Annotated in this window: 53 protein-coding genes and 7 pseudogenes (2 of these 60 running past the window's edge); 25 read left to right on the top strand and 35 right to left on the bottom strand. The window is 65.8% G+C overall.

Translation table 11 applies throughout. From position 1 onward, the window contains the following. Positions 1-877 carry the 5' portion of an acyl-CoA dehydrogenase family protein gene (locus BHQ18_RS04955; RefSeq protein WP_069412474.1) on the bottom strand. It extends 347 nt beyond the left edge of the window, so 877 of the gene's 1,224 nt are visible here — the first part of the coding sequence; its start codon is at positions 875-877; the stop codon falls past the left edge of the window. A gap of 115 nt (positions 878-992) precedes the next feature. On the opposite strand from BHQ18_RS04955, the gene BHQ18_RS04950 reads away from it, so the two are divergent. From BHQ18_RS04950 to BHQ18_RS04935, 4 genes are read left to right on the top strand one after another with little or no spacing between them, the layout of a single operon-like run. Further along, entirely contained in the window at positions 993-2,480 is a 1,488-nt protein-coding gene (locus BHQ18_RS04950; protein ID WP_069412473.1) for an aldehyde dehydrogenase family protein, read from the top strand. A 24-nt stretch (positions 2,481-2,504) separates the two neighbouring features. Continuing rightward, positions 2,505-3,716, top strand: a complete 1,212-nt coding sequence (locus BHQ18_RS04945) for a CaiB/BaiF CoA transferase family protein (protein WP_069412472.1) — start codon at positions 2,505-2,507, stop codon at positions 3,714-3,716. Further along, the gene (locus tag BHQ18_RS04940) at positions 3,716-4,669 is read left to right on the top strand and encodes a VOC family protein (RefSeq protein ID WP_069412471.1); all 954 of its coding nucleotides are present in this window, start codon (positions 3,716-3,718) and stop codon (positions 4,667-4,669) included. Before BHQ18_RS04945 ends, BHQ18_RS04940 begins: the two co-directional genes overlap by 1 nt. Positions 4,670-4,682: 13 nt before the next feature. Beyond that, complete coding sequence (locus tag BHQ18_RS04935; protein WP_069412470.1) at positions 4,683-5,459, top strand: SDR family NAD(P)-dependent oxidoreductase; 777 nt, start codon at positions 4,683-4,685, stop codon at positions 5,457-5,459. On the opposite strand, the gene BHQ18_RS04930 is transcribed toward BHQ18_RS04935, so the two are convergent. The 10 genes from BHQ18_RS04930 to BHQ18_RS04885 form a co-directional block, all read right to left on the bottom strand. Further along, positions 5,456-5,677 carry a hypothetical protein gene (locus BHQ18_RS04930; protein WP_234794093.1) on the bottom strand — a complete coding sequence of 74 codons (222 nt, stop codon included), beginning with the start codon at positions 5,675-5,677 and terminating at the stop codon, positions 5,456-5,458. The genes BHQ18_RS04935 and BHQ18_RS04930 overlap by 4 nt on opposite strands. A gap of 234 nt (positions 5,678-5,911) precedes the next feature. Beyond that, entirely contained in the window at positions 5,912-6,823 is a 912-nt protein-coding gene (locus BHQ18_RS04925; RefSeq protein WP_084293885.1) for an SDR family NAD(P)-dependent oxidoreductase, read from the bottom strand. A 15-nt stretch (positions 6,824-6,838) separates the two neighbouring features. Continuing rightward, positions 6,839-8,005, bottom strand: coding sequence for an acetyl-CoA hydrolase/transferase C-terminal domain-containing protein (locus BHQ18_RS04920; protein WP_372516606.1), 1,167 nt, complete (start codon positions 8,003-8,005; stop codon positions 6,839-6,841). A 55-nt stretch (positions 8,006-8,060) separates the two neighbouring features. Then, on the bottom strand, positions 8,061-9,173 hold the full coding sequence (locus BHQ18_RS04915; protein ID WP_069412467.1) for an acyl-CoA dehydrogenase family protein: 1,113 nt from the start codon (positions 9,171-9,173) through the stop codon (positions 8,061-8,063). A gap of 75 nt (positions 9,174-9,248) precedes the next feature. Further along, complete coding sequence (locus tag BHQ18_RS04910; protein ID WP_084293884.1) at positions 9,249-9,509, bottom strand: hypothetical protein; 261 nt, start codon at positions 9,507-9,509, stop codon at positions 9,249-9,251. Beyond that, complete coding sequence (locus BHQ18_RS04905; RefSeq protein ID WP_197747137.1) at positions 9,506-10,657, bottom strand: amidohydrolase family protein; 1,152 nt, start codon at positions 10,655-10,657, stop codon at positions 9,506-9,508. The genes BHQ18_RS04910 and BHQ18_RS04905 overlap by 4 nt, the downstream gene beginning before the upstream one ends. 125 nt (positions 10,658-10,782) lie before the next feature. After that, a complete protein-coding gene (locus tag BHQ18_RS04900) occupies positions 10,783-11,931 on the bottom strand; it encodes an acyl-CoA dehydrogenase family protein (RefSeq protein ID WP_069412465.1) in 1,149 nt (382 codons plus the stop codon). Further along, complete coding sequence (locus BHQ18_RS04895; protein ID WP_084293883.1) at positions 11,928-13,415, bottom strand: class I adenylate-forming enzyme family protein; 1,488 nt, start codon at positions 13,413-13,415, stop codon at positions 11,928-11,930. The genes BHQ18_RS04900 and BHQ18_RS04895 overlap by 4 nt, the downstream gene beginning before the upstream one ends. Positions 13,416-13,541: 126 nt before the next feature. Further along, positions 13,542-14,762, bottom strand: coding sequence for a cytochrome P450 (locus tag BHQ18_RS04890; RefSeq protein ID WP_069412463.1), 1,221 nt, complete (start codon positions 14,760-14,762; stop codon positions 13,542-13,544). Between the two features lie 22 nt (positions 14,763-14,784). Continuing rightward, entirely contained in the window at positions 14,785-15,939 is a 1,155-nt protein-coding gene (locus BHQ18_RS04885) for a thiolase family protein (RefSeq protein WP_069412462.1), read from the bottom strand. A gap of 144 nt (positions 15,940-16,083) precedes the next feature. Between BHQ18_RS04885 and BHQ18_RS04880 the strand changes: the two genes are divergently transcribed. From BHQ18_RS04880 to BHQ18_RS04870, 3 genes are all read left to right on the top strand, one after another. Next, positions 16,084-17,583 (top strand): class I adenylate-forming enzyme family protein, encoded by a 1,500-nt coding sequence (locus tag BHQ18_RS04880; protein WP_069412461.1) that lies wholly within the window; start codon positions 16,084-16,086, stop codon positions 17,581-17,583. An 11-nt stretch (positions 17,584-17,594) separates the two neighbouring features. Beyond that, positions 17,595-17,897, top strand: a complete 303-nt coding sequence (locus tag BHQ18_RS04875) for a hypothetical protein (protein WP_069412460.1) — start codon at positions 17,595-17,597, stop codon at positions 17,895-17,897. 371 nt (positions 17,898-18,268) lie between these two features. Then, on the top strand, positions 18,269-18,772 hold the full coding sequence (locus BHQ18_RS04870) for a hypothetical protein (RefSeq protein ID WP_069412701.1): 504 nt from the start codon (positions 18,269-18,271) through the stop codon (positions 18,770-18,772). 72 nt (positions 18,773-18,844) lie between these two features. Here BHQ18_RS04870 and BHQ18_RS04865 read toward each other — a convergent pair whose 3' ends face one another. Then, positions 18,845-20,074, bottom strand: a complete 1,230-nt coding sequence (locus BHQ18_RS04865) for an amidohydrolase family protein (protein WP_069412459.1) — start codon at positions 20,072-20,074, stop codon at positions 18,845-18,847. Positions 20,075-20,221: 147 nt separating this feature from the next. Between BHQ18_RS04865 and BHQ18_RS04860 the strand changes: the two genes are divergently transcribed. Continuing rightward, on the top strand, positions 20,222-20,845 hold the full coding sequence (locus tag BHQ18_RS04860; protein ID WP_069412458.1) for a TetR/AcrR family transcriptional regulator: 624 nt from the start codon (positions 20,222-20,224) through the stop codon (positions 20,843-20,845). Between the two features lie 87 nt (positions 20,846-20,932). Then, positions 20,933-21,082, top strand: coding sequence for a hypothetical protein (locus BHQ18_RS30020; RefSeq protein WP_165614533.1), 150 nt, complete (start codon positions 20,933-20,935; stop codon positions 21,080-21,082). Positions 21,083-21,101: 19 nt separating this feature from the next. On the opposite strand, the gene BHQ18_RS04855 is transcribed toward BHQ18_RS30020, so the two are convergent. From BHQ18_RS04855 to BHQ18_RS04845, 3 genes are all read right to left on the bottom strand, one after another. Next, positions 21,102-21,605 (bottom strand): DinB family protein, encoded by a 504-nt coding sequence (locus BHQ18_RS04855; protein WP_069412457.1) that lies wholly within the window; start codon positions 21,603-21,605, stop codon positions 21,102-21,104. Positions 21,606-21,620: 15 nt separating this feature from the next. Next, on the bottom strand, positions 21,621-22,043 hold the full coding sequence (locus tag BHQ18_RS04850) for a nuclear transport factor 2 family protein (protein WP_069412456.1): 423 nt from the start codon (positions 22,041-22,043) through the stop codon (positions 21,621-21,623). Positions 22,044-22,356: 313 nt separating this feature from the next. Beyond that, positions 22,357-22,986: a TetR/AcrR family transcriptional regulator gene (locus BHQ18_RS04845; protein WP_069412455.1), complete on the bottom strand. Its 630-nt coding sequence runs from the start codon at positions 22,984-22,986 to the stop codon at positions 22,357-22,359. 123 nt (positions 22,987-23,109) lie between these two features. Between BHQ18_RS04845 and BHQ18_RS04840 the strand changes: the two genes are divergently transcribed. The 3 genes from BHQ18_RS04840 to BHQ18_RS04830 are packed head-to-tail and all read left to right on the top strand — an operon-like array spanning position 23,110 to position 26,608. Next, positions 23,110-24,117, top strand: coding sequence for a Rieske 2Fe-2S domain-containing protein (locus BHQ18_RS04840; protein ID WP_109789193.1), 1,008 nt, complete (start codon positions 23,110-23,112; stop codon positions 24,115-24,117). Continuing rightward, the gene (locus tag BHQ18_RS04835) at positions 24,114-25,172 is read left to right on the top strand and encodes a 2Fe-2S iron-sulfur cluster-binding protein (RefSeq protein WP_084293882.1); all 1,059 of its coding nucleotides are present in this window, start codon (positions 24,114-24,116) and stop codon (positions 25,170-25,172) included. The genes BHQ18_RS04840 and BHQ18_RS04835 overlap by 4 nt, the downstream gene beginning before the upstream one ends. Further along, positions 25,172-26,608, top strand: a complete 1,437-nt coding sequence (locus BHQ18_RS04830) for a phosphotransferase (RefSeq protein WP_084293881.1) — start codon at positions 25,172-25,174, stop codon at positions 26,606-26,608. Before BHQ18_RS04835 ends, BHQ18_RS04830 begins: the two co-directional genes overlap by 1 nt. A 104-nt stretch (positions 26,609-26,712) precedes the next feature. Here the strand turns inward: BHQ18_RS04830 and BHQ18_RS04825 are convergent, their stop codons facing one another. Then, positions 26,713-27,549, bottom strand: a complete 837-nt coding sequence (locus BHQ18_RS04825) for a hypothetical protein (protein WP_069412452.1) — start codon at positions 27,547-27,549, stop codon at positions 26,713-26,715. 138 nt (positions 27,550-27,687) lie between these two features. Here BHQ18_RS04825 and BHQ18_RS04820 point away from each other — a divergent pair, with 138 nt between their 5' ends. Further along, positions 27,688-28,347 (top strand): TetR/AcrR family transcriptional regulator, encoded by a 660-nt coding sequence (locus tag BHQ18_RS04820; protein WP_234794070.1) that lies wholly within the window; start codon positions 27,688-27,690, stop codon positions 28,345-28,347. Here BHQ18_RS04820 and BHQ18_RS30830 read toward each other — a convergent pair. The 3 genes and pseudogenes from BHQ18_RS30830 to BHQ18_RS04805 form a co-directional block, all read right to left on the bottom strand. After that, positions 28,344-29,360 (bottom strand): annotated as a pseudogene (locus BHQ18_RS30830) (DUF2889 domain-containing protein). The gene BHQ18_RS04820 and the pseudogene BHQ18_RS30830 overlap by 4 nt on opposite strands. Before the next feature lie 10 nt (positions 29,361-29,370). After that, positions 29,371-29,799: a Zn-ribbon domain-containing OB-fold protein gene (locus tag BHQ18_RS04810; RefSeq protein WP_069412451.1), complete on the bottom strand. Its 429-nt coding sequence runs from the start codon at positions 29,797-29,799 to the stop codon at positions 29,371-29,373. Position 29,800: 1 nt separating this feature from the next. Next, positions 29,801-30,988: a thiolase family protein gene (locus tag BHQ18_RS04805; protein ID WP_069412450.1), complete on the bottom strand. Its 1,188-nt coding sequence runs from the start codon at positions 30,986-30,988 to the stop codon at positions 29,801-29,803. A gap of 185 nt (positions 30,989-31,173) precedes the next feature. Here BHQ18_RS04805 and BHQ18_RS04800 point away from each other — a divergent pair, with 185 nt between their 5' ends. From BHQ18_RS04800 to BHQ18_RS04790, 3 genes are all read left to right on the top strand, one after another. After that, positions 31,174-31,632, top strand: a complete 459-nt coding sequence (locus BHQ18_RS04800) for a MaoC family dehydratase (protein ID WP_069412449.1) — start codon at positions 31,174-31,176, stop codon at positions 31,630-31,632. A gap of 101 nt (positions 31,633-31,733) precedes the next feature. Then, positions 31,734-32,927, top strand: a complete 1,194-nt coding sequence (locus BHQ18_RS04795; protein WP_069412448.1) for a thiolase family protein — start codon at positions 31,734-31,736, stop codon at positions 32,925-32,927. Between the two features lie 10 nt (positions 32,928-32,937). Continuing rightward, a complete protein-coding gene (locus BHQ18_RS04790; protein ID WP_069412447.1) occupies positions 32,938-34,491 on the top strand; it encodes a class I adenylate-forming enzyme family protein in 1,554 nt (517 codons plus the stop codon). Here the strand turns inward: BHQ18_RS04790 and BHQ18_RS04785 are convergent, their stop codons facing one another. Continuing rightward, positions 34,492-34,989 carry a CAP domain-containing protein gene (locus BHQ18_RS04785; RefSeq protein WP_069412446.1) on the bottom strand — a complete coding sequence of 166 codons (498 nt, stop codon included), beginning with the start codon at positions 34,987-34,989 and terminating at the stop codon, positions 34,492-34,494. A gap of 54 nt (positions 34,990-35,043) precedes the next feature. Here BHQ18_RS04785 and BHQ18_RS04780 point away from each other — a divergent pair. Beyond that, positions 35,044-35,408: pseudogene (locus BHQ18_RS04780) on the top strand (DUF732 domain-containing protein). Positions 35,409-35,417: 9 nt separating this feature from the next. Here BHQ18_RS04780 and BHQ18_RS04775 read toward each other — a convergent pair. Then, positions 35,418-36,716, bottom strand: a complete 1,299-nt coding sequence (locus BHQ18_RS04775) for a TetR/AcrR family transcriptional regulator (RefSeq protein WP_098002330.1) — start codon at positions 36,714-36,716, stop codon at positions 35,418-35,420. A gap of 38 nt (positions 36,717-36,754) precedes the next feature. Further along, positions 36,755-37,066 carry an acyl-CoA synthetase gene (locus tag BHQ18_RS04770; protein ID WP_069412444.1) on the bottom strand — a complete coding sequence of 104 codons (312 nt, stop codon included), beginning with the start codon at positions 37,064-37,066 and terminating at the stop codon, positions 36,755-36,757. Between the two features lie 102 nt (positions 37,067-37,168). On the opposite strand from BHQ18_RS04770, the gene BHQ18_RS04765 reads away from it, so the two are divergent. Then, the gene (locus tag BHQ18_RS04765; RefSeq protein ID WP_069412443.1) at positions 37,169-38,371 is read left to right on the top strand and encodes an amidohydrolase family protein; all 1,203 of its coding nucleotides are present in this window, start codon (positions 37,169-37,171) and stop codon (positions 38,369-38,371) included. A 213-nt stretch (positions 38,372-38,584) separates the two neighbouring features. Here the strand turns inward: BHQ18_RS04765 and BHQ18_RS04760 are convergent, their stop codons facing one another. Continuing rightward, positions 38,585-39,190, bottom strand: coding sequence for a helix-turn-helix domain-containing protein (locus BHQ18_RS04760; RefSeq protein ID WP_069412442.1), 606 nt, complete (start codon positions 39,188-39,190; stop codon positions 38,585-38,587). Further along, on the bottom strand, positions 39,183-40,817 hold the full coding sequence (locus tag BHQ18_RS04755; RefSeq protein ID WP_069412441.1) for a pyruvate, phosphate dikinase: 1,635 nt from the start codon (positions 40,815-40,817) through the stop codon (positions 39,183-39,185). Before BHQ18_RS04755 ends, BHQ18_RS04760 begins: the two co-directional genes overlap by 8 nt. A gap of 127 nt (positions 40,818-40,944) precedes the next feature. On the opposite strand from BHQ18_RS04755, the gene BHQ18_RS04750 reads away from it, so the two are divergent. The 6 genes and pseudogenes from BHQ18_RS04750 (at position 40,945) to BHQ18_RS04730 (ending at position 44,950) form a co-directional block, all read left to right on the top strand. Further along, positions 40,945-41,139: a ferredoxin FdxE gene (locus BHQ18_RS04750; protein WP_069412440.1), complete on the top strand. Its 195-nt coding sequence runs from the start codon at positions 40,945-40,947 to the stop codon at positions 41,137-41,139. 462 nt (positions 41,140-41,601) lie between these two features. Then, complete coding sequence (locus BHQ18_RS04745; RefSeq protein WP_069412439.1) at positions 41,602-42,411, top strand: crotonase/enoyl-CoA hydratase family protein; 810 nt, start codon at positions 41,602-41,604, stop codon at positions 42,409-42,411. A gap of 2 nt (positions 42,412-42,413) precedes the next feature. Next, a pseudogene (locus tag BHQ18_RS30265) lies at positions 42,414-42,506 on the top strand (SDR family mycofactocin-dependent oxidoreductase); the annotation flags it as partial. Beyond that, a pseudogene (locus tag BHQ18_RS30825) lies at positions 42,501-42,854 on the top strand (hotdog family protein); the annotation flags it as partial. The pseudogenes BHQ18_RS30265 and BHQ18_RS30825, both read left to right, overlap by 6 nt. Positions 42,855-42,861: 7 nt before the next feature. After that, entirely contained in the window at positions 42,862-44,004 is a 1,143-nt protein-coding gene (locus tag BHQ18_RS04735) for an acyl-CoA dehydrogenase family protein (RefSeq protein WP_069412437.1), read from the top strand. A gap of 133 nt (positions 44,005-44,137) precedes the next feature. Next, positions 44,138-44,950: an alpha/beta fold hydrolase gene (locus BHQ18_RS04730; RefSeq protein ID WP_084293903.1), complete on the top strand. Its 813-nt coding sequence runs from the start codon at positions 44,138-44,140 to the stop codon at positions 44,948-44,950. 274 nt (positions 44,951-45,224) lie between these two features. Here BHQ18_RS04730 and BHQ18_RS04725 read toward each other — a convergent pair. The 3 genes and pseudogenes from BHQ18_RS04725 to BHQ18_RS04715 all read right to left on the bottom strand — a co-directional run. Beyond that, positions 45,225-45,569 (bottom strand): annotated as a pseudogene (locus tag BHQ18_RS04725) (enoyl-CoA hydratase-related protein); the annotation flags it as partial. 160 nt (positions 45,570-45,729) lie between these two features. Next, complete coding sequence (locus tag BHQ18_RS04720; protein ID WP_069412435.1) at positions 45,730-47,370, bottom strand: FAD-dependent oxidoreductase; 1,641 nt, start codon at positions 47,368-47,370, stop codon at positions 45,730-45,732. A 326-nt stretch (positions 47,371-47,696) separates the two neighbouring features. Then, the gene (locus BHQ18_RS04715; RefSeq protein WP_069412434.1) at positions 47,697-48,368 is read right to left on the bottom strand and encodes a TetR/AcrR family transcriptional regulator; all 672 of its coding nucleotides are present in this window, start codon (positions 48,366-48,368) and stop codon (positions 47,697-47,699) included. Positions 48,369-48,598: 230 nt separating this feature from the next. On the opposite strand from BHQ18_RS04715, the gene BHQ18_RS04710 reads away from it, so the two are divergent. Next, positions 48,599-49,828 (top strand): CaiB/BaiF CoA transferase family protein, encoded by a 1,230-nt coding sequence (locus BHQ18_RS04710; RefSeq protein ID WP_069412433.1) that lies wholly within the window; start codon positions 48,599-48,601, stop codon positions 49,826-49,828. A gap of 160 nt (positions 49,829-49,988) precedes the next feature. Here BHQ18_RS04710 and BHQ18_RS30260 read toward each other — a convergent pair. The 8 genes and pseudogenes from BHQ18_RS30260 to BHQ18_RS04670 all read right to left on the bottom strand — a co-directional run. Continuing rightward, a pseudogene (locus BHQ18_RS30260) lies at positions 49,989-50,314 on the bottom strand (CoA transferase). Positions 50,315-50,379: 65 nt separating this feature from the next. Beyond that, entirely contained in the window at positions 50,380-51,135 is a 756-nt protein-coding gene (locus tag BHQ18_RS04700) for an enoyl-CoA hydratase/isomerase family protein (RefSeq protein WP_069412431.1), read from the bottom strand. Next, entirely contained in the window at positions 51,132-51,950 is an 819-nt protein-coding gene (locus BHQ18_RS04695) for a thioesterase family protein (RefSeq protein ID WP_069412430.1), read from the bottom strand. Before BHQ18_RS04695 ends, BHQ18_RS04700 begins: the two co-directional genes overlap by 4 nt. A 7-nt stretch (positions 51,951-51,957) precedes the next feature. Continuing rightward, a complete protein-coding gene (locus BHQ18_RS04690) occupies positions 51,958-52,695 on the bottom strand; it encodes an alpha/beta fold hydrolase (protein WP_069412429.1) in 738 nt (245 codons plus the stop codon). 13 nt (positions 52,696-52,708) lie between these two features. After that, on the bottom strand, positions 52,709-53,605 hold the full coding sequence (locus BHQ18_RS04685) for an LLM class F420-dependent oxidoreductase (protein ID WP_205866052.1): 897 nt from the start codon (positions 53,603-53,605) through the stop codon (positions 52,709-52,711). A gap of 53 nt (positions 53,606-53,658) precedes the next feature. After that, a pseudogene (locus tag BHQ18_RS04680) lies at positions 53,659-54,821 on the bottom strand (acyl-CoA dehydrogenase family protein). Continuing rightward, positions 54,821-55,411 (bottom strand): flavin reductase family protein, encoded by a 591-nt coding sequence (locus BHQ18_RS04675; RefSeq protein ID WP_069412427.1) that lies wholly within the window; start codon positions 55,409-55,411, stop codon positions 54,821-54,823. Before BHQ18_RS04675 ends, BHQ18_RS04680 begins: the two are co-directional and overlap by 1 nt. Before the next feature lie 21 nt (positions 55,412-55,432). Continuing rightward, positions 55,433-56,035, bottom strand: partial view of an aldehyde dehydrogenase gene (locus tag BHQ18_RS04670; RefSeq protein ID WP_069412426.1) — the end only. It continues 888 nt past the right edge of the window; the window shows 603 of its 1,491 coding nt (coding positions 889-1,491); the start codon falls outside the window, past its right edge; it ends in the stop codon at positions 55,433-55,435.

The raw sequence follows: 56,035 nt of genomic DNA, 5'->3' as shown, positions 1-56,035 counted from the left end.
AGACACCGGCGAAGCGTTGACGCTGTGCAGGGGTCGTACCCGCGGTCACCATCTCCTCTCGCAACCTGCCGAGCTCGACGAGGACCTTGTTGAGCACCGCGTAGCCGTACATGCCGCGTTCGTACTGCATGAGATGCATCGCGACAGCCCAGCCGCCGTCGACGTCGCCGACCACGCGCTCGCGGTCGACCCGCACATCGTCGAAGAACACCTCGGCCAGCTCACGGCGCCCGCTGGCCAGCGCAATCGGCCGGATGGTGACACCCGGCGCGTCGGCGTCGATCATCAACATGGTCAGGCCTCGGTGGCGACTCTCGGGCGTACCGGTGCGCACGAGGGCAAGCAGGCGTTTGGCCGTCGGTCCCTGGCTGGTCCAGATCTTCTGACCGTTGACGACGAACCCGCCTGCCCCGTCGTCGACGGCGCGGGTGCGCAGAGTGGCCAGGTCGCTGCCGGACTCCGGCTCGGAGAAGCTCTGCCCCCACCACTCGGCGCCGCTGAGATAGCCCGGCATGTAGGTCGCGGCCAGGTCCGGTGCAAACCGGATCAGGGCGGGGCCCAGTGTCTCCAGCGTCCACTGCTGGGCTGGGATCGGCAGCATCGCGTGCCCGAGTTCCTCGTAGTACACGGCGCGATGGATCTCGTTGCCACCGAGGCCGCCTGCCGCTTCGGGCCAGCCGTACCGGTTCCAGCCGTCGGCATGCAGGCGGGCCATCATCGTGGCGTCGTGGGCCAGGCCGTCCTCGGCGCTGGAGAACACGGCGGTGCGCCACTGGTCGGCGACCTCCAGCTCGCGCAGATACCGGCGGAATTCCTGGCGGTACAGGGCGACATGCGCGACATACTCGACTACGGCATTGTCGACAGGGGCGGACAACCCATTCCCCCCCTTCATGAAGGCCAGATCCGGCAGCTACGACCGAATCAGCTAAACAGTTATCTATAAGTGGGTACAATAGCCCACACCGCCACTTCTGTGAGAGGGACTGCCAATGACGGCTTCACCGATTGCCGCCGCCACCGTCAACTTCAACCCCGAGACCCGCCTACTCATCGACGGGCAGCTGCGCGACGCTGCAGGCGGTCGGACGGCCGACAACGTCAACCCCGCCACCGAGGAGGTGCTCGGCGTCACCGCCGACGCCGGCGCCGGGGACATCGATGAGGCCATCGCCGCCGCCAGGCGTGCCTTCGACACCACCGACTGGGCGACCAACCGGGAGTTCCGGCAGCACTGCCTGATGCAGTTGCACGACGCACTCCAGCAGGAAAAGGAGGACATGCGGGCCGAGGTGATCGCCGAGGCGGGGGCGCCCCTGGGCATGACCTATATAGCTCAGTTGGAGTGGCCACTGGCCGATGGGATCCGCTGGCCTGCCCAGTACATCTCCGAGTTCGCCTGGGAGCGGCAGCTCGACGAGGCCGCCCTGATGGGAGTGCCCTACAACCGTGTCGTGGTCAAGGAGGCGATGGGTGTCGTCGGCGCGATCACGCCGTGGAACTTCCCGATCGAGATCATCGCCAACAAGGTGGGCCAGATTCTGGCCACCGGCAACACGATGGTGCTCAAGGCGCCTATCGAGACACCGTGGACTGCGCTTCGATGGGGCCGCGTCATCGCCGAGAAGACCGACATCCCAGCGGGTGTGGTCAATGTCGTCACCGCATCGGACAACGACGTCGCGCAGCGTCTGGTGACGGACCCGCGGGTAGACATGATCTCCTTCACCGGGTCCACCGCGGTCGGCGAACTCATCGGCAGGCTGTCTGCTGCCACCATGAAGCGCAACCTGATGGAGTTGGGCGGCAAATCGGTGTACCTGCTGCTCGAGGACGCCGACCTGGCCACGACCGTCCCCGGGTGTATCGGCGCGCTCATGCACTCCGGTCAGGGCTGTGCGCTGACGACCCGCATGCTGGTGCCCCGCGCGCGCTACGACGAAGCCGTCGAACTGGCCACCACGACGTTCGCCTCGGTCACCATCGGTGACCCCGCCGATCCGGCCAACTTCTGCGGCCCGCTCATCTCGGCCAAACAGCGTGACCGCGTGCTGGACTACATACGGATCGCAAAGGAGCAGGGTGCCCGGGTGACAGTAGGCGGCGGTAAACCCGAGGGCTTGGACCGCGGATACTTCGTCGCCCCAACGATCCTCGCTGACGTCCGCCCCGATCATCGCGTCTTCCAGGAGGAGATCTTCGGCCCGGTCATCACGATCACCCCGTACGACGGCAGCGACGACGGTGCCGTCGAGATGGCCAACAACTCGATCTACGGGCTTGCCGGCACCGTGCTTGGCGACCCGGAGCGGGCGATGGCAGTTGCGCGGCGCATCCGCACCGGATCGGTGAACGTCAACAACGCGATCTTCTACGGCGCCGACGCTCCGTTCGGCGGATACAAGATGAGCGGCATCGGCAGGCAGAACGGGGTCGAGGGCTTCGAGCAGCACCTGCAGACCAAAGTCATCGCGTATTAACCCGATCACCAAGCAAAGGAACCAATGTCCGACATTCTCAGTGGAATCCGCGTCGTCGAGCTGGCGGCGTGGACGTTCGTCCCCGCGGCTGGCGCTGTGCTGGCTGACTGGGGCGCCGACGTCATCAAAGTCGAGCACCCCGAAATCGGTGATCCGCAGCGTGGCCTGATCAGCTCCGGGATCGTCACCGGCGCAGGGGGAGTGAACCACTTCATCGAGCAGCCCAACCGCGGCAAGCGCAGCATCGGCCTGGACACCTCCACCCCCGAAGGGCTGGAGCTGTTGATGAAGCTGATCGAGACCGCCGACGTGTTCGTCACCAACCTGTTGCCGGACTCCCGGCAGCGGATGGGCATCGATGTCGAACAGGTCCGGGCACGCAACCCGAAGATCATTTACGCACGCGGCCACGGTTACGGCATCAAGGGCGATCTGGCCGCTCAGGGTGGTTTCGACCTGGCGGCGTACTGGGCACGCGGCGGCATCGGCGACGCCTACTCGGCCGGCGACGGTTCGTACCCGCCGATCCAGCGTCCCGCGTTCGGCGATTCCTACGGCGGCTTGGCGATCGCGGGTGGCATCGCGGCGGCACTGGTGAAGCGCGAGCGCACCGGCGAGCCGTCGGTGGTCGACGTGTCGCTTCTCAACGCCGCGATCTGGCAGCTCGGTCCGGACATCGTCGGATCAGGGGTGACCGGTCAGGACATTCCGAAGTTCAACCTCGACGAGATGCCCAACCCGGTGGCCAGCATCTACAAGACCCGCGACAACCGATTCATCGCGTTCGTGCTGCTGCAGGCCGACCGCTTCTGGGCGGACTTCTGCACCCGACTGGGCCGCACCGACCTGATCGATGACGAACGGTTCTCTTCTGCGGCAGTACGATTCGGCAATCGCAAGGAGTGCATCGCTGAGTTGCGTTCGGCCTTCGAGTCCGAAGATCTCTCCCATTGGGAGAAGGCGTTCAAGGGATTCGACGGGGTGTGGGACGTCATGCAGACCGCACACGAGGTGCACAGTGACCCACAGGCCGTCGCCAACGGATACCTGCCCAGGGTGACCGATGCGAACGACAACGAGTTTGCGCTGGCGGCAAGCCCTGTGCAATTTGATGAGACGCCGCTGGATCTCACCTGCGCCCCAGGGCATGGCGAGCACACCGATGCAGTGTTGACCGAGCTCGGCTTCACGGAGGATCAGATCATCGAGTTCAAGATCAACTCGGTCGTCCTGTAGTGGGATCCGAGCAACTCGCCCGGCGCTTCCTGCATGTCAACCTCAACTGTGCCGCGCTCGACGCCACCGAGCGCGTCTATGGTGACGTGCTTGGCCTGAAGGCGCGGATGCGCACCGATCCGGAAGTGGCCACCGACGGATCGATTTTGGGATTAGACGGTGAAACCTACTGTGCCACCGCGTTTCTCTATGATGCCCGCGGTGGGCGGGGTGGTTGCGCGCTGGAGGCCATCGAGTATCACTCGCCTCCACTGAGCCGTGACCCGAGTGCCGATCCCGTGCGACCCGGTATCCGCGGACTGCAGTTGGCGGTCGCCGATGTCGATGCAGCGGCGGCCGCATTGCGCCGGGGCGGTCTGGAAGTCGGCGATCCCGTCGACGGTCTGATGGGCGGCGGGAAGTCTGTGCTCGCGCTCGATCCCGACGGGGTCGTGATCGAGTTGACCGCGTTGCCTCCCGATGCCGACTCATCAGGGGGCGCGCTGTTCGACGGCATCCGGATCGCGGCGATCGACGCAGCCGCAACCGGTGAGTTCCTCACCGACATCGGGTTCGAGGAACTCGCCGCGCCGAGCACGCAGTCGGTCGCGGGAGCGCAGCTGAGTCCTGGCGCATCCGGCGAAAACGATTGCGTGGTAGCGCGTTACGCTCTTGCCGAGGACGGTCGTCAGTTCAAACTGGTGGTGGTGCAGCACGCCGACACCGCGGCTGTACCGGTGCCGTGGGGCGGCAACCGCCAGGGTCTCTACCGCTGCGCGCTCCGGGTGGAAAACGTGCATGACGCGCTGGCGCAGGTGCCCGACTCGGTTGAGCGCATGGGTGATCCGGTGTGGTGCCCGTTGCCGGGGACCAAGATCGAAGGTCTGCACATCGCCTTCCTGCGCTCACCCGACGGCGTGGTGTTCGAGTTCGTCGAACGGCCACTGAGTTTCTTCACCAGATCGGGGAGTTGACGTGGATCTTGCAATGACGGGAAAGGGCTACGTCGTCGTCGGCGGGTCGGCGGGGATGGGACTGGCGGCAGCCCGCGCGCTCGCTCGCGAGGGTGCGTCGGTCGTGGTCGTGGGGCGAGACGCGGATCGCGCCGAGACGGCCGCACAACAAGTCGCCGAAGCCGGCGCCGTCTCGGCCCACGGGTTGTCCTACGACGTGAGCCGGCCTGGCCAGGCGGTCGCCGCCGTCGACGAAGCCGCCCGCATCCTGGGCAGGCTGGACGGCATCGCCATCACCATGGGCACCGCGGGCATGATGCCTATCGACTCCGACGACGACGCCTGGGACACAGCGTTTCACGACGTGCTGCTGGCGACGACCCGCAGCGTACAGGCGGCGCTGCCCCATCTGACCGCCACCAAGGGCGCGATCGTGACCACCGCGGCCTACTCGGTGCGCGCACCGCACGAACCGCGGCTACCCTACGCCAGCCTCAAGGCCGCGGTCGCCACGTTCACCCGCGGCATCGCGCGCACGCATGGCCACGCAGGCATCCGGGCCAACAGCGTGGCGCCCGGGGCCGTGGAGACCGATGCGTTGCACGCCATCCGTGGATACGTCGCGGAGAGCAAGGGCTATCCGTACGAAGAGGCCCTCGAGCGAGCGCTCGTCGAGGACTTCGGTTTCGATGCCGCGCTCGCCCGACCCGGGCAGCCCGACGAGATCGGCGCGCTGATCGCCTTCCTGCTGTCCGATGTCTGCGCGTTCGTCACCGGACAGACCATCTTCGCCGACGGCGGGGCGCCCTAGGCCGGCTGGTGGGCGATGAAGAAGTCGTCGACAATCCGGATGCAGTCGTCGCGGCCGATGGCGCGGACACCGGTCAGACGGCCGAACAGTAGCGGTCCCAGGAGTTGCGCCAGCCCCAGCGTCAGGTCGAAGTCGCCGAGTTCGGCGCGGGCCTGCGGGCTCTCGGGGGACCTGCAGCGCAACCACTCGCCGCGGCGGCAAAGGCTGCCTTCACTCACGGTCACAGTCAGGCCGCTTTGGTTCTGGCTGCGGCGACCGTGGTGAGCGCAATCGTGTTGGCGCTGTGGATGCCGGAACGCGAGCCTGCGCCGTACGGACGTCACGCGAAACTCGACGGTCAACCGGTCCGAGAACCTGCTGTCATCGCCTGACAGGAGGTCCGCGCAACGGCGTCACGCCATCGACTCCGGCCGCGCTTGCTTACCGTCGATGGAGACGGGGTCTGCGCAACACTAGTCAGCGGGTAGCGGCCCGGCCAGTCCCCGCGGCGAGGTGCCGTAGAGCCAGCTGACGGCCTGACCGATCTCGGAGAATGCAAGGGAATTACCGTCTTTGGCGTGGTAGGCGCCGGGTGCCTCGGTGAAGCCGTGGATTCGGGTGAGCTTGTCACCGTTGATGCGCAGGATCTGGCCGGTGAGCCACGATGACTGCGCGGACTGGAGCCAGGCGACCACCGGCGAGCTGCGAGCGGGATCCAGCGCGGGGTCGTCAGCGCGGCTGCCGAACACCTCCTGGGTCATCCGTGACATCGCCAGCGGCGAGATCGCGTTGACCGCAACGCCGTAACGCTGAGCTTCCATCGCGGTGACGATGGTCAGGTTGGCGATGGCGGCCTTCGCCGCGCCGTAGGCGCTCTGCCCGACATTGCCCCACAAGCCCGCACCCGACACCGTGTTGACGATGTGCGCGTCGATCGGGTTGCCCGCCTTGAATTGCGCCCGCCAGTATTCACAGGCATGCCGGGTGACCGCGAACGTGCCCTTGAGATGCACAGCGATGACGCTGTCCCAGTCGGCCTCGGTGGACGCGGCGACCATGGAGTCGCGCAGGATGCCGGCATTGTTGACCACACCAGTCAGGGACCCGAACGTGTCGACGGCGGTGGACACCATGTCGGCCACGTCGTCCCACGAGGACACCGAACCGGTATGCGCGATGGCCTTGCGGCCCGCCGATTCGATCTCGGCGACGACGTCTGCAGCGGGACCTGCTCCGTCACCGCTGGAGCCGTCCCGGCCAACACCGGGGTCGTTCACGACGACGGCCGCGCCTTGGCGGGCCAGCTCGAGGCAATGGCCGCGGCCGATGCCGCGTCCGCCTCCGGTGACGAGCACGACCTTGCCAGTCAGAGGGCCTTCAGGCATCGCTCGTTAACTCCTTCATTTCGAGAACAATTCGGTGATCAGGTGCCGTCGCCGCGACCAGTCGGCGCCCCGCAGGTCGGCGTGACCGGATTCGGTGACGATCACGTCGACGTCGTGGGCGGGGGTCGACGCCGGACGGCTCAGTTGCTCCACCAGGGGTGAGCGGCCGTTCGTCGAAGACGGCACGGCGATGATGGACAACCCGCCGCGGCTCATTGCGCCTGCGGCGCAGTAGTCCGGGTGTCCACCGATTCCGCCGACGACTTTCTCGCCGAAGCCTTCGACGTTGATCTGGCCGTACGGGTCGAGCTCGATGGCGGTGTTGACGGCGACGAACGGTGCGCCATAGGCAAGTCGGACGAAGTCATGGGTGTACTCGATGCCGCGCAGGATGGGCTTGCCGTCCGCCCAGTCGTACAAGACGTCGCTGCCCATCAGATACGTCGCGGACGGCATCGCGGCCAACAGTCCGCGCCGTTCGAGGCCGACGACGGCGTCGGTGAGCAGCCCGGTGTCGATCTGCAGCGGCACTGCTGCGCGGTTCAACAGCGCCGTGCCCAGTTGGCCTGGCCCGTACTGCAGCCGGGCTCCCTCCGGGACGAACCGCAGCACGGAGTCGGCGAGAGCGTCGTGCACCGCTTCGGGCGCCTTGGGCGCCAATCGCATCGGACCGTCGGCGCTGCGCCCGACCACCGTCACTTGAGCGGGGTCCAGCGCACGCAGAGCGCTGGCCATCGGCGCCGCGCCGTCGACGATCCCCAGTACCGGCACTCCGGCCTGAACGAGTTCACGCTGCCAGGACACTTCGGTAGCGAAATGCAGTTCGCCACCGCGTTCGACGACCCGCGTGATGAGCAGGTCGGGCCGCGGGACCCCGGCGAGTAGAGCGCCGATGGCCGAGAGTCGGGTGGGTATGAAACGTGCTGTCGGGGTTCGTAGTAGGTCACGGACGCCCCACCCGGGCATCAAGGCGGCCACCTCGCCGAATGCGTCGGCCTCGAGGCCGGCGACCGGGCCGGGCAGCCAGCCGAGCACGAGTCGCACCGAACCCACCTCGCGCGCTACACCGCTGAGTGCCGCGCCCATCGATGAGCCGTCGTCGAGACAGGACAGTGCACCGACGCCGTCGCCGAGGGCCACGGTCGTTCCCGGACGCACCGCCTGCCGCAGCGCACCCGACAGGGTGGCTGCGGTCAAAGGCGCTGTCACCGTGGTGATCTGCTCTTCGCGCAGGCGCTCATCGGGACTCCTTCGGGAGCCCTAGCACCCGCTCACCCAGGATGTTGCGCTGAATCTCGCTGGTGCCACCGAGAATCGTCTGCGCCCGCCCCACAAGCATGTGGTGCACGAGATCGGCCGCCTCACCGGAGTCGGCCGGGTCGACGCACGCGTCGGTGCCGAGCACCTCGGTGGCCACGTCGCCAAGGTCCTGATCGGTCTCCGAGGTCATCAACTTGAGCACGGAGAATGCAGACGACGTGAGATCGCCTGAATCGATCGCACGTTGCCAGGTGTAGCGCAAGAGCCACATCCGGGTCCACAACCGGGTCATGGACCGCGACAGCACCGGGTCGAGGAGGTCATGGTCACGCGCGGCGTTGACCATCCGCTCGTGCAGCTGGAACATCGCCACGGCTTGGGTGCCCAGTGTCAGGCGTTCGCGACCCAACGTCACCATCGCCACGGCCCAGCCTTGTCCGACCTCACCTATCAGTGCATCGTCGCTGAGATCGGCACCGTCGAAGAAAACCTCGTTGAACTTGCTCTCGCCATCCATCTGGACCAACGGCCGCACCGAGACTCCCGGGGCATCCATCGGGACAATGAACATCGACAAGTCGCGGTGCTTGTCGGGGCCGGTGCGGGCCAGCAGGAGCCCGTAGTCGGCCGAAGCCGCCGCCGAACTCCACACCTTCTGGCCGTCGATCCGCCACCCGTCGGCGGTGCGCTCGGCTCGTGTCCGCACGCCGGCCAGATCCGATCCCGCGCCCGGTTCGGAGAACAGCTGTGTCCAGACGGCGTCACCGAGCCGAATCGGTTCGAGGTAACGCTCCTTCTGGTCTGGGGTGCCGAACTTGATCAACACCGGGCCGACCAGATCTACGCCCGTAATGTTCAGCTGACGGGGCACTCCCGCTCGGGCGCACTCCTCGGCGAAGGCAGCCTGGTAGGCCACGGTGGCTGCGGCGCCGCCGAATTCGACCGGCCAATGCAGACACGTGTAGCCGTGATCGGCCAGATAGCGGTGCCACGCACGGCCCGGCTCGACGTCGGCCGCGGTGGGCGTGGGTCCGTAGTTCCTCAACCCGGCCGGTTTGGGCGCGCTGTCGAGGAACGCACGAAACTTCATGCGTAGGGCGTCGATGTCCTCGATGAGATCAGGGGAGGCCGCCACCACTGCTCCTTGGCGCGGGACGTGTTGGGATCATTTCCCCGCGCGATAGTCGTTGTATTCGTCTCGGACTGACTCCATGGCGTTGAGCCGGCGCTCCAGCAGCGTCAGTTCCGTATCGGCTGACGCATGGTCGCCCGCGGCGGACCGCACTTCGTCGAGCCGGGCCCGGGTGCGCCCGATCTCTTCGACGAGGCGCTCGCGCGCCTCGTCCTTGGTGAGCAAATCCTGGTCGGTCCAGTCCGAGCGGGCGAGCTGTTCGACCCGCTCCACGTCGTCGCCGGCGGGAGTCACGCTGCCCGCGGGAAGTTGTAGAACGCGCGGGCATTGAGTTCGACGATCTTGTGGGCTTCGTCGTCGGGAACGTCCTTGAGCGCCTGGGCGGCCCGGTCACGGCTCTGCGGCCAGTACGAATCCGAGTGCGGGTAGTCACATTCCCAGGTGATCTGGTCGACCCCGATGTGGTCGCGGACCGCCATGCCGAAGTCGTCCTCGATGAAACAACCGTGAAAGTGCTTCTTCCACAGGTAGCTCGGCGGATGGTCCTGGTTGACGTTGTTGTAGAAGCGGTGCTTGCGCCACACACTGTCGGCGCGCTCCAAGATGTAGGGAATCCAACCGACGCCGCCCTCACTCAAGCCGATCTTCAGCTTGGGATGCCGGTAGAGCGTGTGGCTGAACAACCAGTCGGTCAACGCGGTCATCGACATGGTGCCCATCAGCGTCACGAACACCGCGAACGGGGCATCCGGAGCGATCGGCGGCGGGAAACCACCGGAACCGAAGTGCTGAGCCAGCACCAGACCGGTGTCCTCCATCGCCGAGAGCAGCGGATCCCAGTGATCGGAATGCACCGACGGCAATCCCAGCTTGTCGGGCAGGTCGGGAAAGGTCACACACTTGGCGCCCTTGGCCGCGACGCGATGGATCTCGGCCACACTGGCCTCGACGTCCCAGAACGGCAACATGGCCACCGGGATGAACCGGTCGGGCGCCGTGGCGGCCCACTCGTCGAGGTGAAAGTCGTTCCACGCAGCCGAACACAGCCGGGCCAGTTCCTTGTCCTCACCCTCAGCGAACACCGCACCGGCGAACCGCGGGAAGGACGGGAAGCAGGTCATCGCCTGCACGCCGTCGATGTCCATGTCGGCGACCCGCGCCTTGGGGTCATAGCAGCCGGGAATCATGTCGTCGTAGCGCACCGGTTCGACGCCGTACTCCTCAGGCTTCTTGCCCGCCACCGCGTTGAGCCCGATATAAGGGTAGATCCGGCCCTCGTACTCCCAGACCTGACACATCTGCCCGTTATCGGGGCGCTCCCACTCGATGATCTTCGGACCAACGTCCAAGTACTTCGTCGGGAGCCGGTCGCTCCACACCTTCGGATGTTCGATCAGGTGATCATCAACCGAGATCAACTCCATCCAGGGCTGCAACGGCACTGGGGCCTCCTCAGGGGCTTCGGGCTGTGAGCAGAAACAGAAAAACATTTAGTTATTTAATGTGAGTCTAATCACCCACCTGTGACGCGGGCAAGCAGACTCAGTAGTTGGCGCCTAGGGCAAACTCAGTTGAGCTTGGTCAGGTTTGCTAACCGGTCCCAGTGTTGGGCGGGTGCACCGAAAATCACCTCGTCGGTTCGGGCCCGCCGAAAATAGAGATGCGCCGAGTCTTCCCACGTGAAACCAATGCCCCCGTGGATCTGCACATTGGCGCGCACGGCATTTCGCAGCGATTCCGAGCACACCGCCTTCGCCATGCTGGCGCGCCACTGCGCCTCGCCGGCGATCGCAGCATCCTCAGAGTCGAACGCCTGAAGCGCGGCGTGCGACGCCGACCGTGCCCACTCCAGATCAACGAGCATGTCCGCACACTTGTGCTTGATGGCCTGGAAGCTGCCGATGGGACGGCCGAATTGTTCGCGCGTGCGGGCATAGGCGGTGGCAAGTTCGAGGACCCGTTCGCAGGCGCCGACCTGTTCGGCCGACAGCACCGCCAGCGCGACGTCGACGTTGCGCTGGACGAGGTCGTCGACGGGGCCGTCGCCAGACAGGCGCATCGCGGCCGCCCCGGTCAGGGTGATGGTGGCCATCGGCCGGGTCCCGTCGAGCACTCGTTCGGCTTCCACGTCGACGCTGTCGATCTTCGGGTCGAGCAGGAACACCGCAGGCTCGCCGTCGTCTGCTGCGGCGACCACCACGAGGTCATCGGCGGCGGTGCCGCCCAAGACGTGGCGCACGGTGCCGTCGACGCTCCAGTCGTCGCCGCGACGCGTGGCGCGCAGCGTCACCGCGGATCGGCGCCACAATCCGCCGTCGCCGGTGAGGGCTGCGGCCGCGGTGCGCCGGCCTTCGATGAGCTGCGCCAGCCGCTTCTCGGCATCGGGGTAGCGGTCGGCCAGGTCGAGTAGCAGGCCGGTCGCCAGCACCGTGGAGCCGAGGAACGGCACCGGCGCCAGTGCCCGGCCGAGTTCATGGGCGACCACGCCCAGCGCGGACGCGCCGTAGCCGGCGCCGCCGAGGTGCTCGGGCAGCGCGATGGCTGCCACCCCGACCTGGTTGCACAGCACGTCCCAGAGGGCGGTGTCGAAACCGGAGGCGGCATCGCCCTCTCCGTAGGCGACGGCCCGGACCCGTTCCTCCGGCGCGATCCGCTCACAGGCGGAGCGCACAGACTGCGCGAGTTCCTGACGTTCGTCGGGCGCCAAGGCCGTCATGAGGTTCCTCCTGCGATCTGACGGGCCAACTCGGACTTGGCGACCTTGCCGAGCCCCGTCAGCGGGAATTCGTCCACGACGACGAGCCGCTCAGGCCACTTCTGCTTCATGAGTCCACGCTCATCGAGGAATGTGCACAGCTCGTCGAGGGTGACGTCGCGGTGGCGGGGCGAACGTCGCACCACCGCACACACCAATTCACCGCGCAGCTCGTCGGGCTGGCCGAGCACGGCGATCTCGTCGACGAGGGGATGGGCCAGCAGCTCGTTCTCCAGCTCGTCCGGCGCGACGTTCTCACCCTTCCGGATGATCAGGTCCTTGGTCCGGCCGGTGACCACGATGCGCCCGTCGGGACGTAGGTGGCCTCGGTCGCCGCTGCGGAACCACCCGTCCTCGGTGCGCGCGTGCTGCCACTGCTCACGATCGGTGTATCCCGGGGTCAGGTTCTCGCCGCGCAGTTCGATCTCGCCGCCGGCACTGATCCGCACCTCCGATCCAGGGATCGGACGGCCCGCGCTGTTGGCGAGTTGTTCTTCGCTGTCGGTGAATTCGCTGACACAGATCATCGGTGCCTCGGTCATGCCGTAGGCGTGCACGACTGGCACGCGCAGGTGTTCACGCACCTGGCGATGCACCTCCGGCGGGCATGCGGCGCCTCCGCCGATCAGCATCCGCAGCGAGGGCATCAGCAAATCTGCTGTGGGGGCACTCATTTGGGCCGTGTTCAGCATCTGATAGAACGCCGTGCTGGCACCGGTGACCGTCACCTCGTGCTCCGCGATCAGCCGGGGCAGATTCTCGGCGGTGACCTTCGGGACAAGCAGCACAGGGAAATCGCCGAGCAGCGCGCAGGCGAGGTAGACCATGCCGCCCACGTGCGCGATGGGGAAGGCGATCGTGCCGAGTTCCTTCGGATGGCTGCCTACCCCGAGGTGGGAGACGTACCCGCGGGCGGCGCTGAGCAACGTGGCGTCAGTGTGGCGCACGCCTTTCGGGCGACCGGTGGTGCCGGAGGTGAAGTACACCCAGCGCGGGTCGGTCGGGGCTGGCCCGTCGAACTCCGGGTGCGCTGTCGCGGTCACGGTTTCGAGCCTGGCGAGGAGGTCGGGTGGCACCGTGACGGTCGGCATTTGCGGCGCATCGCTCGCCGTCGACTCGTCGACCAGCAGGATGTCGGCGTTCGCGACCTCCACAGCCGAACGGACCTCTCGTAGCCGGTAGAGGTGGAGCACCGGCGCCTGGACGACGGGCATCCGAGCCAGACCCAGCATCACAATTGCCGCATTGACGGTTGCCGGCATCTGCCAGGCAACCGTCATGCCCGGCCGTATACCGGCATCCCACAGCCATTGCGCTGCGGCCGACGTCAATGCGGCGACGTCTGACACCGTCAAACTGTGGCCCTCTACGTCACGTAGCAGCGGACGTTGCGGCCTGTCGGCGGCGCACTCGTCGAGCAGCCCGGCGATGGTGCCAGCAGTCACTGAGCACCTCCCGTTCTGCCCACACAATCTAAACATTTAACCAATTGAGCGACCCCAGCTTCAGCTGTTCGTCGTTGCCGATCACGACAGCCGAATAGTCAAGCCGAACACGCGGACACGCTGTTGTCAGCCCAACCGCTTGCCCGGCGTGAACCTGACCCGCAGCTTACGCACGGCGTACACCTCACCTGCGTCTTCGAAGAGTTCGGGTTCCGCCGCTAGCTCGAAGTCGGGCAGTCGCTTCAGGATCTGGGTCATCATCACCTCGAACATCATCTTGGCGTAATGGGACCCGAGGCAGCGGTGCATGCCGACCCCGAATGCCATCTGCTTCTTGGCATTCGGGCGCGACAGGTCCAGTTTGTCGGGATCCTCGAACACGGCCGGGTCTCGGTTGGCCGCGGCCCACATCAGGATCGCGCGGTCGCCCTGACAAAGTGGCTGGCCGTGGAACTCGGCGTCGCGAGACACCGTGCGCGCGAGGCCGAGGGTCGGCGTATACAGCCGCAGCAGCTCGTCGGTGCCCTTCTTGATCAGGCCCGGATCATCGATGAACTGCTGCCGCAGGTCGGTGTCGCGGCACAGGCGGGCAAGCACGTTGCCGGTGAACCCGCTGGTGGTGTCCATGCCCCCGAGCATCATCAGCACCGTGTACATGGTGATCTGCCCGTCGTCGAGCGGCTTGCCGTTCAGCGTGCCACGCAGGATGTCGCTGAACAGGTCGTCGCCCAGCCCCTCCGCCCGGCGCTCCTCCATGTGCTTGACGATTTCACCGAACATCTCCATGCCGGCGATCCCGGCCTTCTCCGGGTCGTGGGCGCGGTCGTGCACGGTGCTGTGCACCCAGCGCACCCAATCCATGTGCCGCGACTCGTCGAACTTCAGCAGCCGCAGGATGAGTCGCGCCGGTAGTGGTGTGGTGAGCTCGCCGACGAGGTCGCATTCGCCGCGCTCGATGAACGCGTCGATGGCCTCGTTGGTCATCTCGATGGCGCTCTCGCGAAACCGCTCCGCCGAACCCGGCGAGAACCGCCGCAGAGTGACCTCGCGCAGCTCCTGGGTCTCAGGCGGGTCTGACTCGATCGGCAGGATCGGTAGAGGCATCTCGCTGGCCGGCACGCCGACTGACGGGAAGGAGTTGAAGAGGGCGTCGTCGCGGGCGGCTTCGAACACCGACGCGTAGTCGACCAGCGCCCAGAAGCCCTCGTAGTGGTCGGAATGAGCTACAGGGCAACCTGATTCGCGCATTTTGCGGAAGGTGCCGTGCGGATCCTCGCGAAACTCAGCCGAGTGGTGGTCGAGATCCACCTCGGCGCGGGGACGCGAGTCGGCCTGAGTGTCGGTCATCTGCTGTGAACCCCTTCGTCGATTACTTGGAGAGGATGGCGACGGCGGCGGTTCCGGGCGCCCCGTACAGCTGAGCGAGCCCGACCCGCGGATCATTGGGTACCTGGCGGTCACCGGCGGTACCGCGCAGCTGCTGCACGAGCTCGTAGACCTGGCGCAGTCCCGAGGCCCCAACCGGTTCACCATTGGCGATGAGTCCACCATCGGTGTTGATCGGCAGCCGCCCGCCGATCTTGGTGGCCCCGTCGGCGAGCAGTGCCTCCTGCTCACCGTCCTTGCAGAGCCCGGTCTCGGCCATGTGGATGACCTCCGACCCGGAGTCGGTGTCCTGCAACTGTGCGACGTCGACGTCGTCGGGGCCGATGCCGGCCAATTCGTAGGCGGCCTGCGCGGCCTCGGCCGTGGTGCCGGGCCTGATCGGCAGTTCGATCGACGTCCGCAGCAGTTCGTAGGCGCCCTCGCGTCGACTCCGAAGCGCGGTCGAGCGCAGGTAGATCGGGGTATCGGTGTACTGCTTGGCCTTGTCGGCACGGCACACCACCACGGCGGCGGCCCCTTCGTTGGGATTGCAGTACATGTACTGACGCAGCGGCGCGTTCACAACGGGAGAGCTCAGAATCGCGTCGATACTCATGGGCTTGCGGCGCCAGGCATGCGGCGCGAGTTCGCCGTTCTCCATGTTCTTGGCCGCGACGCGGGCCAGTGTCTCCTCGCTGATGCCGTGGTCGTGCATGTACCGCATGATCTTGGTGCCGAAGTAGTGCGTCGTGAGGAACATGCCCTGATCGCCGTACCACTGCGGCAATCCCGAGACCGACGGGTCGGCTCCGAACGCGCCGCGCGGGTGCTTGTCGAGCCCGACGCCGACGGCGATGTCGGCCTCGCCGAGCTGAACGTCACGGGCGGCCAGGGTCAGCAGCGAGTTGCCGGTAGCGCAGCCGCTCAGCGTCGCCCGTGCCGGGATTCCGGTCATCCCCGCCAGCCCGGTCACGGCCTCCGGGTTCGCCACCTCGAGGCTGCCCGCATACAGGCTGCCTACGTCCGACCACGGGACGCCGGCGTCGCGCAACGCCCGGCTGATCGCCACGGCACCCATTTCCAGCGCCGACCGATCCTCGTACCGTCCGAAGGGGTGGAGTCCGACGCCGATGATGGCGATCTCGGGCGTGCTGGTCATTGCGTTCCTTTCGGCAGGCGTCATGTCGTTCCCACCGTCGGCAGGAGTGCGCGTTGACTTGGATGCCTGTAAGCCTATAACTATATAGCTGATTCTGTGACCGGGGTCTAGGATCGCCGTACTCGGAGTAGTGAAGGCAGGGCGTTGAGCATTTCGTTGTTGTTGGAGATGGCGGTCTCGGGCGACCCCGGTCGGGCTGCGTTGGTGGACGGGGACACCCGACTGACGATCGGAGAACTCAGCGCGCTGGCCGATGGCGGTGCGGGGGTGATCGCGGCGTCGGGCGCCGCGCACGTGGTGTACGTCGGCCTGGGCGGCGCGATGCAGCCGCTGCTGATCTTCGCTTCGGCGCGCGCCGCACGCGCGTACACCCCGCTCAATTACCGGTTGAGCACCGACGGTGTCCAGGAGTTGATCGAACGACTACCCGATCCGCTAGTGATCGTCGACAAGCGCTATCGCGACGCCGTCGGCGATGCCGCTGACCGCGTGATCGAGTCCGAGGAGTTCCTCGAGGCGGCGCGCACCGCGGAACCGGCAGCGGAGTTCGCCGACCCCGACGCCGTGGCGATCGTGCTGTTCACCTCGGGCACGACGTCGAAGCCGAAGGCGGTCGAGCTGTCGCACACCAACCTCACCAGCTATATCACCGGCACCGTCGAGTTCGGTTCGGCCGATCCCGACGACGCGGCGCTGATCTGCGTGCCGCCGTACCACATCGCCGGCGTCAACGCGGCGATGTCGAATCTGTACGCCGGCCGCAAGATGGTGTACCTGCCGAACTTCGACGCCCGCGAATGGGTGCGCCTCGTCGCCGACGAGCGGGTGACCACCGCCACCGTGGTGCCGACCATGCTGGACCGCATCGTGACCGCGCTGGAGCAGGAGCCGACCGACCTGCCGACGTTGCGCAACCTGGCCTACGGCGGCTCGAAGGTCGGACTCCCGTTGGTGCGCAAGGCGCTCGACCTGTTGCCGAACGTCAGTTTCGTCAACGCCTATGGCCTGACCGAGACCAGTTCGACCATTGCGGTGTTGACGCCTGACGACCATCGCGACGCGCACGGCAACCCCGACGAGACGATCGCGAAGCGGCTCGGTTCGGTGGGCCAGCCGGTGCCCGGCATCGAGGTGCAGATCCGTGACGAGCACGGCAAGGTGCTCGGAGCGGGGGAGTCGGGCGAACTGTTCGTGCGCGGTGAGCAGGTCTCTGGAAAGTACACCGGGATCGGGTCCGTCTTGGACGACGAGGGCTGGTTCCCGACGAGGGACATCGCCACGCTCGACGAAGCCGGGTATCTGTTCATCAGCGGGCGCTCCGACGACACGATCATTCGCGGCGGCGAGAACATCGCGCCTGCCGAGCTGGAGGACGTGCTCATCGAGCACCCCGACGTGCACGCAGTGGCCGTCGTCGGGGTAGAAGATCCGAATTGGGGGCAGGCTATCGTCGCCGTCGTGGTGCCTGCCACGGGCGTCGACCCCGATCCCGACGAACTGCGCGAGCACGTACGGAAGTTCCTGCGGGGTTCGCGCACTCCCGACCGGGTCGTCTTCCGTGACGAGTTGCCGACCAACGCCACCGGCAAGCTGCTTCGTCGCGAGATCGTTGCGGATCTTCGCGACGCGAACGTTGAAAGGTAAAGGAACGTAACATGATCAAGAATGGAACCCGCCTGCAGAGTCAGGTGTGCGACACGCAGGTGATCGTCGTCAAGGCGGCCGAGAGCCTCGACGACCTGCGCTGCGGTGGCTTGCCGATGCTGCCGCTGGACGCCGATCGGCCCGCGGACGCGCAGCTGGATCCGGCGTTCGCCGACGGCAATGCGATGGGTAAGCGCTACGTCGACGCGACCGATGCCGAAGTCCTCGTCACGAAGGCGGGGGCGGGGACTCTGAGTGTCGGTGCCACCGCGCTGGCACTCAAGGAGGCCAAGCCGCTACCGGCCAGCGACTGAGGCGGCCCGCAGGCTGACCAACTGCTGCCGGCACTGGGAATTGCGCGGAATCCCGGTTCTTCGACATCGAGGACACCGAGGGTTGTCCTGTCCCGCCGCCGCCCACCTCGGAGATCTGGAGGGCAACGGCGGTTCTGGTTGGCCGAGGAATAGGTGACCTACCGACCTAGGGGGTGTCGCCGGACCGCTCGACGAGCGATTGGAGCTCGCGACGGACGATCTTGCCGGTGCTACTGCGGGGGAGTGCGTCGAGCACTGTGATCGTGCGCGGCACCTTATAATTGGCGAGGTTATCCCGGACGTGGGCATGTCGATCAACTCAACATCTCGGTGAAGCTCATCTGTAGTCCGCGCAAAGAAAGGAAGTGTTCGTGAGAGGTGGACCGTCGATCAAGCACCTCGACGACGTACCGGCTGAGGAGATGCTGCGCTACGAGTTCGCGGATGGTCACACGGCGTCGATCTGGGAGAAGTGGATCGAGCTGACACCGCGCTACTTCGCGTTCTGGAACAAGTGGGATCCGGGTGCAATCTCCTCGCAGCACGGCCACACCGGCGATCACAGCAACTTCATCCTGGCCGGTGAGATTCGTTGTGGCGACATCGTCGCCCGCGCCGGCACGCACATCATGCTGGAGTGGGGTGACGTTTTCGGCCCGTGGGAGGCCGGCCCGCAGGGCTGCGAGCTGTACGGGTTCATCGCCGGCGAGGGCCAGCCGTTCGGCGGTGACACATCCGCCTACGAAGCGCTCCTCCAGGAGCGTGGGGCCCGACCGGTCCCGCTACCGATGCCCAAACGTCTGCCGCCGTGGATTCTTGCCAAACTCGGCAACGGATTCACTTCGTCGGTCACCCAGTGGAGTACGTCGGACTGAGGTCGTCAAACCAACCGCGGAATAGCTTGTATTGGGCTACAAGCTATTCCGCGGCAGAAGTTGATCACTGATTCATGCGTTCGCCAGCGCGGGGGGCTTGACCGCCTCCGGATCGGGGTTGGCCAGCGGGAGTCCCATGAAGCGGCGGGCGTTGTCACCCATGAAGTCGTAAGTGCGGCGAACGTCCATGCCTTCGGCGTACTTGAAGTAGCCCTTGGGGGTGGCGAGGCCTTCGGGGTGGGGCCAGTCCGAGCCGAACATGACCTTGTCCCATCCGACGGTCTCGACGACGTCGGCGACCGAGCCCTCCCAGAACGGGCTGACCCAGCAGTTACGGCGGAACACCACGTGCGGATGCTCTTCGAAGTTCTGCGGCATCTTCTTGTAGGTCATCTCCAGATCATCGAACAGCGGCTTGATCCAAGCACTTCCGTTCTCCACGCTGGCGATGCGCAGCTTCGGGAACCGGGTGAGCGTGCCGTGGCAGATCAGGCTGGTCAGCATGTCGGCGATCTCGCGATGGCCCAGCGCGGTCCACTTGAACGCCGACATCTCGAAGGCGCTGCTGGTGTCGGCGGGTTCCCACTTCTCGATGTACTCCTGCAGCGGGGGTTGGCTGGCATGCAGCACGATCGGCAGCCCGGCCGCCTCGACGTCGCGCCAGAACGGGTCGAACTCCGGCAGCGCGGGGGAGCGCCAACCCTTGTACCCCTTGACCGGTGCGGGCTTGATCAACGCGACCTTGGCGCCGTTCTCGAGAATGTATTCGAGTTCGCGGCGGCCCTCCTCGACGATGCCCAGGTTGATCACCGGTGTCGAGTAGATCCGGTTCTCGTGGTTGAACCCCCAGTGCTCGTGCATCCACTGATTCAGTGAATGGATGATCGCCGCGGTCAGTTCAGGGTCCTCGGCCGAGGAGTGTTCGACCAGGTTGGCCAGGGTGGGGTAGTTGATACACGCTTCGACGCCTTGGCCATTGAGTTCGGCGATGCGGTCCTCGGGGTTGCGCGCCCCTGGCGGGCAGTCGATGCCCCGGCCGGACATCTCGCGCATCGTCAATCCCTCAGGGTTCTGGCCGGAGTAGAACTTTTCGTGCGCACCGGGCGCAGCGACCCGCTCGAAGGTCGGGTTCGGCATGTAATCGGTGATCTTGTTCAAGATCGCGATCCGGGTATGCCGGCCTATCTGGACGAACTGCACGGATTTCTTGTACTTCTCCGGCAGGAACTTCAGCAGTGCATCCGGGGTCTCGTACATGTGCTGATCGGCGTCGAAGATCGGTGCGTCGGTGAACTGGGTCATCGTTGTGCCTCTCGCTGCTCTACATCGGGCTTGCGTATGAGCCTGGCGCAACTTGACGGTTGTGTCAAGTATTGCCGTGAAGAAGTTCGATAGCTGTCTTCAAGTGCAGTTATTGCGCTTGACGATGTTGTCATATAGCGTCGCCACATGACGGTCGCCTCAAGTGCTCCTGACGCGTCGCCACAGGACGCCACCCGCGGTGAGCGGACCCGCGCGGCAATCCTGAAGGCAAGCCGTCGACTTTTTCTCGAGCGCGGATATGCCGGCACGCCCATCAACGCAATCACCGAGGCTTGCGGTATCTCGCGCGCGGGCTTCTACACGTACTTCAAGGACAAGCGCGAGATCTTCAACGTCCTCGGCCAGACGGCGTATCACGACGTCCTGGCTGTCATCGCCGAATGGGCGGAGGCGGAGGCGCCGTTGAGTCCCGCCGACATTCGGGTGTGGGTGGGCCACTACTTCGACTACATGGATCATCACGGTGCGTTCGTGCTGGCGTCGGCGCACTCCGCCCCTGACGACGATGCGTTTCGAAACTCGCGCAATCGCATGGTGACTCGCGCGTCGTGGAAGTTGGGACAGGCTATCTCCAGGGCCGGCGCCCACTCACCGGACGTCATCGGCGTTGCGGTGATGGGCTTGCTCGACCGGGCCTGGCACACGGTGAATCGGCAGACCGTTGCCGTCGACCGCGACGAAATGATCGCGGTGGTCGCCGAAATGATTACGGCGATGGCGGTTCTCGGCGCGTCGGGATCAGCCGTCTAACCACCGACCGGTGTGGGTAACCGTGGAACCGTAGACGACGCCGGTCCAGCCTCGCGCCGGCTCATTCGGACACCGAAGGAGCACCACATGTCAGGCTTCGATACGAGCCAGCCGATCGCCGACGAGAAGTCGCTCAAGGATATCGACCCCGCCGACAAACGAGGCGCGGCCGCCGCCAGCGACCCCGAATCTGCCGAGTCGGACCAACTCGGCGACGCCACACCGGGCCCTCGCTGACGGGCAAACCCCAGAAGCTCTACGGGTCAAGACCTCCCAGGCGTCGAATGTCACCGAGGTGATGATGGCATTCATGCCAGGCGCTGCGCGCGACGAGCGCAACTGAGATCTCCCGACCGTCGAGCGTCACCGGGTGGTCGGCGGAATCGTCGTCCAACGCAATTAGCGCATCGGCGAGCCGTTGGATCCGTCGCTCGAACTGCGCGAGCAGTTCATGCGGATCGGCGTCGTTGTAGGCGGACTGGGCGACTGACTCGTCCGGGTCCACCGCTGGTATCAGCGGATTGTTTTCGGACAGCGCACACTCGATGAGCCAGCGGTGGAACGCCATCGACTCCCGTAGGTGCCCCAGGTACTCCAGCGGGGACCATACCGTGGCTGCCGGTCTGCGCCGAAGCTCATCACCAGAGATGGCAAGGACGCTGGCGCCGATCGCCTGGGACATCGGTGACAACTCCGTGGCGACGTCCGACGGTAGCGTCTCGGACTGATCGAAACCGCACTCGCGACAGATCTGCTCCATAACCGGATCCTTGGATCAGCTGGCCAGTGCGCTGCCGGTTTTCGCGGTCCACTTTCCGTAGGGGATGTGGTCGGGGATCTCCCAGAAGCTGCGCACGGAGCTGGTGCCGTCGGCGTTGACTCGCCACACATCGACGCTGGGGATGACGAGTGCCTCGCCCCGGTAGGTGCCTTCGTTGTGGCACACGACGACGGCCTCGGATCCGCCGAGGATGATCTGCTCGATGCGAACGGCCGGGTGATTCGGCCCGGTGCGATCCCACAATTCGGCGGCCAGTTCCCAGCCCCGTTTGACCGGTGTTCCGACCGGGTCCTCGAGCGTCGGTTCGCCTGGCGCGGCGTCCTTCCAGTGCTGCAGCCAGCCCTGCTTGTCCTGGTCGTTCCACAATTCATACCAGCGCCGGATGAAGTGCTCGAGATCGGCTCCTGTGATCGTCATTGAAAGTCATGCCTTTCTGGGAGGTTGGGTGTCAAGCACATGTGGCTCAAGGCGTTTGGTGCGATGGATTGAGTAGTTGCGGCAGGACCTGAGTTGCACGGTGACGGTGTCCATTCGGCAATCGCACGAGCGGTTGAGTGGGAAACCGCGCTCTTGAACGTCTCGGCCGGGCCCTCGAAACCGTACATCGGCATCTTCTCGTCGAGTGGGCGGCATCGACGATCGCTGTGCATCGGCCGTCGACCGGGCTTCCGGCCTGTCTCGAGAATGGCTTTCCCAATAATCGGGGCATTGTCTGGGAACACCATTCCCGCTAGTGCCCCACACCAATCGGTGGGGGCTGCACCGCGGGGGCGGACAGCCCCGTCAGGATCAGCGCGACGACCTGGTTGCGCACCTCGTCGAAATCGGTGTCGAGCCGCCCGCGGATGCGGGCTTCGAGGTGACGGACGGCGACCGCGTGGATGGCGAAGGAATCGAGTTCGGGGCGCGCGTTGGGCAGGCTGCCGTCGGCCAGGCCGGCGGCCAACGCCGCGGCCAGCGGCTCGCGGTGCCGCGCGTACGTCGCCTCCAATGCCGCTGCGATACCCGGCGCTCCCGTGACCTCCGTGGACATGAACGCCAAGGCATCGCGGAATCGTGCCTCCTGCCAGCCGATGCTCAGATAGTCCTCGATCCAGGCGGTGATTGCCGCTGCTGGCGTGTCGGCGGCAGCGACCGCTTTGCGCAGGTCAGCCAAGATCAGCTCGCCGGCCCACTCCTGCATCGCGATGATCAGGTCGTCCTTGGAGGCGAAGTGCCGGTAGAAGATCCGCCGGTTGACCCCGGCGGCTCGAAGGATGTTCTCGATCGACGTCGTTCCGGTGCTCGAGCCATGACTGATCAACCGGTATGCCGCCCGCAGGATCGCATCCCGTTCCGATTGGTGACCGTCGTCGCTCATGGGGCGGCTCCATTCCCTGGGAATACATTTCCCAAAGTAGCATCATCATTGTTTGGGAACGCCATTCCCGCTAGGGTCGAGAAATAGTGCCGATGGCGTATCCCAATCGATGAAGGAGCAATCGTGAATGGTCTACCCAGCATGCAGCCGACCGGGTGGTTCCAGGTCGCGTGGAGTGCCGACCTGGCCGAGGGCGACGTCATCCCGTTGCGCTACTTCGGCGTCGAACTCGTCGCCTTTCGAGACCTGCAGGGGGCGGTGCACGTACTCAATGCCCACTGCCAGCATCTCGGCGCCAACCTGTCCAAGGGTGGCTGCGTCGTCGAGGACGGTATCCAGTGTCCGTTCCATGGCTGGGTGTGGAACGGGGAGGGCCGCAACGTGCGGATCCCCTACGAGAACCGGCCCAATCGAGGTCGCAAGGTTCGGTCCTGGCCGGTCACCGAACTCAACGAGTCCATCTACATCTGGCACGACGCCGCCGGGCGCGCTCCGATGTGGGAGGTGCCCGACGGACTGCGGGTGCTCGGGGAACACATTCACGATCGGGACTACTTCCCAGTCGGCCCGGAAGCCCGGCTCAAATTCGCCGGAATCCACGTGCATCCGCAAGTCATCGCCGAGAACGCCGTCGATCCGCATCACTTCCGGTTCGTGCACAAGACCCCGATCAGTCCGGTCGTGCTACGGGAGGATACCGACGACGTGACGTGGTCGGCGAAGGTGGGTTTCGGCCGACGGTGGAGTGAGGGCGTCGACCGGCCGGGCGGGACGACCAACACCTTGGAGATCTACTGGTCGGGCCTCGGTATATCGTTCAACGGCGAGCACACCCGCGAGGGCTTTCGCGTCATCGCCATCTGCGCCACTCCCGTCGACGACGACACATCAGACATATTCTCCACGTACTGGATTGACGAGGCCAACGGCAATTACGACGAGCGCCTGACGGTTGCGCAAGCCGCGTTGCCGGACGACATCGCGATTTGGGACAGTCAGGTCTACATGGATCCGCCGGGCCTGACCGCCTCCGAAGCCGCAGGGTTCCGGCAATTGCGCCGTTGGGCGCGTGGCTTTTATCCCGACGCGGAGCCTGCTGAGGCGAAACTCGCGCCATCCGGCGCCCACTGACTAAGCTCAAACACCCAGTGCCAGTGCCGAATTGGACACTCACAGTGGCCGACGTCGTCGCCGAGACCGCCGACGCTGTCACCATCGTGTTCGACCCACCCAATGGTTGCGATGTCGGTTACCGGCCTGGCCAGTTCCTGACGTTGCGAGTGCCGAGCGAGCGGACGGGGTTCGTCGCCCGTTGCTATTCTTTGTGCAGCTCGCCGGACACCGACAAGCGGCTGGCTGTGACGGTGAAGCGTACCGCTGCGGGGTATGCCTCGAATTGGTTGTGCGACAACGCCCGTCCAGGTGATGAGTTCGAATGCTTGCCTCCGGCCGGCATTTTCAGTCCCGACGACTTGGACAAGGATCTACTGCTGCTTGCCGGCGGCAGCGGCATCACCCCCATGATGTCCATCACCAAGTCCGTGTTGGCCCAGGGGCGCGGGCGAGTGGTGCTCATCTACGCCAACAGGGACCCTGATGCCATCATCTTCGCCGCGGCGCTGCGCGAACTCGTTGCGGAGCATTCTGATCGGCTGACAGTCATCCATTGGCTGGAGAGTGTGCAGGGCCTGCCCAATGACGCGACCCTGACACCGCTCCTCGCACCATTCGTGGACCATGACGTTTTCATCTGCGGCCCAGCACCATTCATGAAGAGCGCGCGCAGTGCGATCGAAAGTCTGGGAACACCGCGCACCCGGATCCACATTGAGAACTTTGTTTCACTGTCCGGGGATCCGTTCGTCGACAGGCCGCTGAGTGTCGATCAAATCGGCGATTCTGCCGATGACCAGCTGACCGCCGAGGTGGTCGTCGAGCTGAACGGTTCGACCCACACGCTGACATGGACACCGAAAGACACCTTGATCGACCTGCTCGTCGACCAGGGGATCGAAGCGCCCTACTCCTGCCGTGAAGGTGATTGCGGCACATGCCAATGCGTTCTGATCGACGGGAAGGTCGAGATGGATACCCACGGCGTGCTCGACGATGACGACATCGCGGACGGCATTGTGCTGGGATGCCAAGCCCGACCATCCTCTGAGCGCATCAGGATTGAATTCTGATGCCGGTCGACCCCGATAACCGCCGGCGACACAGGACGCCGTCGACGAGGATCGTCGCCAGCGCGGGATCCGCTGCAGCGCAGGCCCGTCGTCAGACGTCGAGCGACGAAGCCGCCATCTCGAGTTGGATCACCCAGCACATGGGTGCGCGCGTCCTAACCGTCACGCGTCAGGCGCGATGGCGCTACGCCTGGTTGGTCGATGCCGAGCGCGACGGCGAGGAATTGCCGTTGGTCGTTCGTGGTGAGCGCGGCGCCGGGATACCCATGCAGTTCCCGTTGCGTCACGAGATGTCACTGCAGCGGGTGATGTCCGAGCAGGGCATTCCGGTCCCCACGGTGTACGGATGGATCGATGAGCTGCCCGCCTACGTAATGCACCGCGTCGACGGCCAACCCGGACTCGAGGGCCTCACCACCGATCAGCGCGACCTCCTGATGCGCGACTACATGGGGCAGCTCGCGAGGCTTCACCGCCTGCCGCTGAAGCCGTTCCTCGAAGCAGGTATCCAGCGGGCCGCGACTCCGGCCGGGATCGGGAGCTACGGCATCGGCCGCTTCGAGGCCGTGTGGCGGGCAGGCAAGAATGCGCCCAACCCGCTGCTGGAGTTCGTCCTGGGTTGGCTGAAGCGAAATCCTGTGGACACCAAGGGGCGTGAGTCGGCCATCGTGTGGGACTCGGGTCAGTTGCACCAGAAGGACGGACAGCTGCGGGCGATCCTCGACGTCGAGGCCGGTCACATCGGCGACCCGATGATGGACCTGGCCGCGCCGAGGATGCGGGACACCGTTCTGCACTTCGGAGACTTCGAGAAGCTGTATCAGGAATACGAGCGGGCCGGCGGCTTCCCCGTCGACATGGACGCAATTCAGTTGCACCACATCGCCTTTACCCTTACCAACGAACTCGCCTTCCGGAACTCGCTGAACGATCCGCTGCCCGAGTCGGACTACATGACCAACCTGCACTGGTGCAGCGAGACGAACTTGCACGCCATCGAGGCGCTGGGGGAGCGCCTCGGCCTCGAGCTCGAACCGCCGGAGCTCCCCGCGGCGACGGTGACACGGGCCGCTACTGCGCACGATCAACTCGTCGGGATGCTGCGCGGAATCGACACCGACGACGAGTACATCCGGTACCGGTTACGCGGCGCGTTCCGCCTCGCCCGCCACGTGCAGCGGGAAGACGAAGTCGGCGTGGAGTTCACCAACTCCGATCTCGATGACCTCGTCCCGGTGCTCGGCCATCGACCGGCGACGTGGCAGGAAGGTGATGCGGCGCTGGAGCAGTTCGTGCTGGCAGACGGCGGTCGGCACGACGAGCAGCTGTGTCAGTTGTTCTATCGCCGCCAGATCCGGCACAAGAACACGCTCGGCCCACCGGGGTCGGCGATGGTCGCCCACCACACGTGTCAGCCGTTTCCTGCACGCGTGTGACGACTCCGCCCGAGGTCACGGGTGCAGCGAAGTAGTTCGATTGGCCTCCGCCGGTCGGCCGGGTGATCTGATATTCGCTGTACTCCGTCCCTCCCCGGCGTCGATCAGGCTGCGACGGCGTCCTTCTCGGCAGCCAGGGACTGCGTCGGGGTCGACGGCATGACCATCTTGAACCCGACCCAGGCGTACGCGACCGACAGAACCGCTGACACCGTGGCGCACAGGTTGATGATGAGCAGCGAGGTGGTGGAGCTCATGGCCAAGCCGATCGGGACGATCGTGGTCACGCCAACGCCGATGATGAAGCTCGGCACGAGGAGCACGAGGTAGGCGGGGCGCCCACGCACCAGCGCGGTCTTCCTGGCGGCATGGACCAGCAGGGACACCATGAAGATGGCGGCGGTGTTGGAGAAGGCCATCCAGAGGGGGTATCCCCAGACCGCGATGGGCTGCTGCGATCCGTAGTACTGGTAGAGGCCGAGTTGGAGCATCGGCACCTCGAAGAACAACGTGAAGGGGATGGACAAGGCGAACAGGCCCATCCACCGTTTCATGGCAAGGCCGGTCTCGAGGCGGGTGACCAAGTACAGGATCGCCGGGCCCCAGAAGACGGGGTACATGAACAACACCCACAGTGGGATGGTGCCGCTGAAACCGGTCAGCGAGGTCAGTGCGCCGGACCGGTGATAGGTGATGTCGACCATGTAGTCACCGAGAGGCTCGTAGAACACCGCGGCCAGCGCTCCGAGCGTGATCCAGAACATTTCGGAGCGTCCGGTGGTGCGCCACGTCCTGAGGGCGTAGCCGAAGACCAGCGCTGCCAGGATCACTGTGACGGCCAGCATGGAGACCTGCCACGTCATCGATTTGATCAGTTCCGGTGCCGGATCCTTGGGGATGAGATCCGCCCGCGTAGCCAGTTGATCGACGACGCTCAGCATGTCTGCTCTCCTTTGCTGCACTCGTCGTGGACCACAAGAGTTAGTCACATCAGACAAATATCGCGCAGTTGTTGGGTCTACAACACAAGAGGTAATTTTGTCGGACAGGAGCAATAGCCGGAGGTAAGCTCCTGACTCGTGACCGCGCACCCGGAGGTGAATCGTGCCGGCGCCTGGGGCGCGGACTTACCGCTGAACGAGGACGAAGCGCGAGAACGACTGCTGGCAGCCGCGGAAGCCTGCTATGCCGACCGTGGACCGACCCGCACCCGCATGAGTGACATCGCCAACAAGGCGGACGTCAACCGATCCACGGTCTACTACTACTTCCCGAACAAAGACGCGATTCTCGTTTCCTCGTTCGTTCGTGCCCTTGACGGCGTGCTCGCCGCCGCCGACCATTGCTGGCGTACAGACGAGCCTTTCCTCGATCGTCTGGTCGCGGCGTGTCTTGCCGGAAATGCCGCAGCCCGCACATCGCCGATCATCCGACTACTCATTCACAACGACGAAGCGGCGCACACCTACCATGCGGCCGAGCACTCAGACCTGTGGCGTGACAAGCTCGCCGAAGCGCTCGGTCATCGTATCGCCGGCGCTGCGGCGGCCGGGGAAGTGCGCGATGATCTCTCCCCGGACACGTTGGCCCGTTGGGTGACTCGAATCAACTTCAGCCTCATGTCTGAACCTGCGAATCCAGAGGACGGCGGTGAGGAGGGGATTCTCCGCAATCTGCTCGCAGCATCGCTCACACCGCGGACATCGGCGGTCAAGCGTGCGGGGAAGGCGCGGGATTAGGCCGCGCGCATCTGGTCGATCAGCGCCTCGGCGTCGGCGACGCTGCGCAGCAGATCGTTGAGATGGGTGCACGTGCTGGTGCCGAACAACTCCTGCCGAACCCGGAAGTGCAGTTCGCGCAGTGTCATTCCGGCGATCCGCTCGGCGCTGGCCACTGCGCCCGGGCATTCCTACCAGGGCAGCACTCGCGGAGTGGCGTGTGACTCGAGGATCACTCCGGTGTCGGCGTCGACAGCCGCGGCCAGGGTGTACTCGTGGATGATCGTCTCCACGGCGTCGGTCCGCACATAGGTGTCGCGGAACATGGCGTCGATGCCGATTCGCCCGTCACCGTCGTCGTAGACGTCGATGCGCCGGCGCCGGCGCATGCCGTTCACCGGCAACGGCGGCATCCGGTGCCACGCCCACCGGTCATCACCGCCGTCGAGATCCGGCGCTGCGGGCCCGGTGACCACGGCAAGATCGCCGGTTTCGAAGGAGTTCATCAGCAGGCCGCCGGTGGCAAATCCAGCGCACTGGTCGGCCACCGGTAGGTACCCGGACTGCGCGTAATGCCCCAGCAGGCCTGACGCGGACAGGGCGTGGCCGGAGATCAGTGTCGCCACGGGGACGTCGTCGAGCAGCGTGTAGCGCAGGTCGCGAGCGGCGCGCAGGTCCGGGGCCGCCTTGTCGGCGGCCGCGCGAAAACCGCTCATCGCCGGTGCGCCGGAGAGGTGTGACACCGCATCGACCGGCGGTGTGACTTCGACGTGCCGGACGACGCGGGCGACCAGTTCGATGGTGGCCGACAAACCGGCCTCGCCGAGCACGGTAGCGGTGCCGTCGGGCGCCGTCCGAAGGTCCCTGGCGCGACCGTTGAGGTGCACGGGGTCTAAAGTGCCGTCGTCCCGGGTCATGTCGATCGACGTGGTCCGTCGAGCGGATCCGGGGCGACGCGGCGGATTGCCGGTCGTCGGTTGGTGCACGCCGTGCAGGGGATGAAGCCCGAACGGCGGGCTGCCCAGGTCGGTCACATCGTGGACCCTACGTGGTGGGACGGAACGCGAACGTCACCAGTGACTTGCCGTCGTCGGTCTCGAGCGTCGTGGTGGTCGACACCAGGCGCTGGCCGATCTGCAGCTGCTCGGCGGTCGCGCCGACGATCAGCGACTCCACCAGCACGCCCTCAGCCAACTCGACGAAGCCGACCACGTAAGGCCTGAACGCCTTCGGATCGCGCTTGCCCTTGTATGGCAGCGGCGGCAGGAACTCCTGCGTGGTGTAGGTGTACAGCGTTCCCTCGGTGGACAATTCGATCTTTTCGATGTCGTCCTGGATCTCGGGGTCGCCGTCGAAGAGTTCGGGCCGTTCGGCGGGGAACTTCACCACGCCCGACGACCGCCTGCGGGACGCGAACAGCACCGCGCGCTCGCCGTCCAGCCGGAACAATCCCTCGGTGATCAGTGCGCTCATGTCAGGCCACCTCGATGACCATCGCGGCGCCCATGCCGCCGCCCGCGCACATGGACAGCACGCCGATGCCGCCGCCGCGGCGGCGCAGTTCGTAGATCGCCGAGGTGACCATCCGGGCTCCGGTCGCGGCGATCGGGTGGCCGAGACTGATGCCCGAGCCGTACACGTTGACGATCTCCTCGTTGAGGCCGAGTTCGCGGGCACACGCCACGGCCTGCGCGGCGAACGCCTCGTTGATCTCGAAGAGCGCGACGTCCTCGAGCTTGCGGCCTGACAGTTCCAGCGCCTTCGGGATCGCCTTGATCGGTCCGCTGCCGGTGCGGGTCGGGTCCAGCCCGACCTGCGTCCACGACAGCACGTTGGCAAGCACGTCCTGCGCAGTGTCGGGAGCCGCCAGCGCGACGACCGCCGCGGCGTCGTTGATGCCCGAGGAGTTGCCTGCGGTGACCGAGAAGCCCTCGATCTCCGGGTGCAATACCTTCAATCCGGCGAGGGACTCCATCGAACTACCGCGCCGCGGATGCTCGTCCTCGGCGAAGGTGATCGTGGTCCCGTCTGCCTGGGGAACCTGGATCGGGATGATCTCGTCGGTGAACGATCCGGCGTCGATGGCCTTGATGGCGCGTTGATGGCTACGCAGCGCCCATTCGTCCTGGTCTTGGCGGGTGATCCCGTACTGGACGTTGCAGTTGTGCGCGACGGTGATGGACATGTCCATCGCGGGCGCTTCCGCGGTCGGCGGATGCGATTCGGGGAACCACTGCTCGTAGTCCTCGGGTGACTTGCCCGACGTGAAGGGCTTGCGCTTCTGCATGATCGGTCCGGTGGACAGCGACTCCATGCCGCCGGCGAGGATGGCACGGCTCATGCCGGAGGCGATCTGCCCAGCGCCCACCGCGATGGCGGACAGGCTCGATGCGCACTGTCGATTGACGGCGATCCCGGGAATGTCGACCAGGCCCAGCGCCACGGCGATGTAGCGGGCGCTGTCGCCGCCGCCCTGCATGCTTTCGGCCAGTACCAGGTCGTCGAAGGCGGCCGGATCGAGGCCGGACCGTTCGACGACCGCCGCGACGACGGGCTTGGCCAACTCGATCGCGGGAACGTTGGCGAGGGTGCCTCTGCGTGCCGTCCCGATCGCGGTGCGGGCAGCGGCCACGATCGCTGCGCGGGATGTGGTGGTGGCCATGTATCTCCCAGGGTCGTCGGGCGAGTCGGGCGCGATGCCCGGTGAGCGTCGTCAGTCTATACCGTTAAATAGATAGCGGTATACTTGGTCGCGTCGTGACGTGGGTCAGCGCGGTGACGAGACGTCGAGCAACTCCTCGACCGGTGAGCTCGGAACGCACCTCTTATATCGAAAGGCGGACGTTTATGAAGGTCATCGGATCCATCGAGGAAGCGGAACAAGCGGTCGGAGAAGAGCTTGGTGTCGGTGAGTGGCGGCTGGTGGATCAGCAGATGATCGACGCCTTCGCCGATGTCACCGATGACCACCAATGGATCCATGTCGATGTCGAGCGGGCGAAGGCCGAAAGTCAATACGGTGCCACGATCGCGCACGGATTCCTCACGCTATCCCTGATCCCGACGCTCTCGGCGGACAACTACCGGATTGTCAACTCGAAGATGAGGCTGAACTACGGGCTGAACAAGGTCCGCTTCCTGTCGGCGGTCACGGCGAACAGCCGGATCCGGGCGCGATCCGTACTCGTCGACGTCGCGAAGGCCAACGAGACGACCGCGAACTTGACGATGCGGCACACGGTCGAACTCGAGGGCTCTGAGAAGCCCGCCGCGGTAGTAGACCTCATCGTTCGGGCGATCTTCTGACGTGTTCGACGTCAGACGTATGGTCAAAGCGCCAAACCTATTACTGAACGCACTGGAGGCGAACGGATGACCGACCAGCGACAAGAGAAGCGGGATCGCTTGTGAAGGGTGGTCCGTTCGAGGGCAAAGCGGTGCTGACCGGGGCGGGCAAGTCTCAGGTCGGCCGCCGACTGGGTCGCACCGGGCTGGACCTGACGGTCGAGGCGGTGCTGCGTGCCATCGAGGATGCCGGGCTCAGCGTCGACGACGTCGACGGAATCGCCAGCTACCCGGGACCGGGCGTGCCCGACGCCGGCTTCTCCGGGGCGACGGTGCAGGAGGTCCGTAACGCGTTGGGGTTGCGCTCGCGGTGGTATGTCTCGGCGATGGAGACGGCAGGTCAGATCGGCCCGGCGATCGAGGCGTGCATGGCCGTCAGCCTCGGGTTGGCCAACCACGTCGTGGTGTACCGGTCGGTGTGGGAATCCACCGCCGCGCAGCAGGCCGGCGGCGGCCGCGCCTCGGTGCTGTTCGGTGGCGGCGAACTACCCCCGCACCTTGAGTGGGTGGCCCCGTTCGGGGCCCTGTCAGCGGCGAACTGGCTGGCCATGCCCGCGCAGCGCTATATGCACGACTTCGGCCTGACGCGCCAGCACCTCGGCCGCATTGCGATCAACGCCCGCACCAACGCGGGATTGAACCCGGATGCGGTCTATCGCGAGCCGATGACGATGGACGATTACCTCAGTGCGCGCATGATTTCGGAGCCGCTGTGCCTCTACGACTGCGACGTGCCCTGCGACGGCGCCACCGCGGTCATCGTCTCGCGGCGCGACGCCGCGAAGGGACTGCCCCGGCACCCCCTGACCGTCGAGTCCGTCGGGCCGGGCATGTTCGAGCGCGCCACCTGGGACCAGCGCGCGGACATCACCACGATGGCTGCGCACGATTCGGCGGCGACGCTATGGGAGCACACGACGCTGAAACCGGCCGACGTCGACATGGCCCAGTTGTACGACGGCTTCTCATTCCTGACCGTCATGTGGTTGGAAGCATTGGGCTTCTGCGACCACGGCAAGGTCGGCGAGTTCTTGGGCGACGGTTCGCGCATCGCGCTCGACGGCCCGCTGCCGATCAACACCAGCGGCGGCCAACTCTCCGGCGGGCGTTTGCACGGCATGGGATTCCTGCATGAAGCGTGTGTGCAACTGTGGGGCGAAGGCGGTGAACGGCAGGCCCCCAAGACTCCGGAGGTGGTCGCCGTGGGGGTCGGCGGCGGTCCGGTGGCCGGGTCGATGCTGCTGAGCAGCAGGTAATTTCACGCCGATGGAGAGCATCGCCGCCGGCGACCTGACGCTCGGAGACATCGTGACCGACAACGCGGTCCGCTTCCCTGACATCGTCGCCTACCGGCACGGCGACCGCACCCTCACCCATGCGCAGTTGCGGGACCGCGCGGTGCGGCTGGTGTCGGCGATGGCGGCGGCGGGAGTGGGGCACCAGGATCGGATCGCGGTGCTGAGTCGCAACAGCATCGAGTTCGGTGAAGTGATCGCCGCAACGCAGCTCGGTGGAATCGTCCTGGCCACCATCAACTTTCGGCTCTCGTCGCCGGAGATGGCTGACGTTGTGCGACGTGTGAAGCCGGCGATCGTATTCGTCGCCGAGGAGTTCGCCACGGTGATCGCCGACGTCGTCGCGCAGTGGCCGTCGCCACCGGTCCTGGTGGCGATCGGTGGTGCGGCGTCCCCGGCGACGATCGGCTACGAACGGTTCATCGAGAGCGGCCGGGGTGGCGAACCCGAGTTCATCGCCACGGCCGATGACGTCGCGTGCCTGCTGTTCACCAGCGGTACCACCGGCGCGTCCAAGTGCTGCGTGATCGGACAGCGCGAGCTACGCAGGGTCGCGCACACGATGAACAGCGAAATGCGTTGCGGCAGTGCCGATCGCGGTCTGATCAACATGCCGATGTTCCACGTCGGGGCACTCGCGATCATCGGCGGTCTGCACGCGCGCGGTGGAACGGTGGTCCTGCAGCACCAGTTCGACGCCGCGGACGCCGTCCGACTGATCGCCTCCGAGCGGATCACGCTGCTGCACCTTGCGCCGGTGATGCTCAAGGCATTGCTCGATGCGCTCACCGATGCCGACGTCACGGACAGCCTGCACACGGTCATCTATTCGGCTGCGCCGATCTCGGCGACCACCCTGCAGCGGGCTCTGTCCACGCTGCCCGGCGTCGGCTTCCTCAACCTGTACGGCCAGACCGAGGTCATCGTGTCGGGGCTGCCGCGCGAACTCCACGCACTTGACGACCCGCAGGCCGAGGAGCGGCTTCAGTCAGTGGGCTTCCCGTTTCCGGGCACCCGGGTGCGCATCGTCGGCGACGACGGTCGCGATCTGCCGTCGGGGCAGACCGGCGAGATCGTGGTGCAGTCTGACTCTGCATTCCGCGGCTACCTCGACGATCCCGCGGCCACCGCAGTGACCCTGTTCGACGGGTGGTGTCGCACCGGCGATGTGGGCCGCATGGACGAGCGTGGGCTGCTGTACCTGGTGGACCGCAAGAAGGACGTGATCATCAGCGGCGGGGAGAACGTCTATTCGCCTGAGGTGGAGGGTGCGATCTCCGCGCTCGACGGGGTGGCGGCCTGCGCAGTGGTGGGCGTGCCCGACGAGAAGTGGGGGGAGGCGGTCTGCGCGGTGGTGGTGCCGTCGGTGGGCGCCTCGCCGACGTTGGAGACGATTCAGGGCGGCGTCCGGCAGAGCTTGGCCCGCTACAAGGTCCCGCGTCGACTGGTGCTGGTCGCCGAGCTGCCGGTCTTGGCAAGCGGCAAGGTGGACAAGAAGCGGCTGCGTGCCGAACTGAGGGACTGACTACAACCCGGGCTGGCCGTACACCGCCACGACCACGGAGCGCGCCAGGCTGTTCTCCGACCACACTCCGATGGCGGTGTTTGCGCAGTCCTGCATGATGGCGCGCCGCGGCGGGTCCCACCACCACTGGCCGAGGATCTCGATGCCGCTGATCGCCAGCGCCGGGTTGATGGCCACGGTCTCGGAGACCTTGCCGACGAATCCCTGTCTGCTGGCCCGGTCTTGCGGCGTGGAACCGTCGGAACCGATGTCCCCGTTGAGGTTCGGGTTGTTGAGCACGTCGAGCGTGTGCAGGCGGGCCGCCTCGACCAGTCGGCCGTCCAGCTTTGGTTCAGTCGGGCACCCGTTCTGTTTCTGTGCGGTGTAGATGTTGACGAAGACACTCTCATTCAGGCGCTTGTTGTCGGCCTGGGCGTTCGGCACAGCTGTCGCGGGGATCATCAACGACAACAGCGCGGCGCTCACTGCGCACCGCCGGACTGCGCACTGGGACGTCATGATCGAAAAGACTAACCCCGGAAACAGCTAAATGAATTACGTTTTTTCGTACTCATGAAACGACGCAGATCAGCTGCCCGGCCGGCGATGGGTGCGCTCGCCACGGCGGCCGCGGCGGCGCTCAACATGCCGACGGCCCACGCCGATCAGGTGGCCTACCTTGTCAACGTGACGGTCCGGCCCGGGTACAACTTCGCGAATACCGACCACGCGCTGAGCTACGGCTACAGCGTCTGCGACCGGATCGTCGCCGGAGTGCCGTACGCGCAGCTGATCAGTGAGCTCAAGGGGGACTTCCACACACTTCGGACGAGTATCAGGCGTCATACCTGATCGCCCAGTCCGCGCAGGAGTTGTGCCCGGCTCAGATCTGGGCGTTGCGCAACTCGGCCGCGGGGTATCGGCCCGCACCGGCATGAGCGCGACGCTCATGCCGCCCGCAGCAATGAGCGGCGCAGTAGGTTCACCATGAGTTCGGCGGCGCGTTCGTCGCTGTCCGCTTCTGCGGCCGCCGTCGGCTCGTTCATCCGGCCCAGCACCGCCAGGAACACCGCGACCGCGACTTGAGGTTCGATCCCTACCGGTAGTGCGACGGTGTCGAGCAATGCAGCGACCGCGCGCTGGATGGCGCCGATGCCGTGATCGATGTCGGCGTCGGACATCTGTTCGGCCACGGTCCCGTCGAGCCACGCCCGAATGACACCGCGGTAGTTGCGGTGGAACCGGACGTAGCGCAGCATCCAATCACGTAGGGAACTCTGGGCCATCTGAGGCAGTGCGGCGGCATGCTCCTCGATCTCGGCCACCGCGCGCCGAGTCAGCTCGGCCAGGATCCGGTCCTTCGTGCTGAAATAGCGGTACAGCGTGGCGCGGCTGAGCTCGGTTGCCGTAGCGATCTCCTCCATGCTGACTGCGTAGTAACCGTGTTCGGCGAACAACGCTGAGCTCACCGAGAGCACGTCCTGTGCGATCGGGGACAGCAGGACTGCCGCGACCCGCGTGATCGCGGCCGTTGGCTCGACGACCGCGGACGGCGTGCCGGCGGACGCCACGACCTGCGGTGCGGCCGCGCGCAATATGTCCGCAGGGGTGTCGGGGAACAACATCAGCTGTAGGGCGACGGTCAGCGACCACGACACGACCGAACGGTCGGGTAGCGGAAACATCGCGCGGTGCCGATAGAGGTTGACCATGTGTGGGATGCGCCCCAACACAGCGGCGGCATCGTGGAGGTCCAAGCCATCCAGTGGCGCGTGCCGTAGTCGCTCGGTCACCATGAGCCGGTACTGCTCGGCGACCTCGCCCGTGTCGATGACCGAGAGACCAGTCGCAGTGCCGATGCCGGGAAACTCCGCGAACACGGCCGCGTGAGTGTCGTAGATATCCGCCCAGTCGGCCAACCACCGGTGGAGCTCTTCGACGCCGGCGACTGTCGGGCCGAGTTCGCCGAGGTGTTCACCGTGGATGAGCATGTCGCGCCCAGCCGATGTGCTCAACTCGCGGAAGATGTCCTCCTTGCCTGCGAAGTACTGATAGACGGTGGCGCGGGAGGCATTCGCCGCCTTGGCGATGGTGTCGAGCGACGTGCTGTGGAACCCGTGGGTCAGGAACACGTCCGCCGCGCACGCGAGAATCCGGTCTCGGGTGTGCATGCCGCGGCGCCCGACCCCGACATTCGTGACCGGGGCGTAGCCGGGACGACGCGTCTTGTCCGGAGTCGATCCCACAGGAGAAGTATCCCTGTGGGCCTGCGCCGATCTCGCAGTCACGTGGCTGACGGCCCCGGCAGGTTGCGCTTGGCCTTGCCGGGGTAGCCGAAGAACTTCTCGAAGTTGGCGTCGTTGATGGGTTGTGCGCTGTTGCGGACAGCCGCTGACCGCAATGCGTCGAGGCGGGCTTCGGCCCTCTCGAGTTGTTCGCTCGGCCCGTCTTGTCGCAGGCGGCCGACCTCGTGCACTGCCGCAGCGACTTCGAGCCGGAGCCGTTCGCCAGCCTCGCCGAAGGTCAGCAGGTCGTGGTCGTCTTCGTCGACCTTTTCCCGGGCTCCGTCGTCGACGGGTCGGTTTGAGGAGTTCATGTCGTACCTCTCAACCTCTGGACTGATGTGGTCTCCATCATATAGCCTGTGAGATGAACTGTCAGAAAACGAGACGAAACGTCAGACGCGAGGGAGTGCATCATGCCGCTTCAGGATCACCATCAGATCGTTTCCGTCGACGACCACCTGGTCGAACATCCCCGGGTATGGCAGGACCGGTTACCCGAGAAGTGGCGCGAAGCCGGCCCCCGCATCGTGGAGATGGACGGCAAGCACCTGTGGAGCTATGACGGGCAGATCTTCCCGACGATCGGGCTCAATGCGGTTGCGGGCAAGCCGCCGGAGGAGTGGGGCATGGATCCCGTCCGGTACGAGGACATGATTCCCGGCTGCTACGACCCCGTCGCGAGGGTTGCCGACATGGATCTCGACGGCGTACAGGCGGCCCTGTGTTTCCCGTCGTTCCCGGGCTTCGGCGGCGGGACGTTCCAGCGTGCCAAGGACAAGGAACTCGCGCTGTTGTGCGTCAAGGCGTGGAACGACTTCTACATCGACGAGTGGTGCGCCACCGCGCCCGACCGTTACATACCGCTGGCCATCCTGCCGACGTGGGACATCGATGCCTGCGTGGCCGAGGCCGAGCGGGTGGCCGCGAAGGGTGCGCGCACCGTCTCGTTCCCGGACAGCCCAGTGCCCCTGGGTCTTCCGTCGTTCCACTCGGATCACTGGGACGGGCTGTGGCAGGTCTGCTCTGATGCGAAGATGCCGGTCTCGTTGCACTTCGGGTCGGGGTCTTACGTCCCGGGTTTCTCGTTCTCGTCGTTGAAGCCCGACCCCAATATGGCGAAGGCATTGCCGGACGCGCCGTTCGCCGTGGCGATCACCCTGTTCTCATCCAACTTGATGTGGAGCACCGTGGACTTGCTGTTCTCCGGCAAGCTCCAGCAGTTCCCCGAACTGCAGATCTCGCTGGCGGAAGGCGGCATCGGCTGGGTGCCCTACATCCTCGAGCGGTCGGACTACGTCTGGGAGCGACACCGCTACTACCAGAACATCGATTTCGATACCCGCCCGTCGGACCTGTTCCGCAAGCACTTCTGGGGTTGCTTCATCGACGACGAGCATGGCCTGAAGAATCGCCACGCCATCGGCATCGATCGAATCACACTGGAAATCGATTTCCCCCATAGCGATTCGAACTGGCCGAACTCACGCAAGCGGGCTGCTGAGGTGCTCGCCGAGGTGCCCGACGACGAGTGCTCGCTCATCGTTGAGGAGAACGCTCGTCGGATGCTGAACTTCCCACGGGTGGGTGCGGGAAAGCCGTCGCTGGCATCTGTGTAACGGAAACCTGGGGCGGCAGGGGATGAGCAGCACCGTCATAGTGCGCCGGGCCGCGCAAGGCATCTTCATGCTTTGCGCGGCCGGCAGCGCGTTGATGGCCGGAATGCATCATTGGCAGGACGCTGCGTTGATCGGACTCCTCGGCGCGTGGGCATTGGTTACGGCGCGCAAGATGGCGTGGAAGCTGCGCCTGGATCGTGACGTTGGCGAGACCTACTCGGCGTGGCCCGACGTGGCCTCGTCCTCGCGGGTCAGTCCCGCCGCGCAGATGAGCTCTTCGTGCAGTTCGAACCACACCGTGTGATACGAGTCGACGATCGGCCGGGTGAACCAGGTGGTGTCTCCGGTCTGGACCTTCTGCAGCGCCGCGGACAGCTTGTCGGAGTAGGCGTGGAGCCGCGGTAGCTGGAGTGAGGCTGCGGCGAGGATGGGCACGACGGCTGCGTGGACGGAGTCGAGCCGGCCCAGCACCGCGGCGTCGTAGTCGGCATCGGAGTGGTCGTTGGGTTCGCCGTCGCGGAGTTGCCATTCGGAGACCAGCGCCTTGAATTCACGGTTTATCGGACGGAACTGGTCGTAAGCCTGGCCGAACGACTCCCCGTCGATCCCGCGGCGTTCCTCGGCCAGCAGCTCGCCAAGGCGCGTCCGGCCGTCCGGCGACAGTCGGACCGACCTGCCGTCTGAGATCAGTCCCGCGTCGGCGAGCTCCGTGATGGCCGCATCGACGGACGCCTCGTCCTCGTTCAGCGTCGCGGCCAGGTCGGTAGGACGCACCCGGCCCTTCAGCCGTATCGCCTGCAATAAGGTCAGTTCATCCATCCTCGGACCTCTCGGAGAGTCGCACTGCGGTGAGTGTGGCGATCAGGGGCGTGTCGCAGACGACGTCGGTCAGACCGGCTGACACCGCGTCGCGCACTGTAGCCTCCGACACGTCGGCGAGCACTGGGTGTGCTCCCGTGGCGTGGACCCGTATCGGGCTGAGCCGATGGGCGATCGCTGCCAGCTCGATCAGGTCGGGGCTGTCTTGCTCCGACCACGCCGTCAACTCGATCTCACCGTCGTAGACCTTCCCCGCGGCGCCGTCTACGGTGATCTTTCGGCCGTCAAGTGCCGCAACGACTCCGGCGCCGCAGCCCACAACGGCGGGCAGGCCGAGCTCGCGGCTGACCACTGCAGCGTGGGAGGTGGCGCCGCCGATCTCGGTCACGACCGCGCGGGCTGAGATCATCCCGGCGATGTCATCGGGGCTGGTGGAGGTTCGGACGAGGATCACGTCCTCGTCGCGGTCGGCTGCGTCGAGGGCGGCGTCGACGTCGTGGTACGCCGTGCCCGAGGCGACTCCGGGACTGGCGGGCAGACCGGTGGTCAAAAGCGTTGCCGTGAGCCGGTTTTCGGGCTGAATGGACGGAGACAGCAGCGCCCGCACGTGGTCGGGCGTGACCCGGCGCAGGACCTCGGCATCGTCGATCAGCCCGGCCTCACGAAACTTCAGCGCTAGTCGGACGGCTGCCTGCGGGGAGCGCTTGGCGGTGCGCGTCTGCAACAGCCACAGCCGGCCCTCTTCGATGGTGAACTCGATATCCTGCACATCGCGGCCGAGGCGTTCGAGCTCGGCGGCTGCGGCCATCAATTCGTCGAATACACGGGGCTGAGCGGTCCGCAACGCGCTCAGCGGCAGGCAATCGAAGGTTCCCGAGACCACATCCTCGCCTTGCGCACCTGGCAACCATTCGCCCATCGGTTCGTCCGCTCCGGTCGCAGGGTTGCGGCTGAACAGCACCCCGGTTCCCGAGTCGTGGTGCAGATTCCCGAACACCATCGCTTGCACCACCACCGCCGTGCCCCCGGCGGCGTCGAGCCCGTGATGGGCGCGGTAGGCCTGCGCCCGCGGGCTGGTCCACGAGCGGAACACTGCCTCGATGGCCAATCGGAGCTGCAGCAGCGGATCGGTGGGTACGGCTGCGGATGTGTCTGCGAGCACGATTCGGCGGTACATCGCCTCGAAACGGGCCCGGGTGTCGGCGGCGAACCCCGCCGACACGTGGGTTGTGAGGGCTTCGTGGACGGCGTCGTTGATGCCGAGGTCGAGCACCGTGTCGAGCATGCCCGGCATAGATTGACTCGCACCGGATCGCACGCTGAGCAGCAGCGGCCGTGGGCCGTGGCCGAAGGTACGCGACGTCTGCCGCTCCAGCCACCGCAGGCTCTGGAGCACGTCGGGCCACACCCTGTCCAGCACGTCCTCGGCTCCATCCAGCCACTGCGCGCACAGCTCGGTGGTGAGGCAGAAGGCCGGCGGAACGGCTAGCCCGGCGGATCGCATCAGATTGATGCCGAAACCCTTGTTGCCCAGTGCCTGACGGCTCAGCAGCGAACCACCGTCGAGCGCTACGACACTGTCTCGGCCGAGTGGTGGCTCGGCATCGACACCGCTGACCCCTGTCATGTTTGGAAAGCTTGCCAGATGTCGAACCCGGTCAGCCCCCGGATTGAGTTAATTAGTTAATCCTTTAGTCTTATGCTGTCTCAGTGGACCAGGCCGCACGCCCTCGCGGTCGAGCAGAGGAGGTCTCGTGAAGGTTCGTCTCGAACGGTCGAAGTGCGTGGGTCACGCTCAGTGCTATGCAGTCGACCCGGACTTGTTCCCGATCGACGACTCGGGCTACTCGATCCTAGAAGCGCATGACGTTCGCCCCGAGGACGAGGAGGCCACCCGCGACGGAGTCGCTGCCTGCCCGGAGCTTGCGCTCACTCTCGAAGAGGACTGACCGACGGGCTTGCCAAGCGGCTATGTGACTCTGCGCCATCGACATGGTTAACCAGGTTGACTTTGTGAGGTGTGATGCAGTCCGCTGATTGGCGTCCCCGGCTGGAATCGTTACTCGCCGACTTTCGTCGATGCAGGATCAGGTTGCCCGGTCTGGGGAGAAGCCGGACCGTATCGCCGCGGCGCGGGCTTGGCACGCCGAACTTGTCGACCAGCACTTGGCGGCACCGGGGTGGCCGCGCGAGGTCGGACCGGGTGATCAACCTGGTGGTGTCGCGCGGGTTGGCAGATGGCTCGCTCGTCCGGCAGGACGTCGCGCGCCTGGAGTCCGGGGTGCGGACCATCGCCGCCAACAGTGCCCGCGCGCTCGCCGCCGCGCTCGGCAGTCGGGCGACCGCCGCTGTGGACAACGGACGGTGGTTGAAGACCTTTACACCTAACCATCCAATTCAAAGGAGCCTTGATGAACGAATCTGCCACCGACGTGGCGAGCCCAGCGGCGCTGGTAGAGCGGCGTGGAAACGTCGCACTGATCACCATCAACCGGCCCGAGGCCCGCAATGCCGTCAACGGCGCGGTGAGCACGGCGGTTGGTGACGCGCTGTCGGCCGCGCAGGCCGACCCCGACGTGTGGGCGGTGGTGATCACCGGGGCAGGTGACAAGTCATTCTGCGCGGGCGCCGACCTCAAGGCGATCTCCCGTGGCGAGAACCTTTTTCACGACGAACACCCGGAATGGGGTTTCGCCGGTTACGTACACCACTTCGTCGACAAACCCACCATCGCTGCGGTGAACGGCACGGCGCTGGGTGGCGGCTCCGAACTTGCGCTGGCCAGCGATCTTGTCGTCGCCTGCGAGAGCGCGTCATTCGGCCTGCCCGAGGTCAAGCGCGGGCTGATCGCCGGGGCCGGCGGCGTGTTCCGGATCGTCGAGCAGTTGCCGCGCAAGGTGGCACTGGAATTGGTGTTCACCGGGGAGCCGATGGCCGCGGCAGACGCTCTTCGGTGGGGCCTGATCAACGAGGTTGTACCGGATGGCGCGGTGGTCGAGGCGGCAATCGCGCTCGCCGAGCGCATCACGGTCAACGCACCACTGTCGGTTCAGGCCAGCAAACGACTCGCCTATGGTGCCGACGGCGGAATCATCGCCGATGAGGAACCCAAATGGGAGCGCACCACGCGTGAGTTCACGGAGTTGCTCAAATCCGAAGACGCCAAGGAAGGTCCGCGGGCCTTCGCCGAGAAACGTCGACCAGTATGGACGGCACGCTAGATATGGGACGAGTACAGGACAAAGTGGTTCTGGTCACCGGCGGCGCCCGTGGTCAGGGCCGTAGCCACGCGGTGAAGCTGGCCGAGGAAGCGGCGTGGGTGAGCCAACTGCTGACGAACTGGATCGGTGACGACGGCTGGCTGGCCGAGATGGACCTGCAGATGCGCGGGTTCAACTACCACGGAGACGTGCACCGATGCACCGGCAAGGTCACCGCCAAGAGCGACACCGCTGACGACGTCGTTTCGATCGACGTCTCGGCTATCAGTCAGCGCGACGAGACCACTACGCGCGGCACCGCACAGGTGCTGTTACCGTCCAAGACTACGGGCGCCGTTGTGCTCCCAATGCCCGATGCCGAACTCAGAAGGCGCGGGGCGCAGGTGGTTTCGCGTGCGTCGAGCAAGGTCGGCGCGGAACTTCGCCGACTGTATGGAGAGTGAGCCCACCATGAAGCGATTGGTCCTGGAAGCCGACCACGAGGTCTTCCGCGATACGGTTCGGCAGTTCATCGAGCAGGAGCTAGTGCCCAACGCCGAGCGGTGGGAAGCTGACCGGCTGGTGGACCGGTCGGCGTGGGTTGCCGCGGGCAAGTACGGATTGATCGGGTTCAACATGCCCGAAGAGTACGGCGGTGGTGGCGTCGACGACTTCAGGTTCAATGCCGTCATCGACGAGGAGATCGCCCGCTACGGTGGACCGGCGCCTGCGCTGAGCCTGCAGAACGATGTAGTCGGCCCGTACTTCTCGTCGTTGAGCAACGACGAGCAGAAGAAGCGCTGGCTCCCCGGCATCATAAGCGGCGAACTGATCGTTGCCGTCGCCATGACAGAACCCGGAGCCGGCAGCGACCTGGCGGGCATCCGCACCTCCGCGGTGCGCGACGGAGACGACTGGATCGTCAACGGTTCCAAGACGTTCATCTCCTCCGGCATCAACTGCGACCTGGTCGTCACGGTGTGCCGCACCGACCCCGAGGCGGGGCACAAGGGCTTCACTCTGCTGGTGGTCGAGGACGGCATGGAGGGCTTCACCCGCGGCCGCAAGCTCGAGAAGATGGGTCTGCATTACCAGGACACCGCGGAACTGCACTTCGACAATGTCCGGGTGCCGTCGGCCAATCTGCTCGGCAAGGAGGGGCGCGGCTTCTATCACCTGATGCACAACCTGCCGTCCGAGCGGCTGTCGATCGCCATCTCGGCCATCGCGGGAGCCCGTGAAACCTGGCGCCAGACGCTGCAGTACGCCAAGGACCGGAGGGCCTTCGGGCAGCCGATCGGCAGCTTCCAGCACAACCGATTCCTGTTGGCCGAGATGGACACCGAACTCGAGATCGGGGAGCAGTACATCGACCGGTGCCTTCAGGCCGTCGTCGACGGTGACTTGACCGCGGTCGAGGCGTCGAAGGCCAAATGGTGGTGCACCGAGACGGCTAAGAAAGTCATCGACGGCTGCGTGCAGTTGCACGGCGGCTACGGCTACATGACGGAGTACCGGGTCGCACGCGACTACATGGACAACCGGATCATGACGATCTTCGGCGGTACGACCGAGATCATGAAGGACATCATCGGCCGCGACCTCGGACTATGACCGGCTCGCTCTGATCGACACTGCCGACCTCCGGGAGGGCGTTCGCGCCTTCCGGGAGCCGCGACCACCGGAATTCCACGGGCGCTGAGAGACGGGAGCGGGAATGACCATAGAGCGAGCGCGTGTCGATGGACTGGACGTCGAGTATGCGGATACCGGGAGCGGGCCGACTGTCCTGTTCGTGCACGGCGTCTACGTGACGGGCGCGGTGTGGAACGACGTCGTGGCCGAGCTCGGTGACGGGTTTCGCTGCATCACCCCGACGTGGCCGCTGGGTGCGCACAGCACGTCGACCGCCGGCGCCGACCTCGGAGCCGAGGCGGCTGCCCGCCGCATCGTGCACTTCATGGAGGCGCTCGACCTGACTGACGTCACCCTCGTCGCCAACGACACCGGCGGCGGCCTCGTGCTGGCCGCGCTAGGCGACACCACCCTGGACACGTCCCGCATCGCTCGACTGGTGTTGACCAATTGCGACAGCTACGAACACTTTCCGCCGGGATCGTTCGCGCAGATCGTGAAGCTGTGCCGGTTCAGTTCTGCACTGGGCGGAGCAGTCGTGCGACTGTTGGCCACTGGACCGGGACGGGCCTTCTTCCTCAAGGTCGTCTGCCACACCCCGCCAGCGAAGGACCGCCAGCGTGAGGTGTTCGGAGCATTCGCCACTAGCGCGGCCGCCCGCCGCGACGCCGTCACGGTCACCGCATCGCTGGATCCGGCGCTGACGCTCCGTGCCGCACCGGCGATCGAGGCCTTCGAGAAGCCCGTCACCCTGCCGTGGGGTACCGATGACGACCTCTTCCCGCTCGCCCACGCCGCGCGCCTGCGCGACGCATTCCCGAACGCCACTCTGATCGAGATCCCGGACTGCTCGGCGTTCGTCATGCTCGATGCGCCGGGAGTGCTCGCCGATGCGATCCGCACCAACTCGACGGGGAGTCCGTGATGACCACCGTTCCGGAGCAGACCGCCGGAACTTTCGCGGCACGCTCACCGACGCGGCGTTCGAGCGATCTCGCCTCCGCCTGGGGGTGCTCCGTCCCCAGCAGAACAAGCCGCACGACTACGAAGTCACGTGGGATGGGTCGCGCCACTTCGCATTCGAATACGGCGACGACCGTCGGCATCTATGCGAATACGCCACCCGCTTCAACGGACACGTCATCGGCGATCAACAGGATCACCGAAAACTGTTGGAGGAGGGCAACACAACGCGAGCCGAGTTCGACGTCAGCGGCCAGCGCAAGGTTGAGCCTGGCCCCGACCGCGGCCCCGTTGACCGCCGCAATGGTGGGCAGGGAGCAGTTGGCGAGAGCCATGAATCCGTCGTAGAGCTCCGGCAGTCCCTCCTCTGCTGCTTCGCCGAGCGCGCTGAGGTCGGCACCGGCACAGAAGGCCTTGCCCGCGCCGGTGACGACGACGGCGTGGACGGTCTCGTCGGCCTCGGCGCGTTCCACCGCCGAGCGCAACTGCGCCGACATGGCGTCGGTGACCGCGTTTCTCCGGTCCGGGTCGTTGACGGTGATCAGTGCGACACCGTCGTTCGCTCGGTAGAGAACGAGTTCGACATCAGTCTTTGGGACCTCAGGCGCTCGGCGACGAGGGGCAGCGGGGTCGCCGACTGATCGGAGTAAGTAGGTGCCGAATTATGCGATGACCTACAACGTGTTCAATGGCTTGAATATGACCCGAGCCAACGGTCCGGCATTCCGCAGGAGGTCGACCTCAAGCCCTTGCACTGGCGACCAGCTCGGCGACGTCGACGAACTTCACCCGTGGCCGTGACTGCTCGGCCCCACGCCGCCGCTCGGCCGCGTCGATGGCCTTCCAACCGCTCCAGGCTATGGGGCTCGACCCGCGTTCGGCGAGCAATTGGAGTACGGCGTTGCGATCGGCGACACGTCGCGAGAGATGGCCGGCTGCGTAGTCGTCGAGGAGTGCAGCCACAGTCTCTTCTGCACATGTGCGGTTGGTGCCGATGACGCCCCGCGGACCCCGCTTGATCCATCCCGTCACGTACACCCCGGTCAAGGGCTGACCGTCGTCGTCGATGACCCTACCGTGATCGTTCGGCGTGACGCCCTTGGTTGCGTCGTAAGGCAATCCGTCGATCGGCGATCCGTGATATCCGATGGACCGCAGGATCAGAGAGGTCTCGATCAGTTCGGTGCCGTTGGAGGGATCGCCGGTCACCAACGCGCCTGTCTCATCGACGCTGTTGGACACGATGCGCAGGCTTTCGGCGCGGTCGGAACCGACGACCTCCGAGGGCGAGGCCAGGAAGCGGAAGACGATGCGCTTGTTCTCGGGCGTGGTCGGCTTGTCGGCGTACTCGCGGGCGAGTCGAAGTTTGAGTTCGGTCTCGACGTCGTCGGTCGAGCTCGCCGTCAGCTCGTCGTCGGTGATCACCACGTCCACCCCGGACAGATGGCCGAGGGCGAGGAACTCACCGGCGGAGAACGCGGCATCACGGGGTCCGCGCCGCCCGAGGATGACCACCTCGCGGATCTGACTGTGCGACAGCGCATCCAGCGCATGTGCTGCGATATCGGTCTTCGCGAGCTGCGTGTGGTCCAGGAGCAGCACCCTGGCTGCGTCGAGCGCGACGTTGCCGTTGCCGATGATGACCGCTCGCTCGCCGGACAGGTCGAACTCGTGATGCGCGTGGTCCGGATGGCCGTTGTACCACCCGACGAAGTCCACCGCGGAGTGGTTTCCCGGCAAGTCCTCGCCGGGAATGCCGAGATCCCGGCTGCGGGAAGCACCGACCGCGTAGACGACCGCGTGGTGGTGAGCGAGCAGATCGTCATGAGTCACGTCGGCGCCGACCTCCACGTTGAGGTGACAGCGTAAGCGCTTGTTTCCCAGGGCGTGCTCGAAGACCTGGGCGACCGCCTTGGTGTGTTGGTGGTCAGGGGCCACGCCCGCACGGATCAAGCCGAAGGGCGTGGGGAGCCGCTCGAAGAGATCGACCTCGACACCGTCGACCTCCATCAGAGCGGTCGCGGCGTAGCACGCGGCAGGCCCGGCGCCGACGATCGCGACCCGGAGAGTCCCCGGCCGGACCTGGTCGCCACGGCGGGGCTTCGCAGGTGCACTGGGTTCCAAGGGGTGACGCTCGAAGTATGCCGCGTTGATGTCGCGGAAGCGTTCGAGTTCCGGCGGCAGGTCCTCATCGTAGTGGATCGCGTCGACCGGGCATTCCTCCAGGCAGGCACCGCAGTCGATGCACGCCTCCGGATCGATGTAGAGCATTTCGGCGCCGGTGAATTGACCGGCGGCGCCAACCGGACGAATGCAGTCGACCGGGCACACCGGCACGCAACTGGCATCCTTGCAACAGTTCTGAGTGATCACGTATGCCACGGCGCGTCTCCTATCGCGTTTCAGATGCCGCCGCGGGCGACCAGTTGGGCCGCGATGACGTTGCGCTGAATCTCGTTGGTGCCCTCTCCGACGATCATCAGTGGTGCATCTCTGACGTCTCTTCTTCGGTCAGATCCGTACTCATGTGGCGCTCCTACAGCCGAGTCGGCTGCTCGTCGATGTCTGTCACCGCCGATTCTGGCACGTGTGTCACTTTCAGGCAATCGTCTTCTGCGTCCCTACATCCGGACAATAGTCAGCTTTGGGTGTCCGCTGATGTGAGTCGAGACGGTCAGTGAGATACGTTTCTGACAATCGTGTCTACTTCAGGTCGGACTGTTCGCCCTGTCTACGGGCGTCCCGATTCGTCGCGGTGCGAGGCAGGCGGGGACGAATGCTCGAATCAGGCCGGCGTCGCCTCCGTCCTCGCTTCTGCCGGGTTCGGCGGCGAGGCTGAATGCAATGCGGGTCACCCAGTGGGCCATGGTCTCGGCAGTGAGATCATCGCGGACCTCACCCGCCGCGATGGCTGCTTGGAGGCGGCCGCCGAGTGCCTTCGCGAGACGGTCGCTCCAGACTTCGGAGCCCTCGGCGGCCCGAAACGTTCGTCCGAGGTCGTCGGCACCGATCAGTAGCGACATCGTGGGCGAGTTCCGTGCGTCCCGCAATCCGATCAACATCGCATTGCACAGTTGATCCAGAAAAGGTTCATCCATCTGCCAACAGGATTCTGAAGCCTCGAGCACTGCGTCGATCGCCCGCACGAAGGATGCGGCCACGAGCGCGTCCTTCGTGGGGAAGTAGTCGTACACCGTTCGACGATGCACGCCGGCCCGCTTGGCGATGTCGCTCATCCGGGTGCGGCCGGGCCCGAAGTCGACAAAACAGGCCTCCGCCGCGTCCAGCAGTCGCTCCCTGGCCTGCTCCTCGCCAACCGGCGCATCGGCGCCCCAGGACGCGACTCGGCCCGCACTCGCGCGCGTTGACACGCCTGCCATCTTCGCAAAACCCCCTCGATGAACAACCTTGACTCGGACCACATTAGCTCTTAATCTCTGCCACAGACCACAAAAACTCAATTATGTGGTCTGAGGTGAGCCGCCTGTCGGCGAGAGGGTTGCGCAGAAACACGAATGCGTGACATTGCTTACCTAGTAATCTATGTAGGCCTTGCGACTTGATCGAGGACCGGGAGCTACCGGACCGCGTGGGGGACGGATGTGGGTAGATGCGTAAACCGATGACCGGCGTGCGGGTGCTGGAGGTCGCGCAGTTCACGTTCGTGCCTTCCGCGGGCGCGGTGCTCGCCGACTGGGGTGCGGACGTCATAAAGGTCGAGAACCCGGTGACCGGGGATGCGCAGCGGGGACTGGTCACGGTCGCAGGCCGCTCCGCCACCGCCCCCGGCGTTTCGTTCTCGCCGACGGTGGAGGCGCCCAACCGCGGTAAGCGCAGCGTCGGATTGTCGTTGGCGCTCAATCAATCGCGTCCGGTGTTCGAGGAACTCGTCCGGCGCAGCGACGTGTTTCTGACCAACCACCTACCACAAGCGCGCGCGAAACTGCGAATCGATCTCGACGAGATCCGTCGGATCAATCCGTCGATCATCTACGTCGCGGGTAGCGGGTTCGGGAGCGAGGGGCCCGATCGCGACAACGGCGCATACGATTCCACGGCGTTCTGGGCACGCGCAGGTAACGCCGACGGTGTCACAGCGGCCGAGTCCGAGGTCCCGGTGGGCATGCCCGCGGGCGCGTTCGGCGACAACATCGGCGGCATCACCATCGCGGGTGCGGTGGCAGCGGCGCTGTACGGGAGGCAGGCGACGGGCGAGACCTCGGTTGTCGACGTATCGCTTCTGGCGGTGGGGGCGTGGGCTAATCAGTCCAACGTGAACCTGGCCATGTTGTACGGCTGTCCGCTGCCCAAGATCGACCACCGTACTCAAGCGCTGGGCAACCCACTGACCGGCGCCTACCGATGCTCCGACGGCCGGTTCATCCAGTTGTCGATGCTGCAGCCCACCCGCTACTGGGCTCCGCTGTGCCGGTTGTTGGGCCTGCGGAAGGCGGCCGACGACGAGCGGTTCGAGACGTCGGAGTCCTTGGCTGCCAACGCCGATGAGGCCACCGCTCTACTGGCCGACGCGATCGGCGCGCGCACCTTCGACGACTGCACGAGGTTGTTGGATCTGCTCGGCGGTCAGTGGGCGCCGGTGCAGGACGCCTGGGAGGTAGCCAACGACGAGTCGATGCTCGCCAACGGGCGGATCGCAACCGTCGAAGACGCGCAGGGCAATAGGCAACGGCTGGTTGCCAATCCGGTGAAGTTCGACGACGCGTTCGCCGAACTCAGCCGAGCACCCTTGTTCGCCGAGCACACCGATGAGGTGCTGCGGGAACTCGGCATGGAAGACCACGACCTCATCGATCTGAAGATCGAAGGTGCCATTACCTGAGCGACGACGGATCGCCGAGTTGGCAACGGCTCAGATCGCGATCACGCGAACGAGGCCTTCGAGTCCACTGAAGCCCGGCCGCGCAGATTCCGCTCGCCAGGAACCCATCGTTGGCCTTGCCCGTGGCCTTTGGCGTAGAACAGCTTCGAATCAATCGCCATCAGGTCGGCAGGCTCGGTGCGCACTTGCGCCGAACCGGTGGCAACTGGTTGGTGACGTACACCTCCGCCCAGCGCACCAACCGTTCGAAAACCTCGCGCCCACCGGCGATTTCGACGCCCAGGCAGATACCTCGCTTGTTGCGGTTGCAGAACCCCAAGAGGTAGTCGTAGCCCTCGCGACTGGCCACCATGCCGCGAGCGATGATGGTCCGCATCGGATCGCGGTGGTGGACCGTTCGATCTTGATCACCTCGGCTCCGAAATCCGCCAGCGCGGCTGCGGCCGAGGACACGAACCCATGTTCGGAGAAGTCCAGAACCTTCATGCCGTCCAGCGGTTTGGTCACGGGACGATCGTAGGGGCCGTGTAGGTCGCGCCCGTGCCCATCGGCTACATCGTGGTCGACGGGCCGTTCTTCCGAGCGATCGGACCGAGCAACTGCAGAAGTTCGGTGGCCGCGCCGCGTTCGCGTCGTAGCGCGGCGCGAACGGATTCGGTGCGGTCGTGCAGGAGCAGGCGCTTGGCCGCCCTGGTCGCCGCGGGCGCGTGCGCGGCGATCTCGTGTGCTAGCTCTCTCGCCCTCTGGTGCAGGGTGTCTGGCGAACAGGACTCCGTGGCCAACCCCCAGTCCACGGCCTCGCCTGCCTCGAGCCATCGGGACGTGAGAATGAGCTCCGCGGCGCGCTGCGCTCCGACCACCTGGGGGAGTAGCCAACTGCTTCCGGCTTCCGGTGCGGTGCCGAGCTGGGTGAACGGTGCGCGCAACCGTGTGTCATCGGCGACGAGCACCACGTCGCAATGCAGCAGCAAGGTGAAGCCGATGCCGACGGCGACACCGTGGACCGCGGCAACCAGCGGCTTCGGCAACGCAAGCAGATTCTCGAGCAGTGTGTCGAACGCATCACCGAACTCGGCCGGTCTGTCTTCCGCGTCGGACAACGCGCTCAGGTCGACGCCGCTGCAGAACGCCCGGCCCGCCCCCGTCAGGAGGACGACGGCGACGTCATCGGCCGCGGCCGCGTCATCGAGCATCGATGCGAGCAGTTGGTAGGACGATGCGGTGAAGGCGTTGAGCCGATCCGGCCGATTCAACGTCAGCGTGCGGACCTTGCCCTCGTCGCGCTGCTCGATGGCCGGCGCTGTCACGTCGCTGCCCTGGACGCCGGTGGTGTGAAGCCCGGATTCACCAACGCCGTTGCCACCCCGCTGCCGATGGGCCCCGTTTCGTCGAACAGCGTGGCTACACCGGTGGCCACCCCGGCATCGCCGTAGTGCGTCACCGCCGCGAGTCCGATCCAGACGCCTTCGGGCAGCCGACTGAGCGTCACGGTGTAGTCGGCGTTGATGAACTGCAACCCCGCAGTACCCCAATGCGTCAGCGAACTGGTGATGTCTGCGGCCATGACGGCGCGAGTGAAAGGAGACAGCGGCTCGTCGTCCACGAGCAGTTTCGTCTCCCGCGCCCAGGCGAACTTCTGTCCGTCGTGACACCACTCGGTGACACCGACGCCGGGGCTGCCCGCGACCGGATCGCGTCCGTACGACTGGAGCAGCATGGGTAGCCCGCCGGCGACTTGGTCGTGTTCGGCTGGGATCGCGGGCATCGCGACCGGGGTCGTCCACACCGTGTCCTCGATGTGCTCGCTGCGGCGAAGGAACAGTCCGCTCGCCCGTGCCACCAGGACGTCGTTCTGCGTCATGAACGCGTCCACCAGTCGGAGGCGTCGGCCGTCCCGCACAACCGTTGTCTGCATCTGCACGGGTTGCAGGGCCACCGGCCTGAGCAGGTCGACCGTCAACCGCGCCGGTTGAAGCTCGACGTCGTCGACTTCTCGTTCGACCGCACGGCCGAGTAACCCGCCGATGTAGTTGCCTGAGAGTGAGGGACCCCATGGACCTCGCCCCAAAGAGGTTGGCACGTAACTGTTGCCGTCCTTGACGAAGAAGCTGGTCTCGGTCACGTGGCCCTCACTGCCTCTGTCGGCATCGCTCGAGGAGGATATGCGCCAATTTTTCCGGGTGGCTGAACATCACGTCGTGGCAGGCGTCGATGGGAATGACGTCCTGCACCCCGCCGAGCGCTGCGATGCTCGCCTGCTGTGACTTCTTCGAGAGGGCCCTGTCCCGCGTGGTCAGTACCCAGGTTCTTGGCACGTCCTCGGGAAAATCGCTGCGATCCACCGGTTGGGCCGGGATGCGGGCGGATTCGCGATACAGCTTTGAGAGGGTCAGCCGACGCTGCTCCTTCGTCATGCCGTTGCAGAACGCGTATTGCGCGGCAGCGCGGGGCACCTTGAACGGTCGGCCGCCTCGGGCAGCCCACCGCGCGAAGATCGCCAAGGGTCCGCCCAACGTATCCACGATGGCCTCCCCTTGTCTGGGGACGAACGCGCTGACCAGCACCATCTCCCGCACCCGTGCAGCACCGAGTTTCGCGACGACGCCCGGCACGGTCACGCCGGCCATCGAGTGGCCGACGATCACGATGTCGCCGAGCTTCTCGCGGTCGATGTCGGCCACCACCGAATCCACCCATTCACCGATCGTCGCGGTCGCGAGGTCTCCCGGCGTGCGGCCGCGGCCGGGGAGATCCACTGCGAGGACGCGCAGTTCCGGTGTCTGACGGTGTAATTCGTCGATAACAAGGTCCCAGCAGTCACCGGCGTGTTCGCCGCCGTGGACGAGGACGAGGTCAGGCAGGGCCATGCTGGCCTCCGTTTCAGCGGTAGACCAGCTGGGACGCCAGCAGGTCGATGTCGGTGCGGAAGTCGCTGAAGCTTCTGCTGGCCGGCTCGATGGTGATCCACGTGACGCCGGCTTCGGCGTATGCGTCCAGCGGCGGTCGCAGGGCCTCGCAGAAAGCGGTGCAGTCGCCGCTGGCGAGCAGGTCGGCTTCGAAGGGCACGAACGCGACGTCGGTGGCCTCGCGGCCGAGCTCACCGCGCCGCTTGTTGACGGTCGCGATCCAGTCGGCCAGCGTCTCCATGTCCTCGAGCGGCCTCGCGCGCGTGATGGCGGCCATTTCGCCGGACGCCGCCATCGGCATCCAGCCGTCGGCGACCTCGACGACGCGGCGCTGCGCGGCGGCACCGTTCCCGCCGATCCAGATCGGCGGGCCGCCGTCGGTCAGGGGCGGCGGCAGGGCCACATGACCGCTGACGCCGAACTCCGGACCGACGTGGTCGACACCGGCCCACGTCGCCTTCCAGGCAGCGATCGCCTCGTCAAGAAGAGTGCCGCGGCGGTCGAAATCGGCTCCCAGCGCGCCGAATTCGGCCTTCAGATACCCGGCTCCGGTGCCCAGCGTGAAACGGCCGCCCGAGAGCAGGTCGAAGCTCGCGGCCGCCTTGGCTGTGAGGTACGGGCTGCGGTAGCCGGACACCAGGATGTAGGTCATCAACCGGATCCGGGTGGTTGCGGCCGCGGCGAAGCTCAGCGACACGAACGGGTCGAAGGCGTGATGGCCGCCGTTCGCCAGCCACTCCCGGTCGGGATAGGGGTGCTCGGACATCGAGAAGGCGTCGAAGCCGGCATCCTCTGCCAGGCGTGCGACATCGCCCAAGGACGCACCTTCGCACCAACGATTCCAGTGCTTGACTGCCCGCATCGGGAACATCAGGTTGTAGCGCACATGACTCCTCTGTCACCCGGAACCAGATAACTGTATAACTATCTCAAGAGTGACCGGGCGACGACTTCGCGCTGGACTTCCGTGGCACCCTCGCCGAGCCGCTTGACCCTCAGATCGCGGAACCATCGCTCCAGTGGCAGTTCGGTGGAGATGCCCAGCGCGCCGTGAATCTGGATGCAGCGGTCGAGCACTCGATAGGCGGCCTCGGTGCCGTACATCTTGGCCACCGATGCGTCAACCCGGACGTTGCGGCCCAGGTCGGCATTCCAGGCCGCCTGGTACATCAGCAGTCGCGCGGCGCGTAGTTCGACCTCGCTGTCGACGAGCATCCACTGGACGCCCTGTTTGTCGGCCAGTCGTCCGCCGAACACGTCTCGGTCCCGCGCCCACTGGCAGGTCATGTCCAACGCAGCCTGCGCGATGCCGATCGGACCAGCCGCGTAGACGATGCGCCCGTGCACGAGGAGTCGCTGGCCAGCGCGAAACCCTGCCCCTCGGCGCCGATCAACTGGGCGGCGTCGAGCCGTACGTTGTCGAAGTGCAATTCGTAGGGCGCGAACGACGCCATCACCGGAATGCGGCTGATCGTGACACCAGGCGTGTCCTTCTCGAGAATGAAGGCTGAAATGCCCTGGCGCCCCTCGCCGGTACGGGCGTAGACCACGCCCCAGTCGGCATGGGGAGCATGAGATATCCACATCTTGGAGCCGTTGAGCACGTAACCGTCACCGTCGCGGACGGCCTTGAGCGTGATCGCCCGCGCGGGATCGGATCCTCCGGAGGCCTCGGTGATGGCCGTGTACGCCTTGGACATGGTGCCGTCGACAATCGGTTTGGCGTACTTCTCGAACTGCTCGGGTGATGCCTTGAACATGATATTGGGCGGGTTGCCCCCGAAGGCACCGAGTGCGGGGAAGAACGCCCCCATTCGGCATTTCGCCGCTTCCTCGGCGACCACCACCTGGCCGAGCACGCTGAGGCCTGCGCCGCCGTACTCGACTGGTGTCTGCAGCGCCCACAGCCCGAGTGCCCTGGCCTTGGCCTGCAACTCGACGAGCTGCTCGCGCGGCAACCCGACGGTGTCGTGATCGAGCTGCTCCTCAGCCGGATGGACGTGCGAGTCCATGAACCGCCGCACGGTGTCGCGCAGCATCACCAGTTCCTCCGGCAACTCCCAAGCGCCGGTGGAGTCTTCGGACATCAGGCCTGTGCTGCGGCGGCCGCCCGCAGGTCCCGTGCGCTCTTCAGCTGCGGCTCGTGGTTCGCCTCGTACTGTTCGATCCACTCATGCGGCAACTTGCCCCACGCCTCGCCGATGCGCAGCCGCTGCGCGGAGCTGAAGACCTCCGCGGCGACGACGTCGCCGACGAAGATCGTGTTCTCGTCGTTGTCCAGCGATCCGGTGATCCGGCACTCCACGTAGCTGTGGGCGTCAAGCAGGATCGGGGCGCCGGTGACGCCGGGCTTGGTGCGGAGCTTGGCGATCTTGTCGCCGTCGCGGCCGGAGCTGCCGCCGAGGGTCATCATGATGTCCATCGATGCGTCGATCTCATCGGGACCCGCCGACAACATGTGCATGACGAAGATGCCGGAGTTCACCAGCATGTCGTGGGTCTTGTTGTACTTCGTCAGGCTGATGGTGGCGCGGGGCAGCTCGGGCACGATGCTGGCCGAGCCCGCCGACAACGACATCAGGCCGTTGGCGAAGCCGCCGTCGATCGTGGTGACCGCGACCGGAAACGGGCGCAGTCCGTTGAGCACCGCGTTAGCGGCGTCGGTGTCGACTGTCATCTTCTCTCCCTTGTATTGGAATCAGCCGAGCGTGAACGGATCGCGGGTGGCTCCGGAGAGCTCCACCCACACCGCCTTGGTCTCGGTGAAGTCCTTCACGGCGTCAATGCCGTTCTCCCGGCCGATACCGCTGTAGCCAATGCCACCGAACGGAACGTGAGGTGCGACAACGCGGTAGGCGTTGATCCATACGGTGCCTGCCCGTAGTTTGGCGGCCACCCTGTGCGCGCGGTGAATGTCTTTGGTCCACACGCCTGCGGCCAATCCGAACTCTGTGTCGTTCGCGGTGGCGATGGCCTCGTCCTCGTCGGCGAAGGTCATCACCGCGAGCACGGGCCCGAAGACCTCTTCGGCGACGGCGCGCATCGAGCGATCGACGCCGGTCAGCACCGTGGGCTTCACGAAGAAGCCGCCGAGCTCGCTGGCGGCTTCGCCGCCGTAGGCTACCGTCGCGCCCTCTGCGCGGGCAGAGGCGAAGTGCGACAGCACCTTCTCGTACTGCGGCTGGTTGGACACCGGGCCCATCTCGGTCGCCGGATCCTTCGGGTCTCCCAGCTTGATGGTGGCCGCACGCGCGACGATCTTCTCGACCAGCGCATCGGCGACGCTCTCGTGAACGAGCAA

It is taken from the genome of Mycolicibacterium flavescens, assembly GCF_001722335.1.
GTDB lineage: Bacteria > Actinomycetota > Actinomycetes > Mycobacteriales > Mycobacteriaceae > Mycobacterium > Mycobacterium flavescens.
Note: the sequence above shows the minus strand (reverse complement) of the source record. Positions and strands in the feature narration are given on the sequence as shown.

What these genes read in the sequence shown, in the direction of transcription:
- BHQ18_RS04950 (WP_069412473.1), top strand. Translation starts at nt 993, where the DNA reads ATGACGGCTTCACCGATTGCCGCCGCCACCGTCAACTTCAACCCCGAG.
- BHQ18_RS04945 (WP_069412472.1), top strand. Translation starts at nt 2,505, where the DNA reads ATGTCCGACATTCTCAGTGGAATCCGCGTCGTCGAGCTGGCGGCGTGG.
- BHQ18_RS04935 (WP_069412470.1), top strand. Translation starts at nt 4,683, where the DNA reads ATGACGGGAAAGGGCTACGTCGTCGTCGGCGGGTCGGCGGGGATGGGA.
- BHQ18_RS04925 (WP_084293885.1), bottom strand. Translation starts at nt 6,823, where the DNA reads ATGCCTGAAGGCCCTCTGACTGGCAAGGTCGTGCTCGTCACCGGAGGC.
- BHQ18_RS04915 (WP_069412467.1), bottom strand. Translation starts at nt 9,173, where the DNA reads ATGAAGTTTCGTGCGTTCCTCGACAGCGCGCCCAAACCGGCCGGGTTG.
- BHQ18_RS04900 (WP_069412465.1), bottom strand. Translation starts at nt 11,931, where the DNA reads ATGACGGCCTTGGCGCCCGACGAACGTCAGGAACTCGCGCAGTCTGTG.
- BHQ18_RS04890 (WP_069412463.1), bottom strand. Translation starts at nt 14,762, where the DNA reads ATGACCGACACTCAGGCCGACTCGCGTCCCCGCGCCGAGGTGGATCTC.
- BHQ18_RS04885 (WP_069412462.1), bottom strand. Translation starts at nt 15,939, where the DNA reads ATGACCAGCACGCCCGAGATCGCCATCATCGGCGTCGGACTCCACCCC.
- BHQ18_RS04875 (WP_069412460.1), top strand. Translation starts at nt 17,595, where the DNA reads ATGATCAAGAATGGAACCCGCCTGCAGAGTCAGGTGTGCGACACGCAG.
- BHQ18_RS04865 (WP_069412459.1), bottom strand. Translation starts at nt 20,074, where the DNA reads ATGACCCAGTTCACCGACGCACCGATCTTCGACGCCGATCAGCACATG.
- BHQ18_RS04860 (WP_069412458.1), top strand. Translation starts at nt 20,222, where the DNA reads ATGACGGTCGCCTCAAGTGCTCCTGACGCGTCGCCACAGGACGCCACC.
- BHQ18_RS30020 (WP_165614533.1), top strand. Translation starts at nt 20,933, where the DNA reads ATGTCAGGCTTCGATACGAGCCAGCCGATCGCCGACGAGAAGTCGCTC.
- BHQ18_RS04855 (WP_069412457.1), bottom strand. Translation starts at nt 21,605, where the DNA reads ATGGAGCAGATCTGTCGCGAGTGCGGTTTCGATCAGTCCGAGACGCTA.
- BHQ18_RS04850 (WP_069412456.1), bottom strand. Translation starts at nt 22,043, where the DNA reads ATGACGATCACAGGAGCCGATCTCGAGCACTTCATCCGGCGCTGGTAT.
- BHQ18_RS04845 (WP_069412455.1), bottom strand. Translation starts at nt 22,986, where the DNA reads ATGAGCGACGACGGTCACCAATCGGAACGGGATGCGATCCTGCGGGCG.
- BHQ18_RS04830 (WP_084293881.1), top strand. Translation starts at nt 25,172, where the DNA reads ATGCCGGTCGACCCCGATAACCGCCGGCGACACAGGACGCCGTCGACG.
- BHQ18_RS04825 (WP_069412452.1), bottom strand. Translation starts at nt 27,549, where the DNA reads ATGCTGAGCGTCGTCGATCAACTGGCTACGCGGGCGGATCTCATCCCC.
- BHQ18_RS04810 (WP_069412451.1), bottom strand. Translation starts at nt 29,799, where the DNA reads ATGAGCGCACTGATCACCGAGGGATTGTTCCGGCTGGACGGCGAGCGC.
- BHQ18_RS04805 (WP_069412450.1), bottom strand. Translation starts at nt 30,988, where the DNA reads ATGGCCACCACCACATCCCGCGCAGCGATCGTGGCCGCTGCCCGCACC.
- BHQ18_RS04800 (WP_069412449.1), top strand. Translation starts at nt 31,174, where the DNA reads ATGAAGGTCATCGGATCCATCGAGGAAGCGGAACAAGCGGTCGGAGAA.
- BHQ18_RS04790 (WP_069412447.1), top strand. Translation starts at nt 32,938, where the DNA reads ATGGAGAGCATCGCCGCCGGCGACCTGACGCTCGGAGACATCGTGACC.
- BHQ18_RS04785 (WP_069412446.1), bottom strand. Translation starts at nt 34,989, where the DNA reads ATGACGTCCCAGTGCGCAGTCCGGCGGTGCGCAGTGAGCGCCGCGCTG.
- BHQ18_RS04770 (WP_069412444.1), bottom strand. Translation starts at nt 37,066, where the DNA reads ATGAACTCCTCAAACCGACCCGTCGACGACGGAGCCCGGGAAAAGGTC.
- BHQ18_RS04765 (WP_069412443.1), top strand. Translation starts at nt 37,169, where the DNA reads ATGCCGCTTCAGGATCACCATCAGATCGTTTCCGTCGACGACCACCTG.
- BHQ18_RS04760 (WP_069412442.1), bottom strand. Translation starts at nt 39,190, where the DNA reads ATGGATGAACTGACCTTATTGCAGGCGATACGGCTGAAGGGCCGGGTG.
- BHQ18_RS04755 (WP_069412441.1), bottom strand. Translation starts at nt 40,817, where the DNA reads ATGACAGGGGTCAGCGGTGTCGATGCCGAGCCACCACTCGGCCGAGAC.
- BHQ18_RS04745 (WP_069412439.1), top strand. Translation starts at nt 41,602, where the DNA reads ATGAACGAATCTGCCACCGACGTGGCGAGCCCAGCGGCGCTGGTAGAG.
- BHQ18_RS04735 (WP_069412437.1), top strand. Translation starts at nt 42,862, where the DNA reads ATGAAGCGATTGGTCCTGGAAGCCGACCACGAGGTCTTCCGCGATACG.
- BHQ18_RS04715 (WP_069412434.1), bottom strand. Translation starts at nt 48,368, where the DNA reads ATGGCAGGCGTGTCAACGCGCGCGAGTGCGGGCCGAGTCGCGTCCTGG.
- BHQ18_RS04710 (WP_069412433.1), top strand. Translation starts at nt 48,599, where the DNA reads ATGCGTAAACCGATGACCGGCGTGCGGGTGCTGGAGGTCGCGCAGTTC.
- BHQ18_RS04690 (WP_069412429.1), bottom strand. Translation starts at nt 52,695, where the DNA reads ATGGCCCTGCCTGACCTCGTCCTCGTCCACGGCGGCGAACACGCCGGT.
- BHQ18_RS04685 (WP_205866052.1), bottom strand. Translation starts at nt 53,605, where the DNA reads ATGTTCCCGATGCGGGCAGTCAAGCACTGGAATCGTTGGTGCGAAGGT.
- BHQ18_RS04675 (WP_069412427.1), bottom strand. Translation starts at nt 55,411, where the DNA reads ATGACAGTCGACACCGACGCCGCTAACGCGGTGCTCAACGGACTGCGC.